Origin of the sequence: Bordetella pseudohinzii, from assembly GCF_000657795.2 — a bacterium.
GTDB classification, from domain to species: Bacteria; Pseudomonadota; Gammaproteobacteria; order Burkholderiales; family Burkholderiaceae_B; genus Bordetella; species Bordetella pseudohinzii.
In genome coordinates, this window is sequence record NZ_JHEP02000011.1 from 1 (window position 1) to 53,546 (window position 53,546).

The 53,546-nt window shown below is 63.4% G+C and carries 63 protein-coding genes and 1 tRNA gene; 39 read left to right on the top strand and 25 right to left on the bottom strand.

Annotation, left to right across the window (positions count from 1 at the left end; genetic code table 11):
- Positions 1-9 precede the first annotated feature (9 nt).
- The 5 genes from L540_RS14430 to L540_RS14450 form a co-directional block, all read right to left on the bottom strand.
- Entirely contained in the window at positions 10-957 is a 948-nt protein-coding gene (locus L540_RS14430) for a 2-hydroxyacid dehydrogenase (RefSeq protein WP_043207498.1), read from the bottom strand.
- A gap of 9 nt (positions 958-966) precedes the next feature.
- Positions 967-1,428, bottom strand: a complete 462-nt coding sequence (locus tag L540_RS14435) for a type II 3-dehydroquinate dehydratase (RefSeq protein WP_043207500.1) — start codon at positions 1,426-1,428, stop codon at positions 967-969.
- A gap of 7 nt (positions 1,429-1,435) precedes the next feature.
- Positions 1,436-2,053, bottom strand: a complete 618-nt coding sequence (locus tag L540_RS14440) for a glutathione S-transferase (protein WP_043207502.1) — start codon at positions 2,051-2,053, stop codon at positions 1,436-1,438.
- Positions 2,054-2,080: 27 nt separating this feature from the next.
- Positions 2,081-3,079 (bottom strand): NAD(P)H-quinone oxidoreductase, encoded by a 999-nt coding sequence (locus tag L540_RS14445; RefSeq protein ID WP_043207504.1) that lies wholly within the window; start codon positions 3,077-3,079, stop codon positions 2,081-2,083.
- A 103-nt stretch (positions 3,080-3,182) separates the two neighbouring features.
- Positions 3,183-4,319, bottom strand: a complete 1,137-nt coding sequence (locus L540_RS14450) for an ABC transporter ATP-binding protein (protein WP_231584814.1) — start codon at positions 4,317-4,319, stop codon at positions 3,183-3,185.
- Between the two features lie 372 nt (positions 4,320-4,691).
- Here L540_RS14450 and L540_RS14455 point away from each other — a divergent pair, with 372 nt between their 5' ends.
- Complete coding sequence (locus L540_RS14455; RefSeq protein WP_043207509.1) at positions 4,692-5,942, top strand: flavin-containing monooxygenase; 1,251 nt, start codon at positions 4,692-4,694, stop codon at positions 5,940-5,942.
- Positions 5,943-5,965: 23 nt separating this feature from the next.
- Here the strand turns inward: L540_RS14455 and L540_RS14460 are convergent, their stop codons facing one another.
- Together L540_RS14460 and L540_RS14465 are read right to left on the bottom strand one after the other, a co-directional pair.
- A complete protein-coding gene (locus tag L540_RS14460; protein ID WP_231584817.1) occupies positions 5,966-6,460 on the bottom strand; it encodes an RNA polymerase sigma factor in 495 nt (164 codons plus the stop codon).
- Positions 6,461-6,655: 195 nt separating this feature from the next.
- Positions 6,656-8,116: a phospholipase D-like domain-containing protein gene (locus tag L540_RS14465; RefSeq protein ID WP_043207548.1), complete on the bottom strand. Its 1,461-nt coding sequence runs from the start codon at positions 8,114-8,116 to the stop codon at positions 6,656-6,658.
- Positions 8,117-8,249: 133 nt separating this feature from the next.
- Here L540_RS14465 and L540_RS14470 point away from each other — a divergent pair.
- Positions 8,250-8,325, top strand: a tRNA-His gene (locus tag L540_RS14470).
- A gap of 25 nt (positions 8,326-8,350) precedes the next feature.
- Here L540_RS14470 and L540_RS14475 read toward each other — a convergent pair.
- The 6 genes from L540_RS14475 to L540_RS14495 form a co-directional block, all read right to left on the bottom strand.
- Positions 8,351-9,526, bottom strand: coding sequence for a site-specific integrase (locus tag L540_RS14475; protein ID WP_043207511.1), 1,176 nt, complete (start codon positions 9,524-9,526; stop codon positions 8,351-8,353).
- Complete coding sequence (locus tag L540_RS14480; RefSeq protein ID WP_043207549.1) at positions 9,502-9,723, bottom strand: hypothetical protein; 222 nt, start codon at positions 9,721-9,723, stop codon at positions 9,502-9,504. Before L540_RS14480 ends, L540_RS14475 begins: the two co-directional genes overlap by 25 nt.
- Before the next feature lie 156 nt (positions 9,724-9,879).
- A complete protein-coding gene (locus tag L540_RS14485; RefSeq protein ID WP_043207513.1) occupies positions 9,880-10,275 on the bottom strand; it encodes a hypothetical protein in 396 nt (131 codons plus the stop codon).
- A 3-nt stretch (positions 10,276-10,278) separates the two neighbouring features.
- A complete protein-coding gene (locus tag L540_RS21775; RefSeq protein WP_156185331.1) occupies positions 10,279-10,434 on the bottom strand; it encodes a hypothetical protein in 156 nt (51 codons plus the stop codon).
- Positions 10,434-10,634: a hypothetical protein gene (locus L540_RS14490; RefSeq protein ID WP_043207515.1), complete on the bottom strand. Its 201-nt coding sequence runs from the start codon at positions 10,632-10,634 to the stop codon at positions 10,434-10,436. The genes L540_RS21775 and L540_RS14490 overlap by 1 nt, the downstream gene beginning before the upstream one ends.
- A gap of 880 nt (positions 10,635-11,514) precedes the next feature.
- Positions 11,515-12,540, bottom strand: coding sequence for an XRE family transcriptional regulator (locus L540_RS14495; RefSeq protein WP_043207516.1), 1,026 nt, complete (start codon positions 12,538-12,540; stop codon positions 11,515-11,517).
- Positions 12,541-12,624: 84 nt separating this feature from the next.
- Here L540_RS14495 and L540_RS14500 point away from each other — a divergent pair, with 84 nt between their 5' ends.
- From L540_RS14500 to L540_RS14590, 19 genes are all read left to right on the top strand, one after another.
- The gene (locus tag L540_RS14500) at positions 12,625-12,879 is read left to right on the top strand and encodes a carph-isopro domain-containing protein (protein ID WP_043207517.1); all 255 of its coding nucleotides are present in this window, start codon (positions 12,625-12,627) and stop codon (positions 12,877-12,879) included.
- Between the two features lie 346 nt (positions 12,880-13,225).
- Positions 13,226-14,038, top strand: coding sequence for a YdaU family protein (locus L540_RS21255; protein ID WP_053073223.1), 813 nt, complete (start codon positions 13,226-13,228; stop codon positions 14,036-14,038).
- On the top strand, positions 14,013-14,723 hold the full coding sequence (locus L540_RS14510) for a hypothetical protein (protein WP_053073224.1): 711 nt from the start codon (positions 14,013-14,015) through the stop codon (positions 14,721-14,723). Before L540_RS21255 ends, L540_RS14510 begins: the two co-directional genes overlap by 26 nt.
- Positions 14,724-15,014: 291 nt before the next feature.
- The gene (locus L540_RS14515) at positions 15,015-15,371 is read left to right on the top strand and encodes a hypothetical protein (RefSeq protein ID WP_043207520.1); all 357 of its coding nucleotides are present in this window, start codon (positions 15,015-15,017) and stop codon (positions 15,369-15,371) included.
- A complete protein-coding gene (locus L540_RS21780; protein WP_043207522.1) occupies positions 15,368-15,661 on the top strand; it encodes a hypothetical protein in 294 nt (97 codons plus the stop codon). The genes L540_RS14515 and L540_RS21780 overlap by 4 nt, the downstream gene beginning before the upstream one ends.
- 537 nt (positions 15,662-16,198) lie before the next feature.
- Positions 16,199-16,729 carry a phage gateway protein gene (locus L540_RS14525; protein ID WP_043207524.1) on the top strand — a complete coding sequence of 177 codons (531 nt, stop codon included), beginning with the start codon at positions 16,199-16,201 and terminating at the stop codon, positions 16,727-16,729.
- 10 nt (positions 16,730-16,739) lie between these two features.
- Entirely contained in the window at positions 16,740-18,248 is a 1,509-nt protein-coding gene (locus L540_RS14530) for a DUF3383 domain-containing protein (RefSeq protein WP_043207526.1), read from the top strand.
- A 56-nt stretch (positions 18,249-18,304) separates the two neighbouring features.
- The gene (locus L540_RS14535; protein ID WP_043207528.1) at positions 18,305-18,754 is read left to right on the top strand and encodes a phage tail fiber protein; all 450 of its coding nucleotides are present in this window, start codon (positions 18,305-18,307) and stop codon (positions 18,752-18,754) included.
- Positions 18,755-18,763: 9 nt separating this feature from the next.
- The gene (locus L540_RS14540) at positions 18,764-19,219 is read left to right on the top strand and encodes a hypothetical protein (RefSeq protein WP_043207529.1); all 456 of its coding nucleotides are present in this window, start codon (positions 18,764-18,766) and stop codon (positions 19,217-19,219) included.
- Positions 19,220-19,309: 90 nt separating this feature from the next.
- Positions 19,310-20,926, top strand: coding sequence for a hypothetical protein (locus L540_RS14545; RefSeq protein ID WP_043207531.1), 1,617 nt, complete (start codon positions 19,310-19,312; stop codon positions 20,924-20,926).
- A complete protein-coding gene (locus L540_RS14550; protein ID WP_048026478.1) occupies positions 20,926-21,486 on the top strand; it encodes a phage baseplate protein in 561 nt (186 codons plus the stop codon). Before L540_RS14545 ends, L540_RS14550 begins: the two co-directional genes overlap by 1 nt.
- Positions 21,483-21,791: a phage baseplate plug family protein gene (locus L540_RS14555; protein ID WP_043207532.1), complete on the top strand. Its 309-nt coding sequence runs from the start codon at positions 21,483-21,485 to the stop codon at positions 21,789-21,791. The genes L540_RS14550 and L540_RS14555 overlap by 4 nt, the downstream gene beginning before the upstream one ends.
- The gene (locus tag L540_RS14560; protein ID WP_043207535.1) at positions 21,784-22,608 is read left to right on the top strand and encodes a baseplate hub protein; all 825 of its coding nucleotides are present in this window, start codon (positions 21,784-21,786) and stop codon (positions 22,606-22,608) included. Before L540_RS14555 ends, L540_RS14560 begins: the two co-directional genes overlap by 8 nt.
- Positions 22,593-23,279 carry a Gp138 family membrane-puncturing spike protein gene (locus L540_RS14565; protein WP_043207539.1) on the top strand — a complete coding sequence of 229 codons (687 nt, stop codon included), beginning with the start codon at positions 22,593-22,595 and terminating at the stop codon, positions 23,277-23,279. Before L540_RS14560 ends, L540_RS14565 begins: the two co-directional genes overlap by 16 nt.
- Positions 23,276-23,620: a hypothetical protein gene (locus L540_RS14570; protein WP_043207540.1), complete on the top strand. Its 345-nt coding sequence runs from the start codon at positions 23,276-23,278 to the stop codon at positions 23,618-23,620. The genes L540_RS14565 and L540_RS14570 overlap by 4 nt, the downstream gene beginning before the upstream one ends.
- Positions 23,613-24,803, top strand: a complete 1,191-nt coding sequence (locus L540_RS14575) for a baseplate J/gp47 family protein (protein ID WP_043207542.1) — start codon at positions 23,613-23,615, stop codon at positions 24,801-24,803. The genes L540_RS14570 and L540_RS14575 overlap by 8 nt, the downstream gene beginning before the upstream one ends.
- Positions 24,800-25,447, top strand: coding sequence for a DUF2612 domain-containing protein (locus tag L540_RS14580; protein ID WP_043207544.1), 648 nt, complete (start codon positions 24,800-24,802; stop codon positions 25,445-25,447). Before L540_RS14575 ends, L540_RS14580 begins: the two co-directional genes overlap by 4 nt.
- Positions 25,448-26,437: a hypothetical protein gene (locus tag L540_RS21265; protein WP_053073225.1), complete on the top strand. Its 990-nt coding sequence runs from the start codon at positions 25,448-25,450 to the stop codon at positions 26,435-26,437.
- A gap of 517 nt (positions 26,438-26,954) precedes the next feature.
- Positions 26,955-27,311, top strand: a complete 357-nt coding sequence (locus L540_RS14590) for a hypothetical protein (RefSeq protein WP_043214222.1) — start codon at positions 26,955-26,957, stop codon at positions 27,309-27,311.
- 2 nt (positions 27,312-27,313) lie between these two features.
- Here the strand turns inward: L540_RS14590 and L540_RS14595 are convergent, their stop codons facing one another.
- Positions 27,314-28,336 carry a tyrosine-type recombinase/integrase gene (locus L540_RS14595; RefSeq protein ID WP_043214224.1) on the bottom strand — a complete coding sequence of 341 codons (1,023 nt, stop codon included), beginning with the start codon at positions 28,334-28,336 and terminating at the stop codon, positions 27,314-27,316.
- Positions 28,337-28,444: 108 nt separating this feature from the next.
- Here L540_RS14595 and L540_RS14600 point away from each other — a divergent pair, with 108 nt between their 5' ends.
- The 5 genes from L540_RS14600 to L540_RS14620 all read left to right on the top strand — a co-directional run bounded on the left by L540_RS14600 (position 28,445) and on the right by L540_RS14620 (position 31,656).
- The gene (locus tag L540_RS14600; RefSeq protein WP_043214226.1) at positions 28,445-28,864 is read left to right on the top strand and encodes a M15 family metallopeptidase; all 420 of its coding nucleotides are present in this window, start codon (positions 28,445-28,447) and stop codon (positions 28,862-28,864) included.
- Positions 28,861-29,322, top strand: a complete 462-nt coding sequence (locus L540_RS14605) for a hypothetical protein (protein WP_043214228.1) — start codon at positions 28,861-28,863, stop codon at positions 29,320-29,322. The genes L540_RS14600 and L540_RS14605 overlap by 4 nt, the downstream gene beginning before the upstream one ends.
- Complete coding sequence (locus tag L540_RS14610) at positions 29,306-29,764, top strand: hypothetical protein (RefSeq protein WP_054471588.1); 459 nt, start codon at positions 29,306-29,308, stop codon at positions 29,762-29,764. The genes L540_RS14605 and L540_RS14610 overlap by 17 nt, the downstream gene beginning before the upstream one ends.
- Positions 29,761-30,273, top strand: coding sequence for a hypothetical protein (locus tag L540_RS14615; protein ID WP_043214237.1), 513 nt, complete (start codon positions 29,761-29,763; stop codon positions 30,271-30,273). Before L540_RS14610 ends, L540_RS14615 begins: the two co-directional genes overlap by 4 nt.
- A gap of 489 nt (positions 30,274-30,762) precedes the next feature.
- Positions 30,763-31,656, top strand: coding sequence for a hypothetical protein (locus tag L540_RS14620; RefSeq protein ID WP_131726043.1), 894 nt, complete (start codon positions 30,763-30,765; stop codon positions 31,654-31,656).
- A 544-nt stretch (positions 31,657-32,200) separates the two neighbouring features.
- Here the strand turns inward: L540_RS14620 and L540_RS14625 are convergent.
- The gene (locus L540_RS14625; protein ID WP_043214241.1) at positions 32,201-33,073 is read right to left on the bottom strand and encodes an NAD(P)-dependent oxidoreductase; all 873 of its coding nucleotides are present in this window, start codon (positions 33,071-33,073) and stop codon (positions 32,201-32,203) included.
- Positions 33,074-33,222: 149 nt separating this feature from the next.
- Between L540_RS14625 and L540_RS14630 the strand changes: the two genes are divergently transcribed.
- Positions 33,223-33,753 (top strand): GNAT family N-acetyltransferase, encoded by a 531-nt coding sequence (locus L540_RS14630; protein WP_043214244.1) that lies wholly within the window; start codon positions 33,223-33,225, stop codon positions 33,751-33,753.
- Between the two features lie 121 nt (positions 33,754-33,874).
- On the opposite strand, the gene L540_RS14635 is transcribed toward L540_RS14630, so the two are convergent.
- The 4 genes from L540_RS14635 to L540_RS14650 all read right to left on the bottom strand — a co-directional run bounded on the left by L540_RS14635 (position 33,875) and on the right by L540_RS14650 (position 37,337).
- Positions 33,875-34,675, bottom strand: coding sequence for an ABC transporter permease (locus L540_RS14635; RefSeq protein WP_048026481.1), 801 nt, complete (start codon positions 34,673-34,675; stop codon positions 33,875-33,877).
- Positions 34,672-35,508 carry an ABC transporter permease gene (locus L540_RS14640; protein WP_043214246.1) on the bottom strand — a complete coding sequence of 279 codons (837 nt, stop codon included), beginning with the start codon at positions 35,506-35,508 and terminating at the stop codon, positions 34,672-34,674. Before L540_RS14640 ends, L540_RS14635 begins: the two co-directional genes overlap by 4 nt.
- Positions 35,505-36,602 (bottom strand): ABC transporter ATP-binding protein, encoded by a 1,098-nt coding sequence (locus tag L540_RS14645; RefSeq protein ID WP_165590423.1) that lies wholly within the window; start codon positions 36,600-36,602, stop codon positions 35,505-35,507. The genes L540_RS14640 and L540_RS14645 overlap by 4 nt, the downstream gene beginning before the upstream one ends.
- A gap of 111 nt (positions 36,603-36,713) precedes the next feature.
- On the bottom strand, positions 36,714-37,337 hold the full coding sequence (locus L540_RS14650) for a helix-turn-helix domain-containing protein (RefSeq protein ID WP_197085660.1): 624 nt from the start codon (positions 37,335-37,337) through the stop codon (positions 36,714-36,716).
- Between the two features lie 178 nt (positions 37,338-37,515).
- On the opposite strand from L540_RS14650, the gene L540_RS14655 reads away from it, so the two are divergent.
- The 6 genes from L540_RS14655 (at position 37,516) to L540_RS21580 (ending at position 41,300) form a co-directional block, all read left to right on the top strand.
- Positions 37,516-38,541 (top strand): extracellular solute-binding protein, encoded by a 1,026-nt coding sequence (locus L540_RS14655; protein WP_048026483.1) that lies wholly within the window; start codon positions 37,516-37,518, stop codon positions 38,539-38,541.
- 18 nt (positions 38,542-38,559) lie between these two features.
- Positions 38,560-38,751 carry a tautomerase family protein gene (locus tag L540_RS14660; RefSeq protein WP_043214253.1) on the top strand — a complete coding sequence of 64 codons (192 nt, stop codon included), beginning with the start codon at positions 38,560-38,562 and terminating at the stop codon, positions 38,749-38,751.
- A gap of 46 nt (positions 38,752-38,797) precedes the next feature.
- The gene (locus tag L540_RS14665) at positions 38,798-39,583 is read left to right on the top strand and encodes an alpha/beta fold hydrolase (protein ID WP_043214256.1); all 786 of its coding nucleotides are present in this window, start codon (positions 38,798-38,800) and stop codon (positions 39,581-39,583) included.
- Between the two features lie 198 nt (positions 39,584-39,781).
- A complete protein-coding gene (locus L540_RS14670; RefSeq protein ID WP_043214258.1) occupies positions 39,782-40,111 on the top strand; it encodes a carboxymuconolactone decarboxylase family protein in 330 nt (109 codons plus the stop codon).
- A 156-nt stretch (positions 40,112-40,267) separates the two neighbouring features.
- Entirely contained in the window at positions 40,268-40,924 is a 657-nt protein-coding gene (locus tag L540_RS14675; RefSeq protein WP_043214259.1) for a carbonic anhydrase, read from the top strand.
- An 82-nt stretch (positions 40,925-41,006) separates the two neighbouring features.
- The gene (locus L540_RS21580; RefSeq protein ID WP_082149648.1) at positions 41,007-41,300 is read left to right on the top strand and encodes a hypothetical protein; all 294 of its coding nucleotides are present in this window, start codon (positions 41,007-41,009) and stop codon (positions 41,298-41,300) included.
- A 3-nt stretch (positions 41,301-41,303) separates the two neighbouring features.
- Here the strand turns inward: L540_RS21580 and L540_RS14680 are convergent, their stop codons facing one another.
- The 3 genes from L540_RS14680 to ypfJ all read right to left on the bottom strand — a co-directional run bounded on the left by L540_RS14680 (position 41,304) and on the right by ypfJ (position 43,693).
- Positions 41,304-42,068 carry a DUF1828 domain-containing protein gene (locus L540_RS14680; protein WP_043214260.1) on the bottom strand — a complete coding sequence of 255 codons (765 nt, stop codon included), beginning with the start codon at positions 42,066-42,068 and terminating at the stop codon, positions 41,304-41,306.
- Entirely contained in the window at positions 42,065-42,616 is a 552-nt protein-coding gene (locus L540_RS14685) for a hypothetical protein (RefSeq protein WP_043214261.1), read from the bottom strand. Before L540_RS14685 ends, L540_RS14680 begins: the two co-directional genes overlap by 4 nt.
- A gap of 228 nt (positions 42,617-42,844) precedes the next feature.
- Entirely contained in the window at positions 42,845-43,693 is an 849-nt protein-coding gene (gene ypfJ / locus L540_RS14690; RefSeq protein WP_043214269.1) for a KPN_02809 family neutral zinc metallopeptidase, read from the bottom strand.
- Between the two features lie 72 nt (positions 43,694-43,765).
- Between ypfJ and L540_RS14695 the strand changes: the two genes are divergently transcribed.
- The 4 genes from L540_RS14695 to bamC all read left to right on the top strand — a co-directional run bounded on the left by L540_RS14695 (position 43,766) and on the right by bamC (position 47,262).
- A complete protein-coding gene (locus tag L540_RS14695; RefSeq protein WP_043214272.1) occupies positions 43,766-44,392 on the top strand; it encodes an L-threonylcarbamoyladenylate synthase in 627 nt (208 codons plus the stop codon).
- Positions 44,393-44,486: 94 nt separating this feature from the next.
- Positions 44,487-45,134: a site-2 protease family protein gene (locus L540_RS14700; protein ID WP_043214273.1), complete on the top strand. Its 648-nt coding sequence runs from the start codon at positions 44,487-44,489 to the stop codon at positions 45,132-45,134.
- Positions 45,135-45,220: 86 nt separating this feature from the next.
- Positions 45,221-46,126: a 4-hydroxy-tetrahydrodipicolinate synthase gene (dapA, locus tag L540_RS14705; RefSeq protein WP_029579189.1), complete on the top strand. Its 906-nt coding sequence runs from the start codon at positions 45,221-45,223 to the stop codon at positions 46,124-46,126.
- 17 nt (positions 46,127-46,143) lie between these two features.
- Positions 46,144-47,262, top strand: coding sequence for an outer membrane protein assembly factor BamC (gene bamC, locus L540_RS14710; RefSeq protein ID WP_043214274.1), 1,119 nt, complete (start codon positions 46,144-46,146; stop codon positions 47,260-47,262).
- 64 nt (positions 47,263-47,326) lie between these two features.
- Here bamC and L540_RS21785 read toward each other — a convergent pair whose 3' ends face one another.
- From L540_RS21785 to mutS, 3 genes are all read right to left on the bottom strand, one after another.
- Positions 47,327-47,542: an endopeptidase gene (locus L540_RS21785; RefSeq protein WP_156185332.1), complete on the bottom strand. Its 216-nt coding sequence runs from the start codon at positions 47,540-47,542 to the stop codon at positions 47,327-47,329.
- 203 nt (positions 47,543-47,745) lie between these two features.
- Positions 47,746-48,933 carry a ribosomal protein uL16 3-hydroxylase gene (locus L540_RS14720; RefSeq protein WP_043214276.1) on the bottom strand — a complete coding sequence of 396 codons (1,188 nt, stop codon included), beginning with the start codon at positions 48,931-48,933 and terminating at the stop codon, positions 47,746-47,748.
- Positions 48,930-51,557, bottom strand: a complete 2,628-nt coding sequence (gene mutS, locus L540_RS14725; RefSeq protein ID WP_414734133.1) for a DNA mismatch repair protein MutS — start codon at positions 51,555-51,557, stop codon at positions 48,930-48,932. The genes L540_RS14720 and mutS overlap by 4 nt, the downstream gene beginning before the upstream one ends.
- A 558-nt stretch (positions 51,558-52,115) precedes the next feature.
- Between mutS and L540_RS14730 the strand changes: the two genes are divergently transcribed.
- Together L540_RS14730 and L540_RS14735 are read left to right on the top strand one after the other, a co-directional pair.
- Positions 52,116-52,388, top strand: a complete 273-nt coding sequence (locus L540_RS14730) for a hypothetical protein (RefSeq protein WP_043214285.1) — start codon at positions 52,116-52,118, stop codon at positions 52,386-52,388.
- Between the two features lie 135 nt (positions 52,389-52,523).
- Positions 52,524-52,742 carry a dodecin gene (locus tag L540_RS14735; RefSeq protein ID WP_043214288.1) on the top strand — a complete coding sequence of 73 codons (219 nt, stop codon included), beginning with the start codon at positions 52,524-52,526 and terminating at the stop codon, positions 52,740-52,742.
- The last annotated feature ends 804 nt before the right edge of the window (positions 52,743-53,546 follow it).

Here is a 53,546-nt window from a genome sequence, read left to right on the forward strand (position 1 = left end):
CCGCCGGTCTCAGTACCCCCGGGCGGGATCGACGCGGTTTTCGGGCGCAAGGCCCTGGCTGACGCGCAGGATATTGCTGGCGATCTGGGTGGCGGCCGAGGCCGGGATGGCCACCGAGGCCAGGTGCGGCGTGATGAGCACGTTGTCCATGCTCCAGAGCGGGTCGCCGGCGGGTAGCGGCTCGCGCTCGAAGACATCGAGCGTGGCGCCGCCCAGATGGCCAGAGGCCAACAGCTCGGTCATGGCCGCCTGATCGATGAGCGCGCCCCGGGCAACGTTGATGAGGGCCGCGCCGCGCGGCAGACGCATGAGGCGCTGCCTGTCGAGCAGGCCCCGGGTCTGCGGCGTGAGCGGCAGCATCACCACCAGGATATCGGCCTGCGACAGCACCGTGTCCAGGCTGTCCATGCCGGCGTGGCAGTCTATGCCCTCGATCTGGCGCGGGCTGCGCGACCAGCCGAGCACCGAAAAACCCTGGCGGCGCAGCTCTTGCGCGGCGCGGGCGCCCAGTTCGCCCAGACCCAGCACGGCGACCTTCCATTCCTCGGGCGCGCGGGGATGGCGGTAGGCCCATTCGCCGCGGCGGTGGGCCTGTTCGAAATAGGGGATGTCGCGCGCATGGCGCAAGGCGGCAAACAGCACATAGCCCGCCATCATGCGGGCCATGTTGGGATCGGTGATGCGCGTGATCGGAATGCCGGCCGGCAGATCGTCGCGGCCCACCAGCGAGTCCACGCCGGCGCCGAGATTGATGATCAGGCGCAGATTGGGCATCCCGGAAAAAAAGCCCGCGGGCGCTTTCCAGGCCAGGGCGTAGTGCACGGCCGCCGGATCATCGATCTCATCGGCGCGGACGATGCGCAGATCCGGTATCTGCGCATGCAAGGCATCGCGCCAGGTGCCGAAATCGTCGAACTCGCTATAGAAAACCAGCGAACCGGAAGGAGAAGGGCGCATGCCAGGGCCTCAGCTTGGTCGTTGTATCAGGCGCGACATGGCTTCGATCGCCAGTTCATAGCCTTCGCCGCCCAGCCCCGCGATCACGCCGTCGGCGGCCTTGGAGATATAGGAGTGGTGTCGGAAAGGCTCGCGCCGCCAGATATTGCTCATGTGGACTTCGATAATCCTGCCCGGGAAGGATAGCAGGGCATCGAGAATGGGCACGGAAGAATAGGTCAGCCCGGCCGCGTTGATGACCACGCCCTGGGCCTGGCCGCGGGCTTCCTGTATCCAGTCCACCAGCTGGCCTTCATAATTGGACTGCACGAAGCGCAGCGTCATGTTCAGCGAGGCGGCTTTCTTTTCGCAGCGCGACTGCAGCACCGGAAAGCTTTCAGAGCCATAGGTCTTGTTGGCGTCCAGTCCGTAGAGATTGGCATTGGGGCCGTTCAGGAACCAGACGGTGGATGCGGGGGGGAGGGGAGTCATGGTCGCTTCAAGCCTCATGAGGAATGGTCGCCTGCATCGCGGGCAGGGCATGGAAGGCGCCGAACCACTCGGCGGCCCGGGGATGGCGGTCGCGCCACGTCAGCTCCGGGAACCGGAAGTCCAGATAGCCCAGGGCGCAGCCGATGCTGACCTCGCCGATGGTGGGGCGCGCGCCGGCCAGCTGCGGAGCCAGCGCTTCGATGGCGTCAAGGCTGGCGCCTACCTTCAAGAGCTGGGCCTCGCGCCAGTCATCCCATTGCTTGTCGGCGGGGCGGGCCGTGCGTTCATAGCGCGCCAGCAAGGCTGCATCGAGCAGACCGTCGCCCAGGGCCTGCCGGGTCAGCGCCCGCCAGCGCGCCGGGCCCGCCGCCGGAAACAGATGGTCGTCGCCGGCGGCGCTGGCCAGGTATTCGCAGATCACCCGGCTGTCGTACAGCGACTGGCCGTCGTCCAGGATCAGCGTGGGCACCTTGGCCAGCGGATTATGCGCGGCGATACGGCCATCGCGCCGTATCGGATGGGCGGCGCTGTCCAGCCATTGGATCTGCCCGGCCTGGCCGGTCAGGTGCGCGCACACCATCACCTTGCGCACATAGGGGGAGGTTGGGGCGTATAGCAGCTTCATGGCGGTCTCCGGTTGTTGTCGATGCCTTCAGGGATGCAGCACCAGCTTGCCGAAGACCTTGCCGCTCTCCAGCAATTGATGCGCGCGCGCGGCCTCGGCCAGCGGCAGGGACTGGAACATCTTGGGGCGGATGCGGCCATCGGCCACCAACGGCAGCACATGGCGCCGCAGGGCGGCCGCCATGCGCGCCTTCTCGGCGTCGGTCTGCGGCCGCATGGTCGACGAGTGCAGGCTCAGCTGCTTCTGCATCAGGGTCAGCAGCTCGATGCTGACGGCCGAACCCTGCAGAAAGGAGAGGCTGACATGGCGACCGCCAAAGGCCAGGGCTTGCAGATTGCGGCGCACATAGTCGCCGCCGACGATGTCCAGCACGACGTCCACGCCCTTGCCCTGCGTGAAGCTATCGCAGGCGGCCACGAAGTCAGTGTCGTGAAAGCAGATGGCCTCGGAGGCGCCCAGTTCGCGCAGGGCGCCCAGGCGCTCGCGCTCGCCATCGGTCACGATGACGCGCGCGCCGGCGGCATGCGCCATCTGTATCGCCAGCGTGCCGATGCCGCCACCGCCGCCATGGATGAGCACGCTTTCTCCCATGCGCAGGCGGCCCAGCTCAAAGAGGTTGTGCCAGACCGTGAACAGGCCTTCGGGCAGGGCGCTGGCCGCCTCATCGCCCAGCTCCTCCGGCACGGGCAGGGAGTGCTCCAGACGGGCCACGCACCAGGGGGCATAGCCCCCGCCGGCCAGCAGGCTCATGAGGCGCTTGCCCATCAGGTCCTGGGGCACGCCGGGCCCGCAGGCGACGACCTCGCCGCAGGCCTCCAGACCGAGGACATCGGTCACGCCGGGGGCCGGCTTGCTCAAGCCCTGGCGTTGCATGATGTCGGGCCGGTTGATGCCGGCCGAGCGCACGCGCAGCAGCACTTCGCCGGCGCCGGGCGTAGGCACGGGCCGGCGGGCCAGCGTCAGGACGGAGGCATCTCCCGGTTCGCGGGCGATGATGGCTTGCATGTCGTTAGGGTATTGGCTCATGGGCGTTGGGGATGCAGACGAGTGGAAATCGGCGGCCCATGCGGGCCGCCGGGATCGGGACCCGCCTTGTCGCGGGTCCGGCCGCAGAGCGCCAGGCCCGCGTTCAGGACGGCGCGTTGAAGACGCTGACACCGTGGCTGGGCAGGGCCAGGCCGGCCACTGCTCCGACGGGCCATTCATGAATGCAATTCAGGTCGGCGCTGCGCACCATGACGTGCTGGCGTCCCTCGACGGGGACGTGGACATCCAGGTAGAGATCCACGTGGTCGCCTTGGAACACATGGTTGACCACCGTGCCGCTCAGGACGGAACCGCTATGCAGGCTTTCCAGCTTGATGTGTTCCGGACGCACATAGACATCCAGGCGATGGCCTTCGTAGGAGCCGCCGACCAAACGATCGCGCGGGATGGTCGTCAGGCCCGCGCCCAGGCGCAGCTGGATGGTCTCGGCATTGGCGCCGTGGTAGTGCGCGGGCAGGATATTGACGTCGCCCAGGAAGGACGCGACGAAGGGATCCCGCGGGTTGCGATAGAGCTCATTGGGCGTCGCGATCTGCTTGATGACGCCCTGGTTCATTACGGCGATGCGGTCCGACATGCTCAGGGCCTCGCCCTGGTCATGGGTGACAAAAATCGTGGTCACGCCCAGCTTGCGCTGGATATCGCGCACCTCGACCTGCATGGCCCCGCGCAGGCTCTTGTCCAGCGCGGAAAACGGTTCGTCCAGCAGCAGCACCTTGGGACGTATCACCAGGGCGCGGGCCAGCGCCACGCGCTGCTGCTGGCCGCCCGATAGTTCGCGCGGCTTGCGTTGACCCAGACCGTCGAGCTTGACCAGGGCCATGACCTCGCGCACCCGCTCGGCGATCTCCGCGGCCGGCTTGCGGCGCATCCGCAGGCCGTAGCCGATGTTGCGCTCCACCGTCATGTGCGGAAAGAGCGCGTAGTTCTGGAACACGATGCCGATCTGCCGCTGGTAGGGCGGCAGGGTCGTGACGGGCTTGCCGTCGATGAAGATTTCGCCCTCGTCGGCGTCGGCGAATCCCGCGATGAGGTTCAACAGCGTGGTCTTGCCGCAGCCCGAAGGCCCGAGCAGGGTCAGGAATTCGCCCTGCTCTATCTTCAGGCAGACGCTCTGCAGGACGGTATGGTCGCGGTACTTCTTTACCACTCCTTCCAGGCTGACCGCGCTGGAAATATCGGAGGCGTGGTTGCGATTCTGCATGGCTGCGGGACTCACGTTTTTTTCCGGGGGTGTGTGCTCGGCTCCAGAACCACGGGCATGCCATCGCGGGCCGAGCCGCTCTTGATGGGTTCAAGAATACGGCAAAGGGGGTGCCCCAGTGCTTTGTCGATGCTGATGGGGGGCATCGGAAAAACGAAATACCGCCCGGACGACGCGCCCCGCTGGCGCGCGTCCCTGGCCGCGGGGCCATTTGCTTTTTCCTAAGTCAGCCGTCCGAAAAACGAAGTTATCAAGCCAGATGTTCTGCCGCACACTGCGTGGCAATCGTCAGGCGGGCACGCTTTTGGTGCTTGCCGGCCAGTTCTTCCTTGATCTTCGTGCCGGACTCGAGACGGACCAGGTCTCGACACTCTTTAGGATCTTGACATGCCAATTGAAAAAACAAACACGCTGGTGGTCGGCGCGGGACAGGCCGGTATCGCAATGAGCGAGCATCTCAGCGCGATGGGCATCCCGCATATCGTGCTGGAGCGCAAGCGCATCGCCGAACGCTGGCGCTCGGAGCGCTGGGACTCCCTGGTTGCCAACGGCCCCGCCTGGCATGATCGCTTTCCCGGCTTGACCTTTGACGATGTCGGGCCCGATGTGTTTCCGCCCAAGGAAAGAATGGCGAAGTATTTCGAAGACTACGCCAGGATGATCAAGGCGCCCGTGCGCACCGGCGTCGAGGTCAAGCATGTCAGGCGCAACGAGAAACGTCCGGGCTTTACCATCACGACCTCCGATGGCGTGATCGAAGCCCAGCATGTCGTGGCCGCCACCGGACCGTTCCAGATTCCCAGCTACCCGAGGATCGTGCCGGACAGCGCCGGCATCCAGCAACTGCATTCCTCGGCGTACAAGAATCCCGCCCAACTGGCCGAAGGCGCCGTGCTGGTGGTGGGCGCGGGCGCGTCCGGCTCGCAGATCGCCGAAGAGCTGCGCAAGGCCGGCCGCACGGTCTACCTGTCGGTGGGCGAGCATTACCGTCCGCCGCGCTCCTACCGCCAGCGCGACTATTGCTGGTGGCTGGGCGCCCTGGGCATGTGGGATGAAGTCAAGAAAAAGCCCAAGCGCGAGCACGTGGCCTTTGCCGTCAGCGGCTACGAGAACGGCAAGACCGTGGATTTCCGGCGCCTGGCGCACGAAGGCATCCAGCTGGTGGGCATCACCAAATCCTATGACAACGGCGTGCTGCACTTCGAAGACAATCTGGCGCGCGATATTGCGCAGGGCGATGAGGATTATTTCGAAGTGCTGCGCGAAGCCGATGCCTATATCGAACAGAACGGCCTGGACCTGCCGCCCGAGCCCGAGGCCTGGAAGCTGCTCAGCGATCCCGAATGCCTGACCCATCCCATCCTCAGCCTCGACCTGGCCGGCGCCGGCATCCGCACCATTTTGTGGGCAACGGGTTTCAAGGTCGATTTCAGCTGGATCGAGCTCGATATCTTCGATGAGAAAGGCTATCCCATCCACAAGCGCGGCATCTCGGCGGAAAAAGGAATTTACTTCCTGGGCCTGCCCAACCTGACCAACCGGTCTTCGTCATTCATCTGGGGGGTGTGGCACGACGCGCGCTATATCGCCGATCACATCGGCATCCACCTTGATTATCTTTCCTACAAGAAAGAATAAGCCAGGCGCCGGCCGAGGAGGGCTCAGTCCTGCAGGGACAGGCCCTGGGCCAGCAGCTTGAGACGCAAAGCCTGGCGCGCGCGCGACAGGCGGCTGCGGATCGTGCCCACCGGCAAGCTCAGCTGGTGGGCCGCTTCTTCATACGAGATATCGTCCAGGCTCATCAGCAGGAGGATGTCGCGCATCGGCGGCGGCAAATCCTCCAGCGCCCGCACCACTATCCTCAGCATCTGCCGGTGTTCGGTGATGGTGCGCGGACAGGGCGTTTCGCAGGCGAGATGTTCCAAGGAACTCACGGCCACGAACTCGAAGCGCCGCTCGGGCGCGCGCGACAGATGGTTGCGCACCAGATTGAGCGCGATGCCGTACAGCCAGGTCGACAGCTGGGAATCCCCCCGGAACGTGCCCAAGGACCGCGCGGCCTCCATGAAGGCCTGCTGGGTCAGATCCTCGGCTTCGCCATCATCGCCGATATATTTGACGATGAAACGCCGCAGGCGGCCGGTGTGTGTTGCCACAATCTCCCGGAAAAGGCCTTCGTCCGCGCTCGCAGGCGGGAGCGCGGCATAGGCTGGCATCGCGGGAAGGCATTCCATGGTGACGATCAATACCGGGGTGATGGCGCGACATTTTTCATCAAAATACTATATTTGATACATAACCAGCAACTATCTGAAATAAACATTATCGAAAATACGCCCTCAGGCATTGCGCTACAGATAGGGTGTGGCCAGCCAGATGATTTTGTTGCGCAGGCGGTAGGCAAAGGGACGGCCGAGCAGGGACTCCTGCGTCACCTGGCGGGCCTGGGCGATCCGGGCATCGATCCGGGCGGCGATCCACTGCGCCAGCCGCGCATCGTAGATCTCCGTATCGAGTTCGAAATTCAGCCGCAGGCTGCGCGGGTCCAGATTGGACGACCCGACATATGACCAGACGCCATCCACCGTCATCAGCTTGGAATGATCAAAAGCGCCGCCAGCGCGCCACACCCGGCATCCGGTGCGCACGATCTGGTCAAGCTGGGCCTGCATGGCGTAATCCACCAGGCGCAGATTGTTTTTGTCCGGAATGACCACGTCCACCGTCACCCCGCGGCGGGCGGCCGTGGCCAGCGCCCCGATCAATGTCTGGTCCGGCAGAAAATACGGCGACTGAATCCGCACGTGCTGCTGGGCGACCGCCAAGGCGCCCAGCAGCATATTCTGGTTATTGCCCAGGGCGCGGTCAGGCCCCGAAGCCACACAGCGCACCGGCACCGTCCCGGCCGGTTCCGCCAGCCTGGCTGGAAACCACGGCTCGCCGACCAGCGTTTCGTGGGTCGTGAAACTCCAGTCATGCGCAAAGACCGACATCAACTGCCCCACGACCGGCCCGTGCAACTCGAAATGCGTGTCGCGATTGGTCCGCGCGCCCGACAGGGCCGAGACAAAGGCCGCGCGCACATTCATGCCGCCGGTCAGCCCATGGCGGCCGTCGGCCACCAGGACCTTGCGGTGGCTGCGCAGATTGGCGTAGGGCATGCGCAAGACTCCCAGGGGATTGGTCATGAAGCGGGCCGTGGGCACACCCCCCTTGGCCAGCATGCGCACAATCGGCGGATGCGAATAGCGGCTGCCCACCGCATCGATCAGCACGCGGACCTGCACCCCGCGAGCCTGGGCCTCGATCAAGGCCTCGGCGATCTCCCGCCCGATGGGATCGTTGTCGAAGATATAGCTCTGCATGGCGATGCAGTGCTTGGCCTGGCGGATGGCCGCCAGCATGGCGGGATAGGCCTCGTCGCCGCCGTCGAGCGGCCGCACCCGGTTGCCGCCCAGCAGCTGGAAGAAACTCAGCCTGTCGCCCAGCTTGCGCAAGGAGGCGAACTGCGGGGCGCTATAGGGCACCACATCGCCCAGCGTGGCCGAACTGAGCACATCCAGATTGGCCACCACCGCCTCGTCGCGCTGTTGCGACACCAGGCTGCGGCGGATCCGGTTGATGCCCGCCACGAAATAGAGCAGGGCGCCGAAGATCGGCGAAAACAGCGCCACGCCCACCCAGGCGATGGCGGCCCGGACATCCTGCTTGGTCATGGCCGCGTGCACCGCCGCGCCCGTCCCCGCGATCACACTGATGGCAAATACCAGATGCGGCCAGTATTGATTCAGAAGTTCGTCGATACGCTCCATGGGCATCCCACAGGACTGGCGCCGCCCCGCGCGGCTTCTGTTTCCGCGCAAGGATAGCAAGCCTGGCGCCCTGGTCAATCAGCCCTTGGCACACTCCCTAATTTTCATGCTAGAATTCCTCTTCTTTGCAGCGGTGGCTGTAGCTCAGTTGGTAGAGTCCCGGATTGTGATTCCGGTTGTCGTGGGTTCGAGTCCCATCAGCCACCCCACCGAATTCCTATACATTACAGGCACTTAGGTGCCTGTTTTGTTTTCTCGGGGAACATTCGGGGTAATGGCGGACTCCAGCCGGGCCATTTCAAGGTCGTCGTGAGCGCCGTCCAGCCACTTGGCATACGTGCTCAGAAACACCTGAATGCTATGCCCCATCTGCTTGGCGCAGAATGCCGGGCGCATCCCAGCCATCAGCATCATCGTCGCGTAGGTGTGGCGGATGTTGTACGGACGCCGGTATCGGATGCCCAGGATCTTCAGGGCCGGGGACCAATAGCTGCGCCGGAAGGCGCGCTCGTCCTTCCATGCCGTTTCATACCTGGGATCCAGCCAAACCTCCTCGCCGCGCATTCGAGAATGCTTTTCCTGCCGCTGGAAAGCGGCAAAGCTGCGGCTATTGAGCTTGACCAGGCGCCCGGTATTGGTCTTCGTGCGGGACTTTCGCTCGCCGCGGACAATGGCTTCCACGATTTGCGCGGTCTTGTCCCTCACGTCGATGTTCGGCCACCGGGTGCCAAACACTTCAGAGGTGCGAAGGCCGGTAAAGAACCAGGCCTCGATCATGTTGTAGACGGGTTCCGGATATTTGTCCGCCGCATAGGCAATAATGGCCTCGGCCTCTTCCAGGCTGAAGGGGTCGGGCGGCTCCTTTTGGTGCTTGGCCCGGGGCACCCCTTCAGCGGGGTTTTCAGTCAGAACCTTATCCCGCACCGCCAGTTCAAGAGCCTGCCGCAGAACGGAGACATAGTTGTTCACCGTCTTTCCAGACAGGTCCGGCCGGCTGGCTATGACGGTCAGGATGTGGCTGAGCTTCAGGCGGCGCAAGGGAATTTGCCCAAGGCGCAGACCGTGCTTGTCGGCGATCCCATTCTTCCAGAACTTTATGGCGCTGGAATACCCGTCCTTGGTTGAATTTTCGATACGCTGAGACCCTACCCATACGTCGAGCTGGCCGCCTGCAGTGCCGTCCGCTTCGGCGACAGACTCCGGGAAGTACTCGGCCATGCTGAAAGTGCCATGACGGATCTTCTCGCGGATTTCGATCGCCAGGCGCTCGGCATATCTGATGTTGGCGGGTGTCGGCGGCATGGGCGTACCGTTCACCTTAAGCGTCTCCCGCTTTTTGGCGCCCTCAAGAGTGAAGGAAATCCGGATAGATTTTTCCCGGATCTCTACGCCTGTCCCTTTTCTACCCATTGTCGATACCCTGCCATTGAAATAAAAATTCCGCCGTCGCAGGAGCGGATCCACTCACGGCCCTCGATCCATTTGCCGGCCTCGATCTTGCGGCGGATCGCCTTTTCCGTAAGGCCCGTGATGGTGGCGGCGAGCGCTATCGTCACGTAGGGCGCCGGCGCGACCTGCACTGCAGGCTCTACCGCACGTTGCAACATATGGTCTCCAAAACAAAGCCCGCGCCAGGCAGGCGTCCAATCTTCGCGGGTCGTTTCCAGCAGGCGCTGGAGGATGTCAGTCATTTGGACTTGACGCCGAGGCCGTGCCCGGCAGGCCTGCTTGTAGGCCAGCGGGAGCAGCTGATGTCCGGGCGATCATTCATAGTGGTCCGTCGGTCGCGGGGCCGGGGCGGCGCGACCCTCCGTAACGATGCTGCGCGGCTCGCCGAAGTGCTGAGCCTCGTGTCCGGTGAGGACCCAAAGAACATGGTGCAGGTTCACCTGGCCGGCGCGCTGCTGGCGGTCGGCCAGAACGGCAGCTCGCACGCTGTCGCCGTCTCTCATTGGAACGCCGCTCACCGTCGCGGTGGGCGCGGCGGTGGACTTGAGGTCCGCGATGATGGCTCGGAGATCGTCAACGAGGATGGCCCCGGCCGTGGCGCGATGGATGGCCCGGCGCATAAGGTTATCGAGCGCCATATTGCGCGCACGCTCGGCGCAGGCCTGGGGCGCGGTTATTTCACGGGCGGGTGCTTCGGCTGCTTTGTTCATGATTTACTCCTTCGCCGCATAGGCGGCCGTGCCGCGCTCATCCTGGGCGACCAGATCGCGGTACTCGATTTCTTGGCTGAAGAGCCAGAGGGCCAGCACCAGCAGGAGCTTCCAGCCGTGCCGGCGGAGGTCGGGGTCTTGGAGGAAGCGACGGATCATCACCGGATCCCTCCCGCCGCTTCCGCCTCTCCAAAACAGTACGGGCCGCCCAATTGGGCGGGATGCACGGTGGGCTGCTGCCCGCGGATCCGACAGCCGGTGTTCCAATCCTTGCCGCGATGCTTCGGTGTGCCGCTGGCGCCATCGGGCGCCGTGGGTATGTCGTAAAAGGCTGGGCCGCCGTCATCGAGCATCGCCATGTATTTCTCCTGTGCAAGACCATGGCGGCGTCAGTCGGCCGGCCGCCGGGATAGGCGGCCGCGGGGCCGCGGAGGATGAACAGGGCGGTGCTCACGCGGCGGCATTCGTCGCGTCGGCCCCTTCATTTGTAAAGGCGTTGGATATGGCCTCCTGGTATTCATCCGCCAGGCGCTCTGTCAGGCGAGGCGCTGACTTTCTTCCCTTCGGCGGCAGTCGGACAGGAATCGCCAACGGGCCTTTGTTCAAACGTCCTCCAGGTTCATCAAGATGCAAACCCGCTGGGATTTGCATTCAGATGAATCTGGCGAGGCAGGGCGGCCCGCCTCCCGTCGCATCGGGCTGGCATCCGATGCGCCGTCTTGTCCGTTTCCGGGCCTCCACGGCTCCCCGCTATTCGTATCCAGCCCGGGTGGCTGCATTGCGATTTACCGTCCTCGCCAACGACGTAGTCCGGCCTGGTTGGTCGCCCGGGCCAATAAAGAGCGGGTGCTGCTGGCAACGCTGCCGCGCGGTTTGTTCAGCGCATAGGCGCATTGTGCGGCAAGAAAAACTAGCGTACAAGAAAAACTAGCAATCAAGGTGTAATGATGCAGTGGCTGGACCGCCAGGTCCGAACGCAAAAAAAGCCCGCAGGGGCGGGCTCGGAGAGAGGATTGCGGCGAGGACTAAGGGGGCAACTTCGGTCCAGCCAGTTTTAGCGCCGTGTTGGCTCTTCCGGCTCGGCTTTTCTCGTTCGGGGCTTTCAGTACCGCCCTCGCCGTGATGATCTTCATCCTGGGTTTGAATTTCCGGCAGCCCTCGGGGTGGAGCACCATCCGCCGAGGCGCACGGCCGGCATGCGGCTTGCTTGTCGAGCCAGAGAGCGCCAACGCATTCGGCTCACGAACGGGTCCACTGCCCCGCCTCATCATCCCGAAGCCTCGCGCCCGCCCAGACAACCTGGCCCAGCACCCGCACGGGATGCCCGTTCTCGAGTGGGACGTCGGGATAGGCAGGGTTGAACGACCGTGCCACCCAGCGTCCGGAGACCCGGTCCTTGGCCACCGTCTTGACGATCATCCTGCCGTCGTAGTTGATGGCATAGACGCCTCCGGCGGCCAGCTCCCGCAGGGTGAGGCTTTCGTTCGGAACCACGAGCAGGGCGGCGCCGTCCCGGATGATGGGCTCCATGCTGTCGCCCTTTGCATACACCACGCGGCCCCGGCCGCCATCCGCGCCGACCGACCGCAGGAAAGAGCGTCGGAAGTGGATGAAGCCGGTCTGGTCTTCGGCATGGTTTTCGATACCGCCGCCGGCCGATAGCCGCACGTCCGCCAGTTCTGGCACCTTTTCAAAGCGGTCATTCGCTGCTGGCGCGTCTCCCGCCGCAACGTTGGCGATGACCGAGTCGGAAAGGCTCAACTTGAGGGAAGCTTCCCGCTCCATTTGCTTCGTGGTCTTGCCGCCTTCCCAGGGAGCAGGGGCGCTTGGCGCCGGCATGGGGAAGTCGTCCCGCGCTTCTTCGAGTGAGTACAACGACCCCGTTGACGGCGCTCTCGAAACCTCAAGGCCTATCTCCAGCTGACCAAGGGCGAGGGCGATCGCGCCCTCCAGCCTGTCGAGCTGGACGGGGGTCAGCTTTCTGATCCGTTCTTCGGGGATGGAAAGGAAGGGCCAAGCGGTGGCGGCGAGCTTGTCTTCGCTCCTTGCATCCCGCGGCGCGGCCGATTGGCCGACTGCCAAATACTCCGCGGTCGTGCCCAGCGCCTTGGCCACCGCTTCCAATCTTGCCCGCTTGGGAGCCGTCTTGCCGTTTTCCCACTGTTGAACTGTCTGCCAAGACACCGAAACGCGCTCGGCGAGTTGCTCCATTGACAGCCCGAGCGCCTCGCGGAGGGATTTGATGCGTTGGTGAATGGTATTCATGCGCGGCAGGTTAGCACAAGACTATCTTGTGTCATTGCAGGAATTTCTTGCGCTGCTAGTTTTTCTTGCATTAGGATGCGAGGTATGGATAAGAACCCCCACATCTCGGCGGCAATCGCCAACGCTGGCGGCCCAGTGGCGACGGCGCGCAAGACGGGCGCCAACAATTATCAGACGGTCCAACAGTGGCAGAAGTCTGGGAACGTGCCTGCCGAATACGCCCCAGCGCTGGAGCGAGCGTCCGGGATCTCGAAGCGGCTTCTGTGTAAGCAGTGGGCCATGGTGTGGCCTGAGCTTGCCCCCCAGTCGGAGGTTATCCGGCAAGAGGATGTGCCGTGACTCGATGCAAAGCCGCAGAAGCCATGCCGTCAGACGGCCAAGCCTTGCGATCCCGCTTGCCGCGCAGCACGCGGAAGAGATCCATCGCCGCGGCCTCGGGCGGTTTTTCAACGGCGCGTCGGGTTGCCGATCCGGAAAAAAAGCCCGCCCGCATCCATGCTGTGACTCACGCCGCAACTCCATGAATTTCTCCTAGAGGACGATCAGTGCATCCCTGGAAAGCCCGCTGCGAGGTCCGGTACTGCCGCCAGATCGATCCACCGGTCTGGTGCATCGAACAAGTACAGGCCCAAGGACTGGAGGTTCCCGCCGGGGCATCGCGCGCCGCGGGGCGCTTGGAGCGCGCATGAATTACTACCCGCATCACATCGGCGATTTCCGGTCTGGAACCGTCAACATGTCGCGCCAGCAGCGCTGGATCTATCGCGACATGATGGACGTCTATTACGACACCGAGAGGCCGTTGCCGGAAGATCTGGATCTGCTGTGCCACATGATCGGCGTCGAAACCGATGAAGAGCGCCGCATCGTTGAGCGCCTTCTGCGCTTCAAGTTCGTCAAGGCCGAGGACGGATACCGCCATGAGCGCTGCGAAACCGAGATTGCCGCTTACCACCAGAAAGCAGCCCAGGCGCGAGCAAATGGCAAAGGCGGAGGGCGTCCTCGCAAGCAATCCGTAGGCCAGGAGAAACCCAGCGGGTTTCCATCCGGTTCCGCTACGGATCCCGGCAGCACGCAGGGAGAAATCGGATCGCAAGCTAACCAAAAACCAATAACCAGGAGTACTTCCGTTCCTAACGGAACGGGCGGCGCGCCGCCGGAGCCGCCTTCGGCGGCCGAGTTGATTTTCTCGCTGGGGCTACCCCTGCTGACCACCGCCGGCGTCTCCGAGAAGCAAGCTCGCGCGATGCTCGGCATGTTTCGAAAACAGCACGGCGATGAGGCCACGGTGCGCGCCATCCAGCAATGCGTGGATGAGCAGGCCCTCGAGCCCGTTGGCTACCTGCAAGGGGTGCTGAGAACCGCGCCGAAATCGTCATATGCGCCCCGTCCGTCCAGCAGGGCGCAGGAAAACGATGATTGGATGAGCAGGCTCTGGGACGACGCGAAACCGCGAGACAGGGAGACTTTCGATGCAACAACCGGCCAGCCCGTTTGAGGCCGCGCAGGCGCTTCCGATGCCTTGGGTGAAAAAGCTCTTCCAACGCTTTGCCGCGATGTATGGCGACAAGCTGCCCAAGATGTGGAGAAGGGTGCCCGAGGAGCAAATGCATGCCATCTGGGCCGAGGATCTTTGCGGATTCTCGGGCCATGAGATTGTGGTGGGGCTGAATGCCTGCAAACAGCGGGAGTGGCCGCCCACGCTGCCGGAGTTCATGAAGATGTGCCGGCCATGGATGAATCCGGAGGTGGCGTACCACGAAGCCGTGGCCGGCATGGCGTGCCGGCGCCACGGAGACAAGGGACAGTGGTCTCACCCGGCGATCTATTGGGCGGCCGTCAACACGGGCTCCCACAATCTATTGAACAGCACCTACACGACCATGAAAGCCCGTTGGGAGCGGGCGTTTTCCGACGAGCTGGCTAAGGACGACTGGCATCCGGTCCCTGATGTCCACGCAGCGCTTCCCGCTCCCGGGCAGACGAGGGCCACCCGAGCGCAGATTGACCCCGAGATTGCAAAGATGGTCGAAAGCGCCCTGAAACCCAAGCGCGATCCCAAGGCCTGGGCCAAGACCATCCTGGCCGAACAGGAGAAGAAGGGCGGACGCCGACATGCCCATGCCGTCTTGATCATGGCCAAGCGCGCGCTTGGCATTGAACTCGCGCCGGGGGAGGTGTGATGGAGATCCCGATCCGCCCGCACCCGCCAGGCGTCAATGGCGATTGGCGGCGCCTGAGCAAAGGCCATTGGGCTGGGAGGCGCCGGATTTCCGAGCAAGGACGCGGCTGCGGTCAGGCAGTGCAGGCCTTCGTGGGGAGTCAACGGCTTCTCCCGAAGGGAATCCCAGACAGCCAGCGCATTGAGCGCCGTGGAGTTCATAAGGGCAGAGCGCCGAGGGCATAGATCAAACGCGCCTAGCCTAGCGCGCTGGGCGCCATGACAGACATCCCAAACTACAAGGAAGCCGCTAATGGAAAAATTGACAGGAGATGACCTGCTTTGGAACTGGGCCAGGTGGTGCTGGTCCGGCGCGACGGTAGGGAATATGGAGGCTTATGTCTCCAGGGAGGATGACCGCCGGCCCATCAATGCCGATCACGCCCGGGCGGTCGAGGCCATGCACGCCAGCCTGCCGCGCCATGAGCGAATGGTGATTATTGCCGAGTATCCCCAGAAGAATGCCAAGTTTGGCAACCTGACCGCCGCGCAGCGTAGGACGGCAGCCCGCCGCTGGATCAGGTCGACCACGGGAGTGTCGCTGGGAGAGACGGAATACAAGCTGTACCTGGGTCTGTTCCGGGATCAAGTTGAAAGGAGGCTGGCTTGAAATACGCGAAGGAAGTCATTGACCTGCTGGCCGCTTATCCGGGCCGCCGGTTCAAGATGAAGCAAATCATCAACTACGTGGATCCCCGGGCAGACGCCCGGCAGCGTGCTGTTCTACGCACCGGAGTCTGGCGCGTCTTGGTGGCGCTGGAAGAGAGCGGGCAGATCGGCAGCAACAGGGAGGAGGCGGCCGCCCGCGTCCATGTCGAGTATTGGTGGTCCGTCATAACAACGGTTCCTGGTGGTTCATGTCAAGAACCATCACAATACGTCCGGGCTCTTGCGTCCTGAAGAAATGTGATCTCACACAGAAATTTCGAGCCTTCAAGGTGGTTTATTCCATAGGCGAGCTCGGCGGCTTTCTTCTTCGGCGCCACGTTGCGTGGGAGTGCATGAAGACCGCTGAGGCGTCAGGCAAAAAAACATCAAGGGCGATATCGAAAACGCTATCAACGTCGCGGTGGACAGCTTCGTGATGCGCCCCTGCGCATTCGCGCGCAAGACCATCACCGCCTGATCGATGGCGCCGCACAGAAGGCCGGGGAAACCCGGCCTTTTTTTTGGAGTCGAGATGTCTCGCCTCTATGTCTACAGCGCCTGAGTCCAGGATGCTGTTGCTCATATCCGGCGCCGGCTCGGATGACCCCGTGCCGGTCGCGGCCGATTGGATGCGCGCCACCCGCGGCCCTTCCATCCGCGCCGGAAGGGGTCGATAGCCATGTCGTGGAGAAAAAACGTGATCTCAAGCATCAACCCGCCAAGTCCGGTCGCCGGCGGTCTGGACACCGAAAAACGCTACCGCATCCTTTGTGTGGACGTGGGGCCTGCATGATACAGAAACAGCTTGAGGCAACCGTCCGCGATGCGCTGGTGCTGTTGCTGGCAGAGCAGGGGATTACCTTGCCGGTACTAGCGGCTCCCCCCCGGCCGACGGAGCAAGGCAGCGTGGACGACGGGATCTACTTTTTCCTGCTCAACCGCGGCAAGCGTGGTTGGCAGGCGCGCAAGTACCACGATGACGGCGAAGGACTGACGGCGACGGAGTCCCAGATCAACGAATCGATGTATCAGTACCAGGCCTTCGTCGAGAACGACCCTGACTCGCCGACACAGCTACTGGCCTCGGATGTCCTGGCCGTCGTCCGCGGCGTGCTTCAGTCAATGAGGTTTACCCAAAGCATGACGGCGGCGGGCATCGGCGTGCAGCGCGCGACGGAAATAGCAATGTCTTCGTTCGTGAATGAGGGGAGCAACTCCGACTTCAACCCTAGTTTCACCATCATCTTCACCCACCATCGCAACATCACCCAGGCCACGGCGCACATCGAGCAGATTGTGTCGGGCATTCATCGAATTTGAGGGAAATGATATGTCCATCAAAATGACTCGCTACGTCCGGATCATCAGTGCGGTGATCGGCGCTAATGCCGTCGCCCAGCAACAGCTGACCGGCCGGCGCTTTACCACCGACCCGCGCGTGCCTGTCGGCAAGATCGTCTCTGTGCGCCCGGGCGGCGCTGACGACTACTTCGGTTCGGATTCGCCCGAGGCGGCCTTTGCACGCCAGTACTTCTCCTACGTCAGCCCGGCGCCCGCCTCCCAGGCGCCGGAGTTGCAGTTCGCGGCTTATCCCGACGCGGCGCGGCCGGGGCGCCTGTACGGCTATCGGATCTCGGCCAGCCTGGCCGACTTCCAGGCCGTCACTGCTGGCGAACTCAACATCAAAGTCGGCGAGTTCGACTACGCGCTGACCGGCATTGACCTGTCGGCCGCCACAAGCCTGGCCAGCGTGGCGCAGCTGGTCACGGCGGCGATAGGCACGGCGGCCACTGCCCAATCTGGCGCCACCGCGACCGCGACCTATGACGCCATTGCCGGCGCTTTCTCCGTGGAGTCCGCGGTGGCGGGTCCGGGGGCCATTGTCGTGTCGCCGGCCTCCAGCAGCGACCTCGGCGCCATGATGGCGCTGCTGGGGGCCCAGGCGATCAGCTCGCCGGGGTCTCTCCCCATGACGCCCCTGGAGGCTTTCCGCGCGGCCGAGAGCGTGACCGATTCGTTTGGTTCGGCCTCCTTCGGCGTCGCGGTGGCCCTGGAGGACGCGATCCCCCTGGCGGAATACGTTTCAGGCGAAAACGTGAAATACCAGATGTACTGGTCCGTGAGCTCGGTGACGGCCGACGCCTGGAATGCCGCCATGATCGGAACGGCTTCCACCGGTTTGATCCTGAATGGCACGGCGAACGAGTACAAGGAAGCCCTGCCGATGGCCGTGATGGCGGCGACCGATTACGACCGTACCAACGCCACCATCAACTATATGTTCCGCCAGTCTGGCGTCACGCTCACGTCCGATGTGACGGACGACCAGATGGCGGACTTCTACGATGCCCTGCGAGTGAACTACTACGGCCAGACGGCCAGCGCGGGCCAGAACATCTCGTTCTTTCAGCGCGGCTACCTCATGGGTGGCGCGACCGCCCCGCTGGACATGTCGGTGCATGCGAATGAGCAGTGGCTCAAGGCCTATATGACCGCTCAGCTGATGAGCCTGCTTTTGACCACGAACAAGATTCCGGCCAATAACGATGGCCGCGGCATGGTCATGGCCATCATTCAGGACGGCGTCAACAAGGCACTGAACAACGGCACCATCTTGATCGGCAAGACGCTGACCGAGCTGCAGAAGGTCGCCGTGGGCCAGCTCACGAACGACGCTCTGGCGTGGCACGACGTGCAGGACAAGGGTTACTGGTATGACGTCAGTATCGCGCAGGAGACGGGCGAATCCGGCGTGACCGAGTACACGGCCAAATACACGCTGGTCTATTCCAAGGGTGACATGATCCGCAAGGTGGAAGGCTCTCACAACCTGGTGTGACCGGGAAGCAAACATTTTTGACGGCTTGCGAGCCGTCTTTTTTTTGAGGATCAGACATGTTCGATACTTCCGCTATCGGGGTCGCCCTGCGCTGCGTTGCCAGCGAGTCCTTCCCCTTCGGCTTCACGATTACCGAATTCGCCGACGATGCCGACCCCTTCGATATTCCGGCCATCGACATCGCCACCGCGGTGATGAACCTCAACGGCGATCTGGTGGTGTACAACGCGCCGACACCCATCTCCATCACCCTCAGCGTGATTCCGGGCAGCGATGCGGACAACAACCTCGCGGTGGTCTTCGAGGCGAACCGTGTAGCCAAGAACAAGCGTCAGGCGCGTGATCGGATCACGCTGGTGGCCACGTTCCCGGACGGCACCGTCCTGACGCTTAGCGAGGGCAAGATGACGAACGGCATGCCCGGCAACTCGGCGGCGTCCGCTGGCCGTCTGAAGTCGAAGTCCTATACCTTCGTTTTCCAGAACCTTTTCCGCATCCGCGCCTAAGGGCCCGCCATGGCTGACCTGCTCAAGCCTCGCGTCGTCATGGTGAAAAACCGTGATGGCGTCGAGAAGGCATTCACCATTTCCCGCCTGCCGGCCACGGTGGCGCGGGAGGTGATCGCCAAGTATCCGCTGTCCAATATTCCCAAACTGGGCGACTACCAGACCTCGGAAGAGGTCATGAAAAAGCTCATGAGCTATGTGGCCGTGGATCTGGAGGGCCGGGAGCAACGCCTGACCACCCAGGCGCTCATCGATAACCATGTCGACGACGGTATCCAGCTGATGAGGCTGGAGGTCGAGATGATCGAGGAGAACACCGGTTTTTTCGGACTCGGCGGGCAGCGCGGTTTCCTGGACTGCCTGTTGGAAAAGTTTCTCCTATCGATTACGCCAATGCTGACCCCTTTATTGGATCAATTGTCAGCTCAGGACTCGCCCGACTCGTCGAGCTCAAGACCGAAATAGACCTGGAGGAGGCGATGGACCTCTGGGAGATCGCCACGACCAACAAGGTCAATGAAATCCGCGCGATGGAAGCGGAAAAAAGGAAGTGAGATGGCCTTGCTGGACGCGCTGACCTACATCATCGATGCGGACAACTCCAAGCTGAATAGGGAGATCGACAAATCGAAGAAGAAAATCGACGAACTCAGTGAATCGCTGCGGACGGCCGAGGGCCGGGCGGCGACGATGGGAGAGAAGGTCAAAGGGGCCCTCTCCCGGATCCGCTCGTCGATGGTGGACATTCTGGCCGACTCTCAGGCGCTGCAAAGGTTCAACGACCATGTCCGTGCGGTCGAGCAGATCCGGAGTACCAGCGAGACGCTGGGGGTGGCCGTTGGCGACGTGGACGCCTTCGGCAAGGCTGTCGAGAGGATGGGAGGCGATGCGCAGGGCGCGCAAGAATCCTTGACCAACATGGCTCAGTCGATAGGTCAGGCGCTTGAGGACGTCGACTCCGGCCAGGCCCAGACGTTCAGGGCACTTGGCATCAGCCTGAAGGATGTCGACGGCGACGCAAAAAACGCGGCGCAGGGCCTGATCGAACTTGCCGGCGCCGTCGAGGGAATGGGGCGCGGGCAAGCGGTTTTTCGGATCAATCAACTCGGCATCACGGACAGCCCTACGGTCGAACTGCTTCTCAAGGGCCGCCAGGAAGTCGAGCGCATGCTGCGCGTCCAGAAAGAACAGGGTGTCATTAGCAGCGGGGCCGCCGAACGGGTGCGGGCCTACTCGGAGACGCTGGCCAAGCTGCGGCAGAGCGTCGGCGTGGCTACCGGGGGGATCGTCGATTTGATGCTTCCGGCCGTCACATGGTTCATCGAAAAGCTTGACTCGGTGGTCAAGTGGGTGAATAGCCATGAGACGCTCGTCGCGGGGTTCTTCATCGGCCTGTCGACCATTCTGACCGTGATGTTCCTGCCGGCCATGATTTCGACAACCGCGGCGATGTGGGCCTTGGTCGCCCCTTTTCTCGCGGTAGCGGCCCCGATCGCCGCCGTGGCGGCGCTCTTTGCGGCGCTGTATGACGATGTGATGAACTTCCAGGAAGGGAATGATTCATTCATTGGGCAGCTCTCCGAGAGGTATCCGATCGTCGGCCAGGCGGTCTCGCTGATGGCCGGGGAGGTCAAGGCGGCATTCCAGCGGAGTGTCGACGCCATCGAGGGAGCTTGGGAGAAGATCAAGGGATTCCCGGAGAAGGCGATCGGCGCGTTCTCCGCGATGGGCGCGGCCATCAGCGATATCTTCGACGCCATCGTGAATGTTGTTAAGAGCGCATGGACCTATGTGGGCAGCATTTTCGACAGTGTGTCTTCGGCCATCAAGAAGATTGGCAAGTGGATGGGATTTGGCGGTGGCGATGATATCCAGGTAACGCAGGAAGCGATGTCGCAGGGCCTATCGGATGCCGAGGCAAGGGCCGCCGACAACATGAGGGCGGCGCAAGCACAGCTAGGCCAGGCGGGCGCGAACCCTATGAACCCGGTGACATCGAATGCGATTTCGAACACCAGCAACGCGCGCACCGAGAACAATATCCAGGTGGGCCCGGTCACGGTTCAAACGCAGGCGACCGACGCGCAGGGCATCAGTCGAGAGATGGGCAGCGAGTTGAAAGACCAGCTTAAGAACGTTCAGGCGGATTCAGCCACGGGTATGGAGCGGTAATGCAGCTATTAGACGCCCTTTCAACGTCCACGCAGCAGCAGGTTTCGATTCTGGACTCCGAGACGTTTCAGATCATCTTCGCGTCCGCGGAGCCCATGCGGATCAACGTCAAGGAAAAAAAGCGGGCCACGAAGTTTGCCGTGGAGGACGGAACCGACCGCTCCGATCATGTCGTCCGCGAGCTGACGAATATCGAGATCGAATTTCTGTTGGTCGACGATACGCGGAATCAGTTTGAATCTTTACGCCAGGCATTTGAGCAGAACAAGCTCGTCACGGTTCAGACCAAGGTTCGATCCTACGAGAACATGCTCATCGTGGATGTTCCGCATAATGAAACGCCCGAGCTGGGGACCGCGATAAGCATCCCCATCCAATTGCAGGAATGGGTGGAGGTGAAATCCGCTTTCGGCGAGCTGCCGCCTGAAAAAGTGGCGAACAAGAGCCAATCCAGCACCGTAAAACGGGGGCAGCAGACCACCAGAGATGTCGACCCCGAAACGAAGAAAAAGGCGGGCGTCATGGATGATTGGGGTAAAACGGCGAGAGGTCAAAAATGAGGCTGTTAGATCTGCTGGCGGTGCCGAATCAGACGTTTTCGGCCACGATCAACAGCGTTTTGTGGGAGCTGACCATCAAGGTCGCGCGTGGCACGATGCTGGCTGACGTCCGTCGTGATGGCGTGGACCTGGTTTTGGGGCAGCGGATCGTCGCCGAGTTTCCCATCCTGCCGTACCGATACCTTGGCCACCAGGGCAACTTTGCCATCCTGACTCGGGACGGCGAATTGCCATGGTGGGAGGAGTTTGGGCGCTCGCAGTCGCTGATTTACCTGGATCCTTCGGAGGTCGGCCTCGATGATTGACCTACGCGCCATTCGGATCGGGATAGAGGTCTCCGGTCGGATGAACTACTACAGCGCGGCGGATGGGATGCGGATCCGGGCCAGCGGCACGAAGTACGCCAACGCCACGCAAAATGAATGCACGGTCACGATCTCCAATCTGAGGCGCGAGACCCGGGATTTCCTCCTGACCGAGACCAGCCCTTTCAATAAGAACCGTACGCCCAAGCGGCTGGTCGTCGAAGTGGGGCGGGTATCGACCGGCCTGTTCAAGGTCTACACGGGGGACATCATCAGTGCCGAGCCGAGCAGTCCGCCGGATGTCGACATCGTCCTGAAGTCCAAGACGGGCAACTCGGCGAATGGGAAGGTGGTCTCCAAGAGCGCTCAGGCCACATCGAAGCTATCGGCCATCGCCGCGGCGGTGGCGACGGACATTGGCGCCACGCTCGACTTTCAGGCGCAGGACAAACTGATTGCGAACTACACCTATACCGGCGGTGCGCTGGGCCAGGTCAACCGGCTGGCGGAAGCGGGCGGGGTCCGGGCATTCGTGGATGACATGAGACTGATTGTGCAGGACTTCGACAAGGCCGTGAAAGGCCGCGTCAAGATCCTGAATATGAATAGCGGCATGGTGGGGATTCCCAAGGCCACAGAGAAGGGCGTGGAGGTCACCTACCTGATCGACGGCGAGTCGGTCCTGGGTGGAACGCTACGCCTGGAGAGCAAGTTCAACCGGTCGCTCAACGGCGACTACAAGATCGACCAGCTGAAGTTCAACGTGGCCAGCCACGAAGATCCTTTTTTCTATGAAGCGACATGCAGCCGACTGTAGCCCCCGATATTGACGGCGCGGACGATGGAAGCCTGTCAGCCGTCCTGAAGTCCTGGATACGTGCCTTCGTCCGCGAGAACCTTGACGATATGCTGCCGGCCCAGGTGGTCTCCTATGACGACGCCTCCAACCGCGCCGTGATCAAGCCGCTCATCATGATCGGCACGACGGATGGGAAGAAGATTTCGCGCGGCAGCATCCCGAACATCCCGGTGTTCCGCTTCGGCGGCGGGGGCTTCTTCATGCGGTTTCCCATCAAACCCGGGGACTTCGGATGGTTGAAGGCGAACGACCGCGACGTTTCACTGATGTTCCAGCGCGGCGGCGGGGAAGACTGGCCGAATACGGAACGGCTGCATTCATTCTCCGACGCGATGTTCTTCCCCGACACGATCAAGGATTGGGCGATCGATGGCGAAAACGCGGACGCGCTGGTACTGCAGTCCATGGATGGCGCGACCAGCCTGGCGTTGCATGACGGGAGAATCGTCCTGAAAGGCGCTGAGTTCGTGGTGGAGACGGAAGCCATGACGGTCAAATGCCCCACGCATTTCGAGCAACCCATCCGCGCCGACCACGGCATGGATCACGATGGTGTCCGAATCGACAAGAGCCACGGACACACGAATGTACAGAACGGACCGGCGACTTCCGGCGGGGTGGCAGGATGATCACGTTTCAGACTGACGAGAACAACGACTTCGTGACGCTTCCCAACGGGAACCTCGCCATGGCGATGGGCCGCGATGCGGTCGCCCAGGAGGCCAGGCACTTCGCGGCCACGGTTCGCACGGAGATGATCCACGCCTACGACGAGGGCATTCCGTTCCTGCGCGAGACCTTTAGCAAGCAGCCGAACCTGGCGCAGTTTGAGGCGTCCTTGCGGCGTCGCTTGCTGGACACGCCCGATGTGACGGGGATACTGAGCTTGGCGACCCGGATCGAGGGCGAGACGCTGGACTACACGGTGACGCTACAAACCACATACGGCACGGTAACGATATATGGCTGATTACAGTTTCATCGCGAATCGCGGCGTCATCGTCGCGGACACGGCCGCCACGCGCGCGCAGGTGGAAGCCGAATTCCGGGCAGTGTTCGGCGCGGATATGCCGACAGATCCGGCCACCCCCCAGGGCATGCTGATCACCCGCATCACAGAGGAGCGGGATGCGATCGCCCGTAACAACGCCGAGCTTGCCAACCAGATCAATCCCAATTTGGCGGGCGGTGTCTTCCTGGATTCCCTGGTGGCCCTGACCGGCGGCCGGCGCCGCAGTAGCGTCCGGTCCCTGATTGTTGACGCTGTTCTCGGCGGCGTGCCCGGAACGAATGTTCCAGCCGGCTCGATCGCGGAGACAGCGCTAGGCGAACAGTTCGCGCTGGTGAACACGGTGGTGCTTGACTCCGCGGGAACCGCCTCAGGCAACCTGCGCGCCCTGCAGGAGGGCGAGATTGTCGTTCCTCCGGGCGGGCTGAACACCGTTGCGTCGAGCGTGCTCGGATGGGAGACCATCACGAATCTTTCCGCCGCGATCCCAGGCCAGCGGGAAGAAAATGACGTCTTGCTGCGGCGTCGGCGCGCGCTGACCTTGGCGCTACAGACGACCTCGATCAACGAGGCCATCGTCTCGCGGCTTTATGACATCGAGGCCGTTCGGTCCTGCTACTACTTGGAAAACTACGCGGACGTCGATCAGTCGGTCGAAGGGATTCCGATGCGCAAGCACAGCATCTGGGCGTGCGTGGAGGGCGGAACCGATATGGAGGTCGCGCAGGCGATCTTTGAAACTAAGACTGTCGGCGGGGGCTACAACGGTGCCGTTGTGGTCCAAGTACCGGATCCTGTGAATGCCCGGCTGTACGAGGTCAAGTTTGACCGGCCGCAAGAGGTGACGCTGTTGATCCGGGTCACGGTTCGCGCCAGCACGCTTGACGTGCAGCAGCTCATCCCGGACCTGGTGATGAACTACGTCAACGGCGAGATCGAGGGCGATGTCAGTTTCGTGGTCGGAAGCGACGTTTCGCCGTTTGAGATCGCCAGCGCGATCAACCAACAGGAACCATCGATATTCGTCAAGAAGGTTGAAGTGTCGGTGGTCGGATCAGGGACCTGGTCGGCAGACACCATGGAGATCGCTGCCAACGAGATCGCACGCACACAGCGCAGTTCGATTCAGGTGGTGATCGCATGAACGGGACCCAATTATTCGACTTCTCGGTCGACCTGATGCGGTCCATCCTCTGGCAGTACGAGGGTGCGCCGCGCGCCATCGCGCTGGCTCGGGATGATCAAGCTTGGATTGACGGCCATCACTCGGAGTTTTGGCGCAATTGGCATCGGGACGTCTTTGACCTGGATACCGCCAACGAGTTTGGCCTTTCGGTCTGGGCGAGGATTCTCGGGGTGTCGCTGGAGATCGGCGCATCGCGGCGCGTGGAAGGCGTGTTCGGGTTCGGCGTTACCAACGCCAACTTTGAGAACGGCAACTTCGGGCGGGCCAGCGATGGCCAGGTGAGCCTGGATATCGAGTCCGCGCGCAAGCTGCTGAAGCTGCGCTGGTTCCAGCTGACCGTGCGGCCGACGGCGCCGAACATCAACCTCGCGCTGGAGGCTGTGTTTGGAGCGGGAAAGGTCTTTGTCTTCGATCACTACGATATGACGGCCACCTTCCTGTTCTCCAGTACTCCCGACTACAGGCTCAGACGCCTGCTTGAACAGACCGATATTTTGCCGCGGCCGTCTACGGTCGGGATCAAGTGGGCGGTGCAGGTGCGCCCCGCTTGGGGCTTCGGCCCGAATCACCTCAATTTCAGTAACGGAAACTTTGGAGCGTAAATGGCTACCAGGATCTATAAGACGCCGTTCGCGGCGACGGGCGACAAAGAGGCGCTGGCCGCTGAGGACCAACCCGACGGCAAGGTGTCGCTGCAGGCCGGCTGGACGCCCGACTACGAGCTGCCCGACGACAACGCGAACTATCGCCCGGTCGGCCGTGCCGAGATGAACGGAATCATCGGGGAAATCACCGAAGGCCTTGGCGAAATGCAGTTGAATGGCTTTGCCAAATGGCAGACAGTCGACGGTGGTTGGCCTATGGGGGCATACGTCAATCATGGCGGAGGAATATTCCGGTCCACGGCTAGCAACAACACGAGCACCCCGGCGCCCGGGGATGGAAGTTGGGCTGTTGCCTTTCCCTTGATTTTTTCCATCACCGCACTGCCTATGCAGGATATCGGCCCCGTCATCGTCGCCGAGTGCGCCGAGGTCTGGACCTGGTCCGAAAGCCAGTACTTTACCGGCTACCGCTCGCCCCTCTGCGGGCGCCCGCTTGATGGGCACACGTTGACGCCGCTGGTGAGCGAAGTGGACGCGACCGGCGGACTGCTGTCGAAGATGAGTTACGCCCGGCTGTGGGGCTACGCGCAGGAGCAGGGCCTTGTCAAGACCGAGGCTGAGTGGCTGGCGAACCGGGGAGCTCATTGGTTCACGGACTACTCGTCGACCCAATTCCGAGTGCCGGATCTGCGCGATATGTTCCGCCGCTTTAGCGGAACTGACGCTGACACTGCAAATGCAAGAGTCCTGGGTAGTCGCCAGACGGACGCCATGCAGCGCATGACGGGCCGACTTTCATTGGTGACCGGGAGCGGTTACGGCGAGGGAGTCTTCGCCAACGACCCGACGTTGCTCACGGCGCAGATTCAAGCTGGCTATGTGCCCAATAACATCCCCGCAATCAAATTTGATAATGCGATGCAGGTTCGTACCGCGTCGGAAACTCGCTCCACCAACACTGCCTTTCACCCCCGGATTCATGCATGAATTCTCGGGTGGAAGGCAGTGTTCTTCGGGCGGGTCTCTTTGCCTCCATTGGCTTTGATGACACCCGTTGCCTGCAATGCGGCCGAGGAAGACTGATAAACGGTGCGACCATTACCAGACGTGACGCCATAGGCATCACGCTCCACAAGGAGCGTCAACGAAGCTTCGTTGATGGCCTCATTCTGGCGGCTACCTATCACCCTTGCATTTGCAGTGGCATGGACGCTAGGAATGGATGCGGGGGTGATAGGCAGCGTTTGAGCCCCTAGTTTCGGTCGACGTGCGCGCTACGCGACTGGAGTCAAATTCCAGATTGTGCAATTGCTGGGATGGGGATGTCGACGTTTCATATTGACCGAAGACTCCCCAAGGAACGACAGAGAACGTCCCTGAAGAGCTGCCACCGCCATACTGGACCCCGTTCGTCGTGCCGGCGAGGCGCTGCATCGAATCTCTCTGGTGGCTACCCAATGCGCGTGCATTTGCAGTGCAAATTTCACTAGCAGGAGAAAGAAGTATGCAGAAGAAAGTTTTTCAGACCGACGATGACGGCCTGTACCTTTACGAATCCGTCGCAAACGGGCTGGCGCTGACGCCCGGCACCTTCAACATCCCTTACGGAGCATGCGACGATGCGCCGCCCGCACCTCCGGCCGGAAAATGGCCGCGGCGCCTGGGCGATGCGTGGGTCATGGTCGAGGACTACCGCACCACGCCTCTCTGGGTGGTAGGGACAGGGGCTCCGTACTCGATTGGCGGCGAGCTGGATGTTGGTGACGGCAAAGTCTGCTACCCGGGTTGGGGGCCGCTTCCGTCCTGGCTGACGCGGGTCGAACCGGAGCCCACTGTGGCCGATACGGACGCGGACGCATAGGCCTATGCCGCCATCGGCAAGGCCTCCAGCTCGCTTTCCCGCTCGCGGCGCATTGCTTCAAGCTGCTTTTTGCCCAGTGGGCTGCGGGCAAGCTTCTGGGCCAGCTCGCGCCCATGGGGGTGGTAGTAGCGCAAGAGCATGCGGGTGTCGACGTTGCCGTTGACTTTCGCCAGTTCGTGGATTTGGAACACCGTCGCAAGCTGCGAGGTGCCTTCGTGCCGCAGATCGTGAAAGCGCAGATCCCGAAAGTATGCCGCGTTGGGCCGGCGCCCATGATGCCGGCAGATGCCCTCATAACGGAGCCGGGCGCGCCGGCGGGCGCGAATGAACGCGCGGGAGACAGAGCCAGGCTGCATCGTGAAGATGCGGCCCCGCATCGACTTGCCTGTCACCCAGCGACGCAAACATTCGCGCGCGCGCGGGGTTAATGGCACGTCGCGGGCCCGTCCGTTCTTGGTGTGTGGCAGATGGACCACGCCGTGCATCAAATCCAGGTGTTCGCGCCGGATGCCAACCACCTCGGACCGGCGCATGCCGGTTTCCTTGGCTACGGTCAGGATGGTCGGCAGCTCCGCTGACCTGGTCGCGCGGATGATCCAGTCTAGTTCCTGGCGCGGGCATTCCTCTTCGGACACCCCGCGCAGGGTGATGCGGTCGAACAGACGCCGGTCGCGCGCGTCATCGACCGCAGGCCGGCGTACCAGCTGGACCGGGTTGGCCAGCTGGTCAAAGCCCCAATCCTTGCGGATCACCGTATAGACATGGGACAGGAAGGCCATGCGGCGCACGACTGTGGCCGGCGCACGCTCTTTGATCCATTCATCGCGTAGCTCCAGAAGGTCCGTGCTGCGAATCCGGTCCACCGGCCGGATGGCCAGACGGGTCGCGCGCCAGATCTTGGCGATGGACTGCTCGGCGGCCTTGCCCTTTTTCGTTACCGACACCTCCGCCAGATAGCGGTTGATCGCATCGGCAAGGGTCGGGGCGGGCTTTCGGCGGGGCTGACGGCGGGACCAGGGCTTCATAGTCGAAAAAGCCGTCAGTTTTAGCAAATTATTCCCGACAACAGGAGCAGATGCGCCTTTTTCATTTCACGAGAGGAAATGTTGCCGCCTTGGGGCTGGGGAGTGAAGATGTTTCAGTTTACAGAACGAGACCAAGCGCGGCTGGCGGGCGTTCATCCGGACCTTGCGGCTATCGTCGCGGCGGCCGCCAGGCGGTATGAAGGCAAGTTCATTGTGGTCGAAGGGCTGCGCACGCCCGAGCGCCAGCGCGAGCTGGTGGCCAAGGGCGCCAGCCAGACACGGGACAGCTACCACCTCAGACAGGCTGATGGCTATGGCCATGCCGTTGACCTGGCGCCCTTGGTCGCCGGGGCCATCCCCTGGGACAACTGGCCGGCTTTCGCCGGCCTGGCCGCGGTGGTCAAGGCCTGTGCCGCGGAGTTGGGCGTGCCGGTGGAGTGGGGTGGGGATTGGCGGACCCTGAAGGATGGCCCGCACTTCCAGATTCCGCGGGCCTGGAAGGGCTTGGCGGCGCGCGCGGGGGAATGATGCAGGAGAACCTGGGGTTCTTGTTGGCGGTGGTCGGCACCGATGCGGCGAACGCCGCCGCGGCCGGTGAACCGCTGACTTTCTCCCAGATCGTTGGCTATCTGGTGGCGGCGCTCATCGGCGGCGGTGCGATGTGGAAGGTCTTGCCTATCCTCATGGCGAGGCTGGCCGTGTCAGCCGCTGGCGCGAAGTCTGAGAAGGACGCGATCGAGCGGCTGGAAGGACAGTTGGCCGTGGAGCGGCAAGCCTCCGAGGCCGCAAGGGCTTCGGCCAACGCAGCTTTCAAGGAACGCAACGACATTTATCTGGAGCTGGCCAAGGTCCAGGCCCAGCTCGCCGCTTTGAACGAGCGGTCCGCCTACCAGGCGCAGACGATCGAGCGGCAGAACACCCTCATCGAGGAGCTGACCGCGCAGGTACATGCGCTGCAAGGAGAGGTTCGTGGGAGTCTTGCATAAGTGGTGGCGGCACCCGCGGCTGGCGCGCGCGTTTCGCCTGGTCTACGCCGTATCGCTGGTCCTGTGCATCTTCGGCGGGGGGGTCTCCGTCGGAAGCCTGACCGCCTGGAATAGCGCCAGCCGGTCCCTTGCCCTGCAGGTCGAGACCAATACGCAGCAGCGCGAGGATTACCGGCGGGCGCTGGCCGCGATGTCGGCCGCCGTGAGCCGGGCCGCCGGCACGGCCGAGATGGCGGCGGGCAAGTTGGACAAGGCCGCGGACGCCGCAGAGGGCGCCATCAAGGCAGCGAAGGGCGCCGCCACCAAGGCCGGCACCGCGGCGACGAGGGCGTCCGCGGCCGCGAAGTCCGCCAATACGGCGGTCAAGAAGGTGGAAGAGGCCCTGGCGCCGCCCGCGCCAGCCGTACCCGCGCGCGTGCCGGAGTGGATGAACACGCCATGATCGCCGCTGTCGTCAAAAGCCTGGCCGGTTGGAAAGGCAGCGCGGCGGCGCTGGCGGCCGCCGCGCTGCTGGTGGCGGGGGTGGTGCTGGAGCGGCAGCGGTACGGCGTCCGGCAGTACGAGGCGGGGGTGCGGCATACTCGGCTGGAGGCCGATGCCCGCGCGCGCCAGATCGAGGCGCAATATCGGCGCCAGGAACAGGAATTGGCGGCTGATTACGCGGCGCGCCTGGAGCAAGCCCATGAGTCAGTGCGTCAATCGAGCGCTGAGCGCGATCGCGCAACTGGTGTTGCTGACGGCCTGCGCGGCGCCATCGCCGCCCAGCGTGCCAGAGCCGCCCAAGCCGCCGCCCGCGCCGGCCTCTCTGAACAAGCCGCTGCCCGAGCCTGGGATATTTTCAAAGCGTGCGCGGATGAATATGCAGCGCTGGCAAGAGACGCTGACGCAGCCATCGATGGAATGAGGGAGGGCGCGGCCTGGGCCCAAGCCGCGGCCAAGATCCGTCCGTGATCTGGCGCGCGATAACGAGGTGCCTATTGACGGCGCGCAATTGCCGTTTTGCCGGCTCGACATTGCGCGTGAGCAGGCCGGCCGGCGTGCCGGAACCGCCCCACACCAGCGGCGGACCTGACGCCGGTCTCGACCGGATCGGAGCTATTGGGGCGCTTGCCGCAGGGGATGGGCGACCAGGCCGAGATGCGGCAAGCTTGGCCGCCCCAGTGTACAGCTTGCAAGGCGACATTCGCTGCTTCCGTGACGGCCTTAGCCTCTGGATATGAGCGTAAGCCTCAACTATTCGGAAATGACCATGGTGACCATCTTCGCTGTATCGGTGGATTGCTTGCACGCTGCAATCGTTGCCATGCAGCTTCATCTTCATGTGGAGGGTAAATGAATAAGTCTGCAGATAGTCAAATGACGAGTCCCCCATTTCCTGGGGGCTACGCGGTTACTCTAAAGGGAGTCCTTCCCGGGGGTGTGCATTTCACCAGGCTGTGCATGTACAGCTTCCAGCCCGGCGGCACCATGAGGTCAGATTTCTGGTATTGGCAAGGGGATGCATCCGTTTGGAGCCCGGCGAATCCAGGTGACTACGGATCTATTGGCCGTCAAGTAGGTTATGCAAATCAGCCATCCTATCCTTACAACTTTGACCAGAGCGCATATGTTCAAGGTTCGAAGAAATTTAGCGTCGCGAATTCGATTCCCACGACAATTTTCGGGACTTGGTCAATGCAGGGGGCCGATTCCGTCTTTATCGATTTCAATGGCAGTACCGAGCTCTGGAGAGCCACGTGGTCAGATGCGACGCTGACAAAGATCGAGCTGCAGCATGCCAATTACATTTCTGGCTCCGTCTATCTGAAATCTGACGGTACCTACAATGCTGCTGCGCTCAATGCTGGATGGGGCTTTGGCGGGATCAATGTCGGTTTTTTGACGGCGGTGGACGTCAATGGCATGCACAAGGATTTGCCTTACGGCCAGGTCATACGACATAACTCTTGGGCCGCCCTTGATGAGCCGGTGTCTACGGACTCAATGAGCTTGGCCACGGTGTTTCTGGCGACCACGACTCAAGCACTACGCTATGTGGGGTGGGACAACACACCTGGGGCCCGGCATCACGTCTTCTACTACTTGGCCCAGCCTTTCGGCAATACTGGAATGACAGCCGGGCGAGTGTGCTATCAGGTGAGCCACGACTATAATAACAACGGATATATCGCCGACGACATTGGGCACACTTACTCTGGGCTGCAAGTGATAGACCAGGTAGGGAATTTTCGCGGGTTTGTGTTTGCTGATTCGTCTGTTAACGGGGCACCAGTGGCCACTGGCGACAACCATACGATTTCAGCCTTGTACTACCTGGATACGCAGACTACCTAGTAGGCAAACGTAGGCGAGCCGTGATGGAAACCGATCATTGGCTCGCCAGATCATCGAATCGAAATGTCGGCGCTGTCAATGCGTCTTCGCATTACAGTGTAGGGCTTGCGTGCTCATCCATCCCATTCATCATCATTTCGTCAGCAGACGATGCCGCTGCGCGTGACGGCCTTCCCTTGTAAGGGCCAGTATGGGGCCGCTGAAGGCGCGCGGATCTCAGGGAATAATCCAGGGAACAATGGGGGGAATGGCGGGGAATATGCGCCCGTCTAATCGTTGAAAAACAAGGGTTTTATTCCCCGAAGCCCCCCTCGGTTCCCCATACAAATGGGTTCGAGTCCCATCAGCCGCTCCACTGAATTCAAGAGAAATCGGGTACTTGCGCGCAAGCGGGGCTTATCTTGTTTCGGGATGGCGGCCTGAGTTCAGGCGCTGCCTTTGATCTTGACCGTGCGCTAGCGGTGGTGGCTTCGACGGGGCCGTGGCCGGGCTGGCGCGCCAGGTGCCAAGCACAAGCCGGACGCTGGGCGTCCGGCGGCATGATTCACCGGTCCTTCAGCAGCGACACCAGCTCAGGCACGTAGCGCTCGCCCCCGCCTTGGGTGACGGCCTGGTCGAAGGTATGCTGCACGGCCGCGCCGATTTCGCGCGCGGCGCCTGTTTCGGCAGCCATGGTGTTGTAGTAGGACAGGTCTTTTTGCGCGTTCGACATGAAGAACCGCAGCGATGACGGGTCCTGTTCCAGCAGGTAGGGTTTGATGCGCTCCAGCGCCACGCCGCCGCCGCCGCCCTTGGCAAGCACCTCGGCGAATACCGCCGGATCGATCTCGGCGCGCAGGGCGCAGGCCGCCGCTTCCGATATGAGCGCAACCACGCCCAGCGACACGTAGTTGTGCAGCAGCTTCATGCGGTGACCGGCGCCGATCGGGCCGGCATGCGTGATGTTTTCGGCAAAGCAGGCCAGTAGCGGCTTGCATTCTTCGAACAAGGCCGCGTCTCCTCCCACGAGCAGGTTGAGCCGGCCTTCGGCGGCTTCCTTGGGGGTGCGCGTCATCGGCGCATCCAGGAAACGGCCTCCCGCGTCCGACACGGCCTGTGCCACCTTCAGGGTGGACGAGGGAATCGCCGTCGAGCAATCGATGATGACGGCGCCCGGCCGCAGGCCCGCCAGCACGCCGCCTTCGGACAGCAGTACGGCTTCGACCTGGGGGCTGCCGGTAACGCAGAGGATGATCACATCAGATTGGCCCGCCAGCGTGGCGCCGTCGGCCACGCTGGTCGCGCCCGCGGCCTTCAGCGCGTCCAGGGCTTGGTTGCCCGGATGCTCCAGCACGGTCAGCGTGTGACCGTGCTTGACCAGATTGCTTGCAATGCCGTGCCCCATGAGGCCAATACCGACCATGCCCACCTTTGCCATCTTCCACTGCTCCTGCCACCTAGGGGTTTGTTATGGCGTAAATCTTACTCTGACTTGTGCGTCAACCGCGGCGCGATCAGGGCAGGAGGCGATTCGGCGTGGTGAGCGCGCCGGTATGATCGAGGCTCATCCCCTGGATAAGGACCGCCATGTTGCCGATCAGGACGGAAGGGTTGGTATTGCGTAGTTTCCGCGACCGTGACGCCGAGGACTTCGCGCGCGCGGCGCGCGAATCCGTGGAGACGGTGGGCCGCTGGATGCCCTGGTGCACGGCGGCGTTTTCGGAGGGAGACGCGCGCAGCTGGTTTCGGCAATGCCGCGCCAGCCAGCGCGCCGGGACTGGCTATGAGCTGGGCGTGTTTTCGGCGCAGAGCGGCGAATTGCTCGGCGGGGCGGCGCTCAACGCGATCCAGCGGCACAATCTTTTCTGCAATCTCGGCTATTGGGTCAGGCAATCCGCGCAAGGCCAGGGGGTGGCCTCGCGGGCGCTGCGGGCTTTGCTGCCCTTTGCCTTCGATGTGCTGGGCCTGCAGCGCGTCGAGATCGTGGTCGCGGTGGGCAATATGCCCAGCGAGGCGGTTGCGCGCAAGGCGGGCGCGCTGTTCGAGGGAAGGGCGCGCAACCGGCTGCAGCTGCATGGACAGGCCTGGCCAGCGTCGATCTTCTCGTTGATTCCATGATGAGGCTGGCAGGGGTGGCCGGGCGTCTCGTGACGCTCCAGCCGCCGACCCTGCCGGGCTACGGTCCTGCGGAGACAGTTTTTTCATGGTCATGCCGTTCCAAACACGGCAGGCGCCATTTTCAGCGTTCGGTTTCGATGAACAGTTCCAGGCCGACCAGCTTGTTCAGCAGCGCGACGATGCCCAGGGTCAAGAGCACCAGGAAGGCCGAGATCGCGGCGATTACCGGTGATGCGCTTTCCTGGATATGCGAGAAAATCTGCGTGGGCAGCGTGGTGACTTTCGGACCCAGCAGGAATACCGTAACGGTCACTTCATCGAAGGAGATGATGAAGCTGAACAGCAGGGCGGTGACGATGCCGGGCCTGAGCATGGGCAGGGTAACCATGGAAAATACTTGCCATGGCCGTGCTCCGAGCATCATTGCGGCTTCTTCCATGGCCAGATCCAGCTTGCGCATGGAGGTCAGTAGCGGCCGATACGCAAAAGGCATGCATAACACCGCATGGGCAAGGAAAATCGCGCCATAGGTTCCGACAGCGTCGGCAAAGGATGCCACGCCCAGCAAGGCAACGGCGATGGCCGCGTGCGGGAATAGCAGTGGTGAAAGCATCAGCAGGCCGAAGGCCGCCTGGCCCTTGATCCTGAGCCGTGTCGTTGCCAGGCCGGCCATCAGGCTGAGCAGGGTGGTAAAGAGCGCGACGATGATCGCCAGCAGCGCGCTGACGCCCAGGGCATAAAGCCATGCGCCGCTGCTCAGGAACTCGCTGTACCAGCGCAGGGAGAATCCCTGTGGCGGAAAGGTTAGATAGCCGGTGGGCGAGAACGAAGACAATACGACAATGATGATGGGCGCGGGCAGGAAAGCGAATACCAGTCCCACCGCGAGACGGGAGATCGCGCCAGGCAGTTTGCATATCATTGCGCCGCTCCTTTCAGGTGGCGCAGCACCCGTTTTTCGGTAATCTGCAATGGCCAGATCAGAAGCGCCGCGCAGAGCGTCAGCAGTATGGCCATTGCCGCCGCCTTCGGGAAATTAAAGAGCTGAAAAACGTCCTGGTATATCTGGGTGGCAAGCATCGCGTTCCTGGGGCCTCCCAGCAGAAGCGGCGTGATGACCGCGCCCGTCGACAACAGGAAGACGATCGTGCATCCGGAGACGACACCGGGCAAGGACAGGGGGGCGATGACGCGCATAAAGGTCTGGACCGGGCCGGCTCCCAGCATCATCGACGCCTCCTCGAATGAGCGCTCGATATGCATGAAGACGGTCAGGATGGAAATGATCATGAAGGGGCAAAAGACGTGCACCAGGCCGATGATCACGCCGGATTGGTTGAACAGCATCCGTACCGGCATGTCGGTCAGCCCCAGCCACATGAGCAGTGAGTTCAACGTGCCTCGGTTTCCTAGCAGGACTACCCAGCCATAGGTGCGAACGACCAGGCTCACCAGCCAGGGCAGGATCACCAGCAGCATTAGGGCGTTACGCCATTTTCCCGCTCGTGCGATGGTGTAGGCGGCCGGGTAGCCGATAAACAGTGTGATGAGCGTGGTGAGCAAGGACATTTCCAGGGTCCGTTGCAGGACAGCCAGATAGTCGCGGCGATTGAAGAAGTCCACATAGTTTTGCAAGCCCATCCCTTCGGGCGTGCTCAGGGACTGCCAGACGAGATAGATCAAACCGGCCACGAAGACCGCCATCACGAGGCCCGCCGGGATAAGCAGCAATAGCGCCAGGCGATTGAACTTCATTGCGAACCTCCGTGCTCGGCCTGCTGAAGAATGGCGCAGGCGGAGTCTGTCCAGTCGACTCGGACATGGCCTCCCGGTTTGTATGACGCAAGTTCTGGCGCATCGGCGGGCACCATGGCCAGCAATTCCTGCTCCCCGATACGCAGGCTCAGGCGGGTCGACGAGCCGGAATACACCAGGTTGTCGATGGTGCCGATGCCGGGGCCATGGCTCGTGGCGGCCGCGAGCAGGCGAATACTCTCTGGACGCACCGCGACGTGCACGGACTTGCGGGTCGTCATGCCGGCCAGGCCGGGCGGGCGCTTGGTCAGGCCCAGGGAGGCGAAACGCAAGGCTGGCTGCCCCTCGATCATATCCAGGTCGGCGCTCAGGACATTGTTGTCCCCCACGAACTGGGCAACGAAGAGCGTTCGCGGCTTGCCGTATATCGCGGCGGCGCTGTCCAGTTGTTCGACCCGGCCTTCGCTCATCACGGCAATCCGGTCGCTCATGCTCAGGGCCTCTTCCTGGTCATGTGTCACGAAAATGAATGTCGTGCCGACTTGCCGTTGGAGTTGCTTGAGCTCTACCTGCATTTGCCGGCGCAGCTTCATGTCCAGCGCGCTAAGCGGTTCGTCTAGTAACAGGACCCTGGGCTTGACGGCGAAGGCGCGCGCCAGCGCGACTCGTTGTCTTTGGCCTCCGCTGAGCTGGTGCACGGGGCGCTGGGCCAGATGAGCCAGCCCCACCAGCTCTAGGGACTTGGCGACGATCGATGCGATGGCCTGGGCATCGGTCTTGCGCACGCGCAAGCCGAAGGCGACGTTGTCGCCTACCGTCATGTGCGGAAAGAGCGCGAGGTTCTGGAAGACCATGCCCAGGTTGCGCTTGTAGGGCGGCAGTTTCGTGACATCTTCGCCGTCGATGAGGATACGGCCCCGGGTCGGGCCCTCCAGCCCGGCAATCATCCGGAGCAGGGTCGTCTTGCCGCAGCCCGAAGGGCCTAGCAGCGTCAGGAACTCGCCTCGTTCGACCGTAAAGTCCACGCCCCTGACGGCATGGAAACCCTTGAAGTGTTTTTCGACATGGTCGATGACCAGCACTGGATCCGACACTTGCTTTCCCCTTGTCCGCGGCGCATGCGCAAAACCCGGAGTCTGATCCAAATTTCATTTTTGATCAATAAATATTCACATAAATGAAATTTTGCTGAAAGAAGGTGGTCGCTACACGGCGGATTCGCGGCAATTTACCCACATCACCTTGGTGGGCCGTTTGGTGGAGTTGAAAAAGCGGTGGGGAGTGGCGCTGCTGAAGCGGAATCCATCGCCTTCGTTGAGCACGTACTCCTGGTCCCCGATGTGCAGGTCGAGCGTGCCTTCGAGCACGACGCCGGCTTCCTCCCCATCGTGGGTGAAGGGTTCGTCGCCGGTGGTGCCGTTGGGTTCGATGATGATGGTGTACAGCACCAGGTCCATATTGCCCCGCCCGTGAGGCGTCAGCACGCTCTTGGCGATGCCCGTGCGCCAGAAGGTCACGGCTGGGCGCTGGTTTTGGCGAATGATGGGCGAGTCGGGGTCGCGGGCCGACTCGGGCGGGTCTGGGAAGAAATGCGAAATCGCTACGTTCATGGCTCCGCTGAGCGCGCCCAGTACGCGCACCGACGGGGAGGAGATGCCTCGCTCCACCTGGCTGAGCAGCCCGATGGACAAGCCGGACTTTGCCGAGACCTCCTTAAGGGACAGCCCGCGCGCGATGCGTGTGGCGCGCACGCGCTGGCCCACCTGAGCGTCCATGGCTGCCGTTGGCGTGTCGTCGGGGGGCGTCGGAGAGGTCGGTTGTGTGTTCATGGAGCTCCTGGTGCTGGCGCGTAGAATTTCGCAAGTATGAAATTGTATTGCCAAAAAGTGAAATTTAGTTCATTCTTTTCACCGGAAATGCGGCGGCGCACGCCTGCAGGCGCTGGCCGTGTCCGTTCACAAAGGGGGAACTATGTCTTCGTACCATACTTGGATCCGTGGCGCCGCCATGACGGTCTTGGCCGCCTGTACCTGGGCAGGCGCTGGCGCGCGGGCCGAGTCCGTGTCGATGGCGACTTGGGGAGGGGGCGTCGGCGATACTTGGCGCGCCGCCTTCGCCCAGGCGTTCGAGAAGGATACTGGCACCAAGGTGAAAATCACCGAAGTTCCTAATCCGGAGGCACAGGTGCGAACCCAGGCCAAGGCGCCTCAGTACAACGCGGTGCTGGTGAGTTATTTCGAGGCCGCCAAGTTGTACAACGATGGCCTGTTGGAGACGTTCTCGGTCGATGAGATTCCCGAGCTGGCGAATGTGCCAGGACAGTACCAGATGAAGGGAGCGGATGGGCGGGTGATCGGCGCACCGGTCTACTTTACCTATTACGGCATTGCGTTCAACACGGACTTCGTCAAGCCGTCCGAAATGACGTCCTGGGCCGATCTCGGCAACGCCAAATGGAAGGGGATGACGGCCATCACGCAGCCCATCTACTCCTCCACCTACCACTTGACGATTCTGTCCCATGCACTGGGTGGCGATGAGAAAGACGTCTCGCGCGCGATCCCGATGTTCAAGGCGCAGGTGGCCAATGCAAGCGTTGTCTATACCTCGCTGGCCCAATTGAACCAACTGTTGACCCGCGGCGAAGTGGTCGCGGCGCCCTATTATCTCGCGCGTGTCTGGGCCATGAAGCGCGATGGCGTCAAGAATATCGACATCTCGCTGCCCAAGGAGGGCGGTCTGATGTTGCCCTATATGGTCGTGGTTCCCAAGGGGAGCGCGGATCGGCAGGCCGCCAAAGCCTGGCTGAACTACGCGGCCAGCGCGGCTCCGCAGTTGCGCACGGCGGAGTTGTTCGGGTATTTCCCTCTCAACGACAAGGCGGTGATCCCTGCTGACCAAGAGAAGGTTCTTGGCATGAGCGTTGCCGAGATGAAGTCACGTCTGTTCCAGCCCGACTGGTTCGTGGTCGCCAAAGAGCAGGCGGCGCGAGTCAAGACCGTCGAGCAGGTTATTTCCGAAACCAACAACTGACCTCCAAGGAGTCTGGTCATGCCCATCATCCGTGTGGAAATGTTCCCCGGCCGTACCCCCGAACAGAAGGCCAAGTTGGCCGAGCGCTTCACGCAGGCTTTCGTTGAAGAAGCCAATGCCAAGGCCGAAAGCGTTCAGATCGTGTTTACCGATGTCCCGCCCAGCGACTGGGCGGTCGGCGGAAAGCTCTGCGCCAAGGCGCCGGCCTGAATGGCCCGAGGGACCGTCCTGGCAATCTGAATGTGGGAGTGTATGCATGGCAAGCGCTGTTGATTGTGTCTATACCATTGAAGGCCATGGCCCGGCCTTATTCATGATTCATGGCATCGGAGCTCGCCGCAGTGGCTGGGCAAAGATGGCCGAGCACCTGAAGTCTGACTTCCAGTGCATCAGTTACGACTTGCGCGGCCATGGCGAGTCGCCCATGCCCGACGGCGTGTTCGGTCTGGATGAGCTGGTGGCGGATCTGGAAGCCTTGCGGGAGCGTCTGGGTATTGAAAAGGCGCACTTTATCGGGCATTCGCTGGGCGGAATGATCGGGCCGGCCTACGCGCGCAAGTATCCGGATCGCGTTCTGTCGCTGGGGCTGCTCAGTACGGCGGCTTTTCGTACGGAAGATGATGCCGCCAAGGTGCGTGGCGTGGTGAGGGCCATGCGGGACAAGGGCATCGGCCCGGTGCTGGATACGCTGGTCGACCGATGGTTTACCGATGATTTCGTCAAGAATCGTCCGGATGTCATTGCCTGGCGCAAGAAGCAGGTCACGGATACCGATGCCGATGTGTTCCTGAATGTTTTCGACATTTATGCGCAGACTGAAATGGCGCCCTGGTTGCACGAAGTGAAGGCGCCGTCGCTGGTGTTGACGGGAGAGCTCGATGGTGGCTGTAATCCGAGGCTGAACAAACAGATCGCCGCCGCATTGGAGCACTCTGAGCTGGTCATCCTGGAGGCACTCAAGCACGCGATTCTGATCGAGGCGACGGATCGTGTCGTCCCTCATGTGCGCGCTTTTTTGGGCAAGCACACGCAGCCCGCGTAAGCGTGGGACGGGAAACGGGCGCTACAGACCTCCTTTCCCGTTCCACGCATGATACCGAGGCCGCGAGCCCGGCGCGCCGGCCCGAGGCGGTTTCGCCGCAAACCGGGCAAACACGCTATCAAGGATGGTCGCCAACTCGCACAATGGCAGACGACAAGCGCGCGTCGCGTTTGTGCTCGCCTTATCAAAGGAAATGCCATGCTCGATTGGGACAATTACCGCAAGGAACTGAAAACACGTATCGGTGAGCTGGGCGTGCTGTCGCCCGACACCCTGAGCGGCTATCAGGCGCTGTCGGCCGCCGGCAAGAAGACCGCTCACCTGGATGGCAAGACACGCGAGCTGATCGCGCTTGCCGTGGCCGTGACCACGCGCTGCGACGGCTGCATTGCCGTGCATGCGGCCCAGGCCGCCCGCGAAGGCGCCACCAAGGAAGAAGTGGCCGAGGCCCTGGGGGTGGCCGTGGCGCTTAACGCCGGCGCGGCCATGGTGTATTCGGCCCGCGTGCTGGACGCCTTGCCCGGCTGAGGCGGCGGGGATGCGGGTCGGTAAGTCGATCCGCTTCTTTTCGGTTTCCGCGCCGGCGGCGGGCGGCAATGTTGTGATGGCCCGGTCTTCATCCCTGGGTGTCTATCGATGTCGTCTCCTGTTTGCCGGTGCGCCTGCCTGCCGCGGCGCGGGTTCTTGACGCAAGGCCTGGCATTGGGTTTATCCCTCGCCGTGCCCGGGCTGGCCATGGCCGGGCCGGCGGCTTCGGCCGAGGGCGCCGAGGCCCGGCGCAGCCCGCAGGCCGCGGTGCATGCGCTGCGGGCGGGGCATGCGCGTTTCCAGGCGCGCGCCATGCGCCATTACACCTACGATATCGACGCGATCCAGCAACGCACGGCCAGCGCCCAGGCGCCTTTCGCGGCAATCCTGGCCTGTGCCGATTCCCGGGTGGCGGTCGAGTTTTTGTTTGACCAGCCCTTGGGCGAGCTGTTTGTCGCGCGCGTGGCGGGCAATATCGTGACGCCGGCGGTGCAGGCCAGCCTGGAGTACGCGGTGCAAAAGCTGGGCGTCAAGGCGGTCATGGTCCTGGGCCATAGCGGTTGCGGCGCCGTGAGTGCCGCCCTCAAGGCCGGCGACGTCCATGCCAACCCCCTGTTTCCCTATCTGCAGCCGGGCCTGGTGCCTGGCGACCCTGCCTCCAGCGTCCGCAAGAACGCCCGCGCGCAGCGCGACATCCTGCTGCAGGGCTCGTCCCTGCTGCGGCAACGGCGCCAAGCCGGCGCGCTGGCTGTCATATCGGGTGTCTATGATGTCGGTACGGGGGCGATGGCCTTCGACGCCGACACGGCCTGATCCGGCTTACCCTCCCGGGTGTTTGTATCCAGAATGCGCAGCAATTACAAAATATATCGCTACTGGGTAAAAGATACGCGGTATGCTCATGCCCAGAGAGGGTGTCCCAGTGCTAGAAAACAACTCGGTTTACAAGGGATACCGCCTGATGGCCAAGGTGGCGCGCGAGGTCAGTCCAGCCGCCAGTGGCCCATTGTTTACCGCCACGGTTGTCGTGGTACAGGCGGATTCCATTCACGATGAAGGTGATGAGTATCCGGTGCCCTGCTTCGCGGAAGGGGCCAGCGTATACAGTCCAAGAGAGGCCGTCCATGCCGCGATCACGCATGGGCGTGAAATCGTTGACGGCCTGATCAATCTGCCTCGCGCCGTGTGAGCGTCAGCCGGTGAAGAGTTCGGCCCAGTTGCGCGTCCGGTTGAGGGTGCGCACCAAAGCCGACTGCTCAAGTATGGCGGTCGCTTTTTTGAATTCCTCGGTGGATGCGCCATCTTCCAGGATGACCATGCGCGCGTTGCGCGCATCAGCCATTTTCACGTCCGACATCTTGCCGTGGGTCTGGTAGACCTGGGTCCAGTCGACTTTCTTGCCGGCTTTCAGGGCAATCGGCTCGATATAGGTAAGCGAATTGTTCTGTTCGGCGCGCACGGCAAAGGCGAAGTCGGCCGCATGCCCGCTGCTGCCTTGCGCGCGGGCGCCCTTGACCAGGCGGTTGGCGCCCAGGGCGTCGAGCAGCGTCCTTCCCACTTGGGCGCGAAAGCGCAGGCGGCTGAATTTGGGCATCCATTTGGCGCATTGGAAGGACAGGGCCATGGCCAGTTTGACCGCATCCCACAGGGCTTCCTGCAATTGCGCCTTGGGGCCGCTGGCCACGATGGCGCCGCCATCGTCGAAGCTGGCCAGGGTCACGCCGGGGGTCTGGTTTAGGGTTTCCAGGCGTTTGGCGACCAGCTCGATGCCATAGACGGCGGCGTGCATGGCGGTCTCGCCGGCGTCGGTGAGATAGAAGCTGTCATCGTCCGGGTAGGCGATGAAGAAGGCGGCATGCTGTCCGTCCAGGCCCAGCGTCATGGGGGCGATGGCGCGTATGGCCCGTTCGCCGGCAGGAATGACCGTCCAGCCCGAGGCTTCGAGAAAATTGCTCATAGGATCAATTCGATTTGGCGGCCCTTCAGGGGATGGGCAAAGCCGCCGGCCAGCGTCAGGTTCGCGCGTGGCAAAAAGTAGTCGATCAGTGCGGAGATGCTGTTGAGCGCCGGCGTGAGCGGTTCGGCATAGCCTTCGCCTTCGGCCACCCAGATATGCTGGTGGCTGCGGTCGGCCAGCACGCGGCGGTAGTTGGGCAGGCCGTTGCCCACCAGGCTGCTATGGAAGCTGTCGTCGGTGTCCACGCCGAAGACCCGGTGCGGGCCGACAAAGAGGCTGGCGCCAAACGCTTCGCCCACCATGATGGCGGCCTGCCCTTGCACACGGGTGCGCGGGCTGCGATAGAAGACCCGGAAGATCACATCCTCGCGGATTTCGCCCTTGACGCGGCAGGCCGACGCGAACTCCATCCAGAGGGGGAGGGCGGCGTTGCCCGAGGCGGCAAGCGGCCGGTGAACCCAGGAAATCGGTTTGACGGTTTCCTTCGGCTCGGCCAGGATTTCCTGGACCTCATCCGGAGTGATCAGGGGTTCGACTTTGTTGGCCATGGGCGAAAAAAGAATGAATGCGTATGCCAGGCTGACATGCGGCGCGCCGCTTGCGCCAAGCCCCGCATAGGGCCGGCGCCAGGAGCGCGATAGGGGCTGCCAGTGCCAGGGCGGCTTATTCGGGTGCTCAGAAAGAGGGCCGCTATCTTACAAGATCGGCAAGGCCCAGCACCCGGAAAGCACAGGCAAACCGTAAAGTATGCTGGTTTTATGTACAGGCGACAAGCCTCAGAGCTGGCTGGCGCCAAAGGTGTCGCATTGGCGCAGGTCTCCGGAATCCAGGCCGCGCTTGAACCAGCGCACCCGCTGGGCCGAACTGCCGTGGGTGAAGGCGTCGGGCACGACATAGCCCTGGCTCTTGCGTTGCAGGGTGTCGTCGCCGATGGCGGTGGCGGCGTTCAGGCCTTCTTCGATATCGCCGCTTTCGAGGATGTGGCGCGCCTGGTCGGCGCGCCGGGCCCACAGCCCGGCGAAACAATCGGCCTGCAATTCCGTGCGCACCGACAGGGCGTTGGCCTGCGAGGGGTTGCGCTGGCGCGCCTGGTCCACCTGGTCCGCGATGCCCAGGAGATTCTGCACATGGTGGCCGACCTCGTGCGCGATGACATAGGCCTGGGCGAAGTCGCCGGGCGCATTGAGCTTGCGCTGCATCTCGTCGAAGAAGCTCATGTCCAGGTAGACCTTGCGGTCGGCCGGGCAGTAGAAAGGCCCCATGGCGGACTGGCCGGTCCCGCAGGCCGTCGGCGTGGCGCCGCGAAACAGCACCAGCTTGGGAGCGACATACTGGCGATTGAGATTCTGCTGGAAGATGGCGCTCCAGGTGTCCTCGGTTTCGCCCAGCACGCGCGCCACGAAGCGGCTGGACGCATCATCGGCGGGGGGCGGGGGCGCCGCCTCTTGCTGTGTGCTGTCGGGGCCTTGCGCCATCTGCAGCACGACCGAAGGGTCGACCCCGAAGTACATGGCCACCAGGGCCAGCACGATGGTGCCCAGCCCGATGCTGCCCTTGCCCACGCGCGGGCCTTGGCTGCGGCGGTCTTCGACATTGTCACTTTCGCGCGAATCATCGATGCGCATGGAAATCTCCTTAGGCGTTCGCAGCCGCATGGCCGCATGGCCGCATGGCAGGACTAATGTTAGGATAAATCCATGGCTCTGCATCTGACTATTCATCCTGACAACCCGCAGGTCCGCCTGCTCAAGCAAGCTGCCCAGTGGATCAGCGATGGCGGCCTGGTCGCCGTTCCCACGGATTCCAGCTACGCCGTGGCCGCGCGCCTGGATGACAAGGACGCCGCCGACCGGCTCAGGCGGCTGCGGGGCCTGGACGAGCGCCACCATCTCACCCTGCTCTGCCGCGATCTGGCCGAGATCGGCCATTTCGCCAAGGTCGACAACCGCCAATACCGCCTGCTCAAGCTGGCCACGCCGGGGCCCTGGACCTTTATCCTCGAAGCCACGCGCGAGGTGCCGCGCCGAGTCTCCCACCCCTCGCGCAAGACCATAGGCATACGTGTGCCCGACCATGGGGTGGCGCTGGCCCTGCTGGAGCAGGTCGGTTCGCCCCTATTGTCGACCACGCTCATCCCCAAGGGCGAGGAAGACGCCCTGAACGATCCCGAGGAAATCGGCCAGCGCTATGCGCATGAGCTGGCCGCCGTGATCGACGCCGGGGCCTGCGCCCAGCATCCGACCACGGTCATCGACCTGACGGGCGCCGAGCCCGCCGTGCTGCGGCGCGGCCGCGGCGATCCGGCCTCGCTGGGCCTGGGTTGAGGCGGCCCGGGGCGGATTTGTCCCTGAATTTTTTCGAGTTGCGGCGGCCCGCGCCAGGGCGCCTAGCGGCCTCTACCTCTACAATGGCGCGGCCATGAACGACTTCATCCAGACCATCGCGGTCTACGCGATCCCCGTCATCTTCGCCATTACGCTGCATGAGGCGGCGCACGGCTATGTGGCTCGCCTGTTTGGCGATCCGACGGCGCAGCAGGCGGGTCGCGTGACGCTCAACCCGATCAAGCATATTGATCCGGTGGGCACGCTGCTGGTGCCGGTGGTCATCCTGCTGACGTCCAAGCTCCTGGGCGCCGGCGGGCTGTTGTTCGGCTGGGCCAAGCCCGTGCCGGTCGACTTCGGGCGCCTGCGCCATCCCAAGCGGGACATGCTGTGGGTGGCCCTGGCCGGGCCCGCCTCCAACCTGCTGATGGCCATCCTGTGGGTGCTCTGCTTCCGCGTCTATCGCGATATCGGCCTGGATGAGAGCTTTTGGTACGAAATGGCCCAGGCCGGCATCAGCGTCAATCTGGTGCTAATGGCGCTCAATCTGCTGCCTATTCTGCCGCTCGACGGCGGACGCATCCTGTTCAGCCTGCTGCCCCACCGCCTGGCCTGGCAGTATTCGCGCATCGAGCCCTATGGCCTGATCATCGTGCTGGTGCTGTTGGTGACGGATGTCCTATGGATACTGATGGAACCCATCTTCTCGCTGGGGGCCGGTATCGTGAACTGGTTTCTCTAGGATTTTGTTCAATATCCGGTAAACTCGCCGGTTTAATAGATTGACGCCTGGAGCATGGGGTTCCGGGTCAGGAGCCTCTCGAAATCATGGCATCCTCTGCTTCGACCGCAGACATTACTTTCAAGGGCAGCATGGTGGCCTTGGTCACCCCGATGCAGCCCGATGGCAGCCTGGACTACACCGCTTATCGGGCGTTGATCGATTGGCATGTGCAGGAAGGCACGAACGCCCTGGTGGTGGTGGGCACGACGGGCGAGTCGCCCACCGTCTCCATGGAGGAGCACGCCGAGCTCATCCGTGTGGCGGTCGAGCACGCCGCCGGCCGCATCCCGGTGATCGCCGGCGTGGGCGCCAACTCCACCGACGAAGCCATCCATCTGGCGCGCCACGCGAAGTCCGTGGGCGCCCAGGCCGGCCTGTCCGTGGTTCCGTACTACAACAAGCCCACCCAGGAAGGCATCTACCAGCACTTCCGCGCCATCCAGGAAGCGGTGGACCTGCCTACCATTCTTTACAACGTGCCGGGCCGCACCGTGGCCGACATGTCCAATGAAACCGTGTTGCGCCTGGCTCAAGTGCCGGGCGTGATCGGCATCAAGGACGCCACGGGCGACATCGCCCGCGGCGCCTTGCTCCTGCGCGAAGCGCCGGCAACGTTCCAGGTCTTCAGCGGCGACGATCCCACCGCTGCGGCCCTGATCCTGCTGGGCGCGCGCGGCAATATTTCCGTGACCGCGAACGTGGCGCCCAAGCTGATGAGCCAGCTGTGCGCCGCCGCCCTGGCCGGCGATGTGCCGCGTGTCCGTGAACTAAACGCGCATCTCGCCCGTCTGAACAAGGCCTTGTTCGTCGAGGCCAATCCTATCCCCGTCAAATGGGCGCTGGCTCAAATGGGGCGCAGCGCGCTGGGCTACCGCCTGCCGCTGGTCCAACTGGGGGCCGCGCATCACGACACCGTGCGGCGCGCGCTCCAGGAAGTGGGTCTGCTTTAAATATCGTGAGGACGCGTATGAATACTCGTCATGCCGGCATTTCGGCATTGATGGCCCTGATGTTGTTGTCTGGTTGCAATGACATCAACCAGCTCATGGGCAATGATGAATCCATTGACTACAAGAGCACCCGCCGCGGCGAGCCGCTGTCCATTCCGCCGGACCTGACGCAGGCCAACGCGGATCCGCGCTACAAGGCGCCGGCCTCGGGCACGGCCACGTTCTCTCAATACCAGGCGCAGGGCCAGCAGGCCGCCGTGGCGCCGCAGAACACCAATGTGCTGCCGCAGCGCGACGACATGAAGGTCGAGCGCGACGGCAATCTGCGCTGGCTGGTGGTGCAGCGTCCGCCGGAGCAGGTCTTCCCCAAGGTGGTCGACTTCTGGACCGACACCGGTTTCACCGTGTCGACCAACGATCCGCGCTCGGGCCTGGTCGAGACCGACTGGGCTGAAAACCGCGCCAAGATCCCCGAAAGCTGGCTGCGCCAGCTGCTGGGCGCCGTGCTCGAAACGGCCTGGGATAGCGGCGAACGCGAAAAATTCCGCACCCGCGTCGAGCGCGTCAACGGCCATACCGAGATCTACATCAGCCATACGCAGATGCTCGAGAAGCGCACGGGCCCCGACAGCGCCCAGGTGCAATGGGTCAACGGCAAGGAAGATCCCGGCCTGAACGCCGCCATGCTGGCGCGCCTGATGGTCTACCTGGGCACCGACGTCGATGCCGCCCGCAAGCTGGTCGCCCAGGCCGAGGCCGCGCCCCAGCGTCCGGCCGTGCAGCAGAGCGTGCGCGCCGAAGGCGCGATGCTGGTCGTCTCCGAGTCCTTTGACCGCGCCTGGCGCCGTGTGGGCGTGGCCCTGGATTCGGGCGGCTTCGCGGTGGACGATCGCGACCGCAGCGCCGGCGACTACTTCGTGCGCTACGTCGACAGCGACACCGGCCTCAAGAACGAGGAGCCGGGCTTCTTCAGCCGTTTGTTCGGCGGCGACAAGAAGGCCGCGGCCGCCCAGTACCGCATCCATGTGGCCGGCTCGGGCGAGCAGACCCAGGTCACGGTGCTGGACAGCAATGGCCAGCGTGACAACAGCGCCACCGCGCAGCGTCTGCTCAGCGTGCTCAAGGACAAGATGTAAGTCCTGCCAGGCAAGAAAATGGCCCTCCGATGGAGGGCCATTTTTTTTGCCTTGCTGAGCGGGATCAGGAGGCCGGCGTGGTGGCGCCGCCGCTCGGCGTGGTGGAGCCGGAGCCCGGAGTCGTGTTGGGCGCGCTGTCCGAAGGCGCCGGGCTGCTGGGCGCGGGCGCGGGGGCGGTGGGGGCCGGATTGCTGGCCGGCGCGGCGGGCTCTTCCTGCTTGTTGCAGGCAGACAAAGCCACGGCCAGCACCGAAGCAACGATCAGGGTTTTGCTCATCATGTCGAGACTCCTGTTTATGAGATTGCGGTAAATCCCTTGTGTATTAGGGGAAACCAGAATCCAGGCTACAGGAATCTGTCAGATGCTTGGGTGTGGAAATTAAAGCGGTGGCATCCCAAATGCAACAGAGATTTCGATCATGTGTGTTGTCTGTCAGGATGTATCCGCGAGGCGGCTGCCGCCGCCTCGGTCCGCCAGCGGATTCAGGGCCGGTAGTGCAGCCAGCCGGCGTCCAGCCAATCGGCCAGGCAACTGCGGGCCTCGTCCGATAGTCTGGCGCAGCGCGGGTCGCCGCAGTCCAGCGCGCGGGCATCGGCCAGCTGCTTCAGGGCCGCCTCGGCGGGGGCCATGGCCGTTTCGCCGTTGATGAAGAGCTGCTTGCCGCGATAGAGCATGCGGCTGCGTCGGTCGAGGACCAGGCGGCCCTGGGCGGGCCAGCCGTCTTCCAGGTCCACGCTGGCTTCGGGGCTGTCAAAGACCGCCAGCTGGCTGGGCTCGGTCAGCCAACAGCCCAGGAAACGGGCCGCCAGCGCGTCGTCAAAGCGCAGCTTGGACAAGGTGTCCAGCGTGGCCTGCACCAGCGCGTCGGGCAGGGCGGCCGGGTGGCGGGTCGCCGCCTGGCCGGGATCGCGATAGAGACCGTCCAGCCGGGGGCCGGGCAGGGCGGGCTCGCCGTAGGGGCCGCCCAGCAGGCCGATGCGGGCCATGGCCTGGTCGGCCGCGGCCTCGAGCAGGCCGCGGGCCAGCGCCGCCTGGGTGGGGGCCCGGAAGCCGATGGAGATGGTCATGCAATCGTCTCCCAGCGCCACGCCGTCATGGGCGGCCTGAGGCGGCAGATACAGCATGTCGCCGGGCTCGAGCACGGCTTCGTGTTCGGGCTCGAAACGGCTCAGTATCTTCAGCGGCAGATCGGGCTGCAGCGACAGGTCTTTCTGGCGGCCGTAGCGCCAGCGGCGCTTGCCGGCGGCCTGCAGCAGGAAGACGTCATAGCTGTCGAAATGCGGGCCCACGCCGCCGCCATCGGAGGCGATGCTGATCATCAGGTCGTCCAGGCGGGCATCGGGCACGAAGCGGAAGCGCTGCATGAGCTCGGCCGCGGCGTCGCTGTGCAGGTCCACGCTTTGCACCAGCAGCGTCCAGTCCGGTTCGCTGGCCTTGGGCAGGCGGGCAAAGGGGCCGTTTTCCATCTGCCACTGGCCTTGTTCGCGCCAGATCAGGCGCGACTCGACATCGTCGCGGCGGGCCAGCTTCTTGAGCGCGGCGAGGGTTTCCGGCGGTTTGAACCCGGGAATGGCCTGGCGGATCAGCAGCGGCTTGCGCTGCCAGTGGCGGCGCATGAAGTCATTGGGAGAAAGCCCGCCGAGCAGGGCGAGGGGCTGGTCGAGAGTCATTGCAGGGCCTTGAGGCGGTAAAGGGCGTCCAGCGCTTCGCGGGGCGTGAGGCTGTCGGGGTCGATGTCGGCCAGGGTATCGCGCAGCGCGGCAAGGGCGGCATGGTCCTCGTCGCGGTCGGCCCGGGCCTGGCTGTGGGCGTCGGCATCCAGGGCCGCGGCGAACAGGCCCAGCTGGGGCGTGGGCGCGCCCTGGGCTTCGAGGCGTTCGAGTTCGCGCGCGGCGTGCCGGATCACGGCGGCCGGGATGCCGGCGCGCTGGGCCACCTGGATCCCGTAGCTGCGGCTGGCCGGGCCTTCGCGCACCTCATGCAGAAACACGATGCCGCCGGCGGATTCGGCGGCGGCCAGGTGCACATTGGCCGCCGTGGGCTGCTCCGAGGGCAGGCGGGTCAGCTCGAAATAATGGGTGGCGAACAGCGTGAGCGCGCGGTTGTGCGTCACCAGGCGCTGGGCGATGGCCCAGGCCAGCGCCAGGCCGTCGTAGGTGGAGGTGCCGCGGCCGATTTCATCCATCAGCACCAGGCTGTTGGCCGTGCTGGCCGCCAGGATGGCCGCGGCCTCGGTCATCTCCATCATGAAGGTCGAACGGCCGCCGGCCAGATCGTCGGCCGCGCCGATGCGGGTGAAGATGCGGTCGATCCGGCCCACGCGCGCGCGGCGGGCCGGCACAAAGCTGCCCGTGCGCGCCAGCAGCGCGATCAGGGCGATCTGCCGCATATAGGTGGATTTGCCGCCCATGTTCGGGCCGGTGATCAGCAGCATGCGGCGCGTGGCATCCAGGCGGCAATGATTGGGCGTGAAGCGCTCGATGGCGCGTTCGACCACCGGATGGCGGCCCGCCTCGATGTCGATCTCGGCTGTCTCCAGCAGGTCGGGCGCGACCCAGTCGTGGCGGCGGGCGTGCTCGGCCAGGCTGCCCAGGGCATCCAGCTCGGCCAGCGCGGCGGCGGCATCGGCCAGCGGGCGGACATAGCCGGCCAGGGCGTCGAGCACCTGCTCGAACAGCCATTTCTCGCGCGCCAGCGCGCGGTCCTGGGCCGAGAGCACCTTGTCTTCCCAGCTCTTGAGTTCAGGCGTGATGTAGCGCTCGGCGTTTTTCAGGGTCTGGCGGCGGCGGTAGTCGTCGGGGACTTTGTCGGCCTGGCCCTTGGTGACTTCGATATAGAAACCATGCACGCGGTTGAATTCCACGCGCAGATTGGAGATGCCGGTGCGCTCGCGTTCGCGCGCTTCGAGCTGCAGCAGGAACTCGCCGCTGTCGGCGGCCAGCACGCGCAGCTCGTCGAGCTCGGCGTCAAAGCCGGTGGCGATGACGCCGCCGTCGCGCACGGCCAGCGCCGGCTCCTGGGCAATGGCGCGGGTGAGCAATTCGGCGATGCCGGGGTCCAGCGTCAGCAGCGCCGCCAGCTCGGCCAGGCGCGGCGAGGCGGCCAGCGGGGCGACCAGGGTGTGCAGCTCAGGCAGCGTGCCCAGCGCATCGCGCAGGCTGGCCAGCTCGCGCGGGCGCACGGAGCGCAGGGCCAGGCGGGCGGCGATGCGCTCGATATCGGGGAAGGCGCCCAGGGCCGAGCGCAAGGTCTCCAGCAGGCCCGCCGCGCCAAACGTCTGCTCCATGTCCAGGCGGGCGGCGAGCAGGGTGGAGATGGCTTGCTGGCGGGCCGCCACCGGCGCGTTCTCGCGCAGCGGATGATGCAGCCATCGGCGCAGCAGGCGGCTGCCCATGGGCGTGCGGCAATCGTCCAGCAGCGAGAACAGCGTGGGCGCGTCTTCGCCGGACAGCGTCTGCGTCAGCTCGAGGTTGCGCCGGGTGACCGGGTCCATCAGCACATACAGCCCGGCGCGCTCGGCGCCGATGGTCTGCACATGGGCCAGGGCCTGCGATTGCGTGCGCGCCGCATAGCGCAGCAGCGCCCCGGCCGCGCAGACGGCCACCGGCATGTCTTCGATGTCGAAACCGGCCAGTGAATCCGTCTGGAAGTGCGCCAGCAGATGGGCGCGCGCGCCGTCGGCCTCGAAATGCCAGTCCGGCACTCGGGCGCGGGCGCCGTCATAGCTAATGTCCAGCTCGGCGCTGTCGGCATAGATCAGCTCGGCCGGCCCGATACGATGCAGTTCGGAGTCCAATTGGGCAGGCGCGCACTCGGTGACATGGAACTCGCCGCTGGCCAGGTTCAGCCAGGCGATGCCAGCACGCGGATCGCGCTTGCCCGACAGACAGACCGCCGCCAGAGCTCGATCCGCCTTGGCCGGCAGCAGGGCATCGTCGGTCAGCGTGCCCGGGGTGACGATGCGCACGATGCGGCGCTCGACCGGGCCCTTGGCGGCCGCGGGGTCGCCGATCTGTTCGCAGATCGCCACGGACTCTCCCAACGCCACCAGGCGGGCCAGATACTGCTCCATGGCGTGCACCGGCACGCCGGCCATGGGAATCGGCGCGCCATTGGAGGTGCCGCGCTTGGTCAGGGTGACGTTCAAAAGACGCGCGGCCTTTTCAGCGTCTTCGTAGAACATCTCGTAGAAATCCCCCATGCGGTAGAACAGCAGCAAGGGCCCCGCCTCGGCTTTGAGTCGCAGGTATTGCTGCATCATGGGAGTGTGTTGGGATTCTGTGGCTTGGGACATGCGGGTTTTAGACTGTCTGATATTCCAGGCATGCTGCTTGGCCTGGCGAATGAATGTAGCGCCCTTGGCCGCTGGTGTTTTCCGCTGCTGGCGATGACGGCTGGTCGGCGCCGCGCAGGCATGGCCGGCCACGGCTTGGGGCCGGGGCGCCTCGCCGCGGGGAGCCATGCGAGCGCGTTCGCACGCGCAGGGCTCATCATGTTGCCATTGCGTCGCGGATCCGCCTGGGCGTGGCGGATGCCGGCCAGATCGGCGTTGCCTGCCCATTGCGCAGCCGGTTCTCGAACAGGGATTGTATCGGCCTTCGCGAGGCGATGAGCGGATGCTTGGGGGAACTCGACGGCAATCGGCGACGCCGCGCCAGCTTCGCTGGCCGCTGGAGCCGCCACCAGCGGACCGCTTCCTCTGGCTCACCGCGCCGATCCGCATTTCTGTCCATCGCCACCCCCATCGTTTCCATGGGCCGGAAACCCCGGCGCCTGAACCACCTGGGCAAGCCGGCGCGCATGGTCTACGCTTTCAGGACGTGCCCGATGTGTTTCGGGCCGGGAGTGCGCCATGCAGACCATAGTCGCCACGGCCGCGGGTTTTGGGGTGCTTGCCCTGTTCGGCTATGTTGGCCGCCGTAGGCCGCAACTGGCCTTCTTCGGTTTTATCGCCGCCTGGCTGGCGATATGTGTCGCCCATATGACGTATGCGGTCCGGGTGGCGGCGCTGGGCGCTTCCGAGGAGGTGGCCGGCCATGCCGTGGTGTTCGGCCTGCCGGCCGCGCTGGCCTTCGTGCTGGGCCTGTGGGCGCGGCGGCGCGAAGGCGGGCGCTCGGAGGAGTAGGCCCAACATCCTGTCGGCACGATCTGGCCGCGCGCGGCCGCGGGGTTGCCTGTCGGCGCGTTTTGCCCGGACCTGCGTTCCGCGGCGGCCGCCCGGCATGGTTCAATGGGGTTCACTGGCCGAAAGGAGATCGTGATGTCCAAGAAAGCTCATGTGTACAAGCAGATAGAACTGGTCGGCTCCTCGACCGTGTCCAGCGACGATGCCATCAAGCAGGCCATCGAACGCGCCGCGCGCACGCTGCGCCACCTGGACTGGTTCGAAGTGACCGAGGTGCGCGGCCACATCAAGGACGGCAAGGTGGCGCATTGGCAGGTCGGCCTGAAGCTGGGCATGCGCCTCGAAGACGATTGAATCCCTGCGCATTTTTTGATCTGGCCTTGCAAGTGCATGTCTTGCAAGGCTTTTTCATGCTTGTCCGGTGACTATTCCAATGCTTGTCCACATTCGCCGGGGATAAGCGGACGCCGCCGGCGCTGCCCTATCTGGCGGATGTCGTGCTCAATTCTTGATCGGTCTTCGCAAGTGTCCGGCCCGCATAGGGTTTTTGGGCTTGCCCCAAAGCTGTTCAATACCTTGTCCACATTGGGCGGGGATAATTGCGCGGCCGCGAGCGCGCGCCGCTCCTGGATCGCTGGCCTCGCCGCCGTGGGCAATTCCTGACCAGGGCTTGCAAGCCCTTGAGCCGCATGAGGTTTTCGGGCTTGTGCGCGAGCTATCAAGCGCTTTGTCCACATCGGGCGTGGATAAGCGGCCCGGCCGCGATCGCGCCGGCAGCAGGCTTTGGGCATTTTTTGATCCGCGCTTGCAACTGCTTGATCCGGCTACAGATTTTCGGCTTGTGCCGGAGCTATCAAGTGTCTTGTCCACACCGGCCGGGGATAAGTGCGCGGGAGCCGGAGGGGGCTTGCGGGGCGCGTCCGAGGGGCTTGCGGGTTTACCCTGTACTGCTCTTTTTTCGAACGAAGGACCTCAGCTACCTGATTTGAAAGGCCTTTTTTGGAATGTCGGCGAGCTGTCCTCATGCTTATCCACAAAATGCGGGGACAACTTGAGGGCTTGGATGAGGTTTTGATCAGATCTTGATCAGGGGTTTCAAGTCATTGATATGACATGATAAATCCCGGCTTCCCGCAGGCTGTCCTCAAGCTTTTCCAC

Bases quoted from the DNA above. Each gene is read 5' to 3' on its own strand.
- L540_RS14430 (WP_043207498.1), bottom strand. From the start codon at position 957: ATGCGCCCTTCTCCTTCCGGTTCGCTGGTTTTCTATAGCGAGTTCGAC.
- L540_RS14435 (WP_043207500.1), bottom strand. From the start codon at position 1,428: ATGACTCCCCTCCCCCCCGCATCCACCGTCTGGTTCCTGAACGGCCCC.
- L540_RS14440 (WP_043207502.1), bottom strand. From the start codon at position 2,053: ATGAAGCTGCTATACGCCCCAACCTCCCCCTATGTGCGCAAGGTGATG.
- L540_RS14445 (WP_043207504.1), bottom strand. From the start codon at position 3,079: ATGAGCCAATACCCTAACGACATGCAAGCCATCATCGCCCGCGAACCG.
- L540_RS14455 (WP_043207509.1), top strand. From the start codon at position 4,692: ATGCCAATTGAAAAAACAAACACGCTGGTGGTCGGCGCGGGACAGGCC.
- L540_RS14465 (WP_043207548.1), bottom strand. From the start codon at position 8,116: ATGGAGCGTATCGACGAACTTCTGAATCAATACTGGCCGCATCTGGTA.
- L540_RS14475 (WP_043207511.1), bottom strand. From the start codon at position 9,526: ATGGGTAGAAAAGGGACAGGCGTAGAGATCCGGGAAAAATCTATCCGG.
- L540_RS14480 (WP_043207549.1), bottom strand. From the start codon at position 9,723: ATGTTGCAACGTGCGGTAGAGCCTGCAGTGCAGGTCGCGCCGGCGCCC.
- L540_RS14485 (WP_043207513.1), bottom strand. From the start codon at position 10,275: ATGAACAAAGCAGCCGAAGCACCCGCCCGTGAAATAACCGCGCCCCAG.
- L540_RS21775 (WP_156185331.1), bottom strand. From the start codon at position 10,434: ATGATCCGTCGCTTCCTCCAAGACCCCGACCTCCGCCGGCACGGCTGG.
- L540_RS14490 (WP_043207515.1), bottom strand. From the start codon at position 10,634: ATGGCGATGCTCGATGACGGCGGCCCAGCCTTTTACGACATACCCACG.
- L540_RS14495 (WP_043207516.1), bottom strand. From the start codon at position 12,540: ATGAATACCATTCACCAACGCATCAAATCCCTCCGCGAGGCGCTCGGG.
- L540_RS14500 (WP_043207517.1), top strand. From the start codon at position 12,625: ATGGATAAGAACCCCCACATCTCGGCGGCAATCGCCAACGCTGGCGGC.
- L540_RS21255 (WP_053073223.1), top strand. From the start codon at position 13,226: ATGAATTACTACCCGCATCACATCGGCGATTTCCGGTCTGGAACCGTC.
- L540_RS14510 (WP_053073224.1), top strand. From the start codon at position 14,013: ATGCAACAACCGGCCAGCCCGTTTGAGGCCGCGCAGGCGCTTCCGATG.
- L540_RS14515 (WP_043207520.1), top strand. From the start codon at position 15,015: ATGGAAAAATTGACAGGAGATGACCTGCTTTGGAACTGGGCCAGGTGG.
- L540_RS14525 (WP_043207524.1), top strand. From the start codon at position 16,199: ATGATACAGAAACAGCTTGAGGCAACCGTCCGCGATGCGCTGGTGCTG.
- L540_RS14530 (WP_043207526.1), top strand. From the start codon at position 16,740: ATGTCCATCAAAATGACTCGCTACGTCCGGATCATCAGTGCGGTGATC.
- L540_RS14535 (WP_043207528.1), top strand. From the start codon at position 18,305: ATGTTCGATACTTCCGCTATCGGGGTCGCCCTGCGCTGCGTTGCCAGC.
- L540_RS14540 (WP_043207529.1), top strand. From the start codon at position 18,764: ATGGCTGACCTGCTCAAGCCTCGCGTCGTCATGGTGAAAAACCGTGAT.
- L540_RS14545 (WP_043207531.1), top strand. From the start codon at position 19,310: ATGGCCTTGCTGGACGCGCTGACCTACATCATCGATGCGGACAACTCC.
- L540_RS14550 (WP_048026478.1), top strand. From the start codon at position 20,926: ATGCAGCTATTAGACGCCCTTTCAACGTCCACGCAGCAGCAGGTTTCG.
- L540_RS14555 (WP_043207532.1), top strand. From the start codon at position 21,483: ATGAGGCTGTTAGATCTGCTGGCGGTGCCGAATCAGACGTTTTCGGCC.
- L540_RS14560 (WP_043207535.1), top strand. From the start codon at position 21,784: ATGATTGACCTACGCGCCATTCGGATCGGGATAGAGGTCTCCGGTCGG.
- L540_RS14565 (WP_043207539.1), top strand. From the start codon at position 22,593: ATGCAGCCGACTGTAGCCCCCGATATTGACGGCGCGGACGATGGAAGC.
- L540_RS14570 (WP_043207540.1), top strand. From the start codon at position 23,276: ATGATCACGTTTCAGACTGACGAGAACAACGACTTCGTGACGCTTCCC.
- L540_RS14575 (WP_043207542.1), top strand. From the start codon at position 23,613: ATGGCTGATTACAGTTTCATCGCGAATCGCGGCGTCATCGTCGCGGAC.
- L540_RS14580 (WP_043207544.1), top strand. From the start codon at position 24,800: ATGAACGGGACCCAATTATTCGACTTCTCGGTCGACCTGATGCGGTCC.
- L540_RS21265 (WP_053073225.1), top strand. From the start codon at position 25,448: ATGGCTACCAGGATCTATAAGACGCCGTTCGCGGCGACGGGCGACAAA.
- L540_RS14590 (WP_043214222.1), top strand. From the start codon at position 26,955: ATGCAGAAGAAAGTTTTTCAGACCGACGATGACGGCCTGTACCTTTAC.
- L540_RS14595 (WP_043214224.1), bottom strand. From the start codon at position 28,336: ATGAAGCCCTGGTCCCGCCGTCAGCCCCGCCGAAAGCCCGCCCCGACC.
- L540_RS14600 (WP_043214226.1), top strand. From the start codon at position 28,445: ATGTTTCAGTTTACAGAACGAGACCAAGCGCGGCTGGCGGGCGTTCAT.
- L540_RS14605 (WP_043214228.1), top strand. From the start codon at position 28,861: ATGATGCAGGAGAACCTGGGGTTCTTGTTGGCGGTGGTCGGCACCGAT.
- L540_RS14615 (WP_043214237.1), top strand. From the start codon at position 29,761: ATGATCGCCGCTGTCGTCAAAAGCCTGGCCGGTTGGAAAGGCAGCGCG.
- L540_RS14620 (WP_131726043.1), top strand. From the start codon at position 30,763: ATGTACAGCTTCCAGCCCGGCGGCACCATGAGGTCAGATTTCTGGTAT.
- L540_RS14625 (WP_043214241.1), bottom strand. From the start codon at position 33,073: ATGGCAAAGGTGGGCATGGTCGGTATTGGCCTCATGGGGCACGGCATT.
- L540_RS14630 (WP_043214244.1), top strand. From the start codon at position 33,223: ATGTTGCCGATCAGGACGGAAGGGTTGGTATTGCGTAGTTTCCGCGAC.
- L540_RS14635 (WP_048026481.1), bottom strand. From the start codon at position 34,675: ATGATATGCAAACTGCCTGGCGCGATCTCCCGTCTCGCGGTGGGACTG.
- L540_RS14640 (WP_043214246.1), bottom strand. From the start codon at position 35,508: ATGAAGTTCAATCGCCTGGCGCTATTGCTGCTTATCCCGGCGGGCCTC.
- L540_RS14650 (WP_197085660.1), bottom strand. From the start codon at position 37,337: ATGAACACACAACCGACCTCTCCGACGCCCCCCGACGACACGCCAACG.
- L540_RS14655 (WP_048026483.1), top strand. From the start codon at position 37,516: ATGACGGTCTTGGCCGCCTGTACCTGGGCAGGCGCTGGCGCGCGGGCC.
- L540_RS14660 (WP_043214253.1), top strand. From the start codon at position 38,560: ATGCCCATCATCCGTGTGGAAATGTTCCCCGGCCGTACCCCCGAACAG.
- L540_RS14665 (WP_043214256.1), top strand. From the start codon at position 38,798: ATGGCAAGCGCTGTTGATTGTGTCTATACCATTGAAGGCCATGGCCCG.
- L540_RS14670 (WP_043214258.1), top strand. From the start codon at position 39,782: ATGCTCGATTGGGACAATTACCGCAAGGAACTGAAAACACGTATCGGT.
- L540_RS21580 (WP_082149648.1), top strand. From the start codon at position 41,007: ATGCTCATGCCCAGAGAGGGTGTCCCAGTGCTAGAAAACAACTCGGTT.
- L540_RS14680 (WP_043214260.1), bottom strand. From the start codon at position 42,068: ATGAGCAATTTTCTCGAAGCCTCGGGCTGGACGGTCATTCCTGCCGGC.
- L540_RS14685 (WP_043214261.1), bottom strand. From the start codon at position 42,616: ATGGCCAACAAAGTCGAACCCCTGATCACTCCGGATGAGGTCCAGGAA.
- ypfJ (WP_043214269.1), bottom strand. From the start codon at position 43,693: ATGCGCATCGATGATTCGCGCGAAAGTGACAATGTCGAAGACCGCCGC.
- L540_RS14695 (WP_043214272.1), top strand. From the start codon at position 43,766: ATGGCTCTGCATCTGACTATTCATCCTGACAACCCGCAGGTCCGCCTG.
- L540_RS14700 (WP_043214273.1), top strand. From the start codon at position 44,487: ATGAACGACTTCATCCAGACCATCGCGGTCTACGCGATCCCCGTCATC.
- dapA (WP_029579189.1), top strand. From the start codon at position 45,221: ATGGCATCCTCTGCTTCGACCGCAGACATTACTTTCAAGGGCAGCATG.
- bamC (WP_043214274.1), top strand. From the start codon at position 46,144: ATGAATACTCGTCATGCCGGCATTTCGGCATTGATGGCCCTGATGTTG.
- L540_RS21785 (WP_156185332.1), bottom strand. From the start codon at position 47,542: ATGATGAGCAAAACCCTGATCGTTGCTTCGGTGCTGGCCGTGGCTTTG.
- L540_RS14720 (WP_043214276.1), bottom strand. From the start codon at position 48,933: ATGACTCTCGACCAGCCCCTCGCCCTGCTCGGCGGGCTTTCTCCCAAT.
- mutS (WP_414734133.1), bottom strand. From the start codon at position 51,557: ATGTCCCAAGCCACAGAATCCCAACACACTCCCATGATGCAGCAATAC.
- L540_RS14730 (WP_043214285.1), top strand. From the start codon at position 52,116: ATGCAGACCATAGTCGCCACGGCCGCGGGTTTTGGGGTGCTTGCCCTG.
- L540_RS14735 (WP_043214288.1), top strand. From the start codon at position 52,524: ATGTCCAAGAAAGCTCATGTGTACAAGCAGATAGAACTGGTCGGCTCC.